The organism is Pseudomonadota bacterium (assembly GCA_034189865.1).
In the GTDB taxonomy this organism is placed as follows: Bacteria; Pseudomonadota; Gammaproteobacteria; order UBA5335; family UBA5335; genus JAXHTV01.
The window spans coordinates 57,672-108,010 of the sequence record JAXHTV010000009.1 but is presented as its reverse complement, the minus strand read 5'-3'; the positions used below and the strand labels follow the sequence as shown (position 1 = coordinate 108,010).

Annotated in this window: 50 protein-coding genes and 1 pseudogene; 15 read left to right on the top strand and 36 right to left on the bottom strand. The window is 58.7% G+C overall.

Annotation, left to right across the window (positions count from 1 at the left end; all coding sequences use genetic code 11):
• The 7 genes from SVU69_06485 to SVU69_06455 all read right to left on the bottom strand — a co-directional run.
• Positions 1–1,670, bottom strand: a 1,670-nt coding sequence (locus tag SVU69_06485; protein MDY6942649.1) for a methyl-accepting chemotaxis protein, incomplete at its 3' end; no start/stop codon positions are given.
• 244 nt (positions 1,671–1,914) lie between these two features.
• The gene (gene dut, locus SVU69_06480; protein MDY6942648.1) at positions 1,915–2,370 is read right to left on the bottom strand and encodes a dUTP diphosphatase; all 456 of its coding nucleotides are present in this window, start codon (positions 2,368–2,370) and stop codon (positions 1,915–1,917) included.
• Positions 2,371–2,379: 9 nt separating this feature from the next.
• Positions 2,380–3,597 (bottom strand): bifunctional phosphopantothenoylcysteine decarboxylase/phosphopantothenate--cysteine ligase CoaBC, encoded by a 1,218-nt coding sequence (gene coaBC, locus SVU69_06475; GenBank protein MDY6942647.1) that lies wholly within the window; start codon positions 3,595–3,597, stop codon positions 2,380–2,382.
• Between the two features lie 248 nt (positions 3,598–3,845).
• Positions 3,846–4,433 carry a porin family protein gene (locus SVU69_06470; GenBank protein MDY6942646.1) on the bottom strand — a complete coding sequence of 196 codons (588 nt, stop codon included), beginning with the start codon at positions 4,431–4,433 and terminating at the stop codon, positions 3,846–3,848.
• 108 nt (positions 4,434–4,541) lie between these two features.
• The gene (locus SVU69_06465) at positions 4,542–4,838 is read right to left on the bottom strand and encodes a hypothetical protein (GenBank protein ID MDY6942645.1); all 297 of its coding nucleotides are present in this window, start codon (positions 4,836–4,838) and stop codon (positions 4,542–4,544) included.
• A 47-nt stretch (positions 4,839–4,885) separates the two neighbouring features.
• Complete coding sequence (locus SVU69_06460; GenBank protein MDY6942644.1) at positions 4,886–5,173, bottom strand: hypothetical protein; 288 nt, start codon at positions 5,171–5,173, stop codon at positions 4,886–4,888.
• A 184-nt stretch (positions 5,174–5,357) separates the two neighbouring features.
• A complete protein-coding gene (locus tag SVU69_06455) occupies positions 5,358–6,743 on the bottom strand; it encodes a sigma-54 dependent transcriptional regulator (protein MDY6942643.1) in 1,386 nt (461 codons plus the stop codon).
• Between the two features lie 259 nt (positions 6,744–7,002).
• On the opposite strand from SVU69_06455, the gene radC reads away from it, so the two are divergent.
• From radC to rpmG, 3 genes are all read left to right on the top strand, one after another.
• A complete protein-coding gene (gene radC, locus SVU69_06450; protein MDY6942642.1) occupies positions 7,003–7,677 on the top strand; it encodes a DNA repair protein RadC in 675 nt (224 codons plus the stop codon).
• Positions 7,678–7,799: 122 nt separating this feature from the next.
• The gene (gene rpmB, locus SVU69_06445; GenBank protein ID MDY6942641.1) at positions 7,800–8,036 is read left to right on the top strand and encodes a 50S ribosomal protein L28; all 237 of its coding nucleotides are present in this window, start codon (positions 7,800–7,802) and stop codon (positions 8,034–8,036) included.
• A gap of 12 nt (positions 8,037–8,048) precedes the next feature.
• Positions 8,049–8,204 (top strand): 50S ribosomal protein L33, encoded by a 156-nt coding sequence (gene rpmG / locus SVU69_06440; GenBank protein ID MDY6942640.1) that lies wholly within the window; start codon positions 8,049–8,051, stop codon positions 8,202–8,204.
• Between the two features lie 68 nt (positions 8,205–8,272).
• On the opposite strand, the gene SVU69_06435 is transcribed toward rpmG, so the two are convergent.
• A complete protein-coding gene (locus tag SVU69_06435) occupies positions 8,273–9,454 on the bottom strand; it encodes a fatty acid desaturase (GenBank protein MDY6942639.1) in 1,182 nt (393 codons plus the stop codon).
• Positions 9,455–9,632: 178 nt separating this feature from the next.
• Positions 9,633–11,636, bottom strand: coding sequence for a hydantoinase/oxoprolinase family protein (locus SVU69_06430; protein ID MDY6942638.1), 2,004 nt, complete (start codon positions 11,634–11,636; stop codon positions 9,633–9,635).
• A 70-nt stretch (positions 11,637–11,706) separates the two neighbouring features.
• Between SVU69_06430 and SVU69_06425 the strand changes: the two genes are divergently transcribed.
• The 4 genes from SVU69_06425 (at position 11,707) to SVU69_06410 (ending at position 18,248) form a co-directional block, all read left to right on the top strand.
• Entirely contained in the window at positions 11,707–12,684 is a 978-nt protein-coding gene (locus SVU69_06425; GenBank protein ID MDY6942637.1) for an ABC transporter ATP-binding protein, read from the top strand.
• Positions 12,681–14,711: a Gldg family protein gene (locus SVU69_06420; protein ID MDY6942636.1), complete on the top strand. Its 2,031-nt coding sequence runs from the start codon at positions 12,681–12,683 to the stop codon at positions 14,709–14,711. The genes SVU69_06425 and SVU69_06420 overlap by 4 nt, the downstream gene beginning before the upstream one ends.
• Before the next feature lie 105 nt (positions 14,712–14,816).
• The gene (gene mutM, locus SVU69_06415; GenBank protein ID MDY6942635.1) at positions 14,817–15,632 is read left to right on the top strand and encodes a bifunctional DNA-formamidopyrimidine glycosylase/DNA-(apurinic or apyrimidinic site) lyase; all 816 of its coding nucleotides are present in this window, start codon (positions 14,817–14,819) and stop codon (positions 15,630–15,632) included.
• Between the two features lie 162 nt (positions 15,633–15,794).
• The gene (locus SVU69_06410; protein ID MDY6942634.1) at positions 15,795–18,248 is read left to right on the top strand and encodes an EAL domain-containing protein; all 2,454 of its coding nucleotides are present in this window, start codon (positions 15,795–15,797) and stop codon (positions 18,246–18,248) included.
• Between the two features lie 10 nt (positions 18,249–18,258).
• Here the strand turns inward: SVU69_06410 and ggt are convergent, their stop codons facing one another.
• From ggt to SVU69_06385, 5 genes are all read right to left on the bottom strand, one after another.
• The gene (gene ggt / locus SVU69_06405) at positions 18,259–19,983 is read right to left on the bottom strand and encodes a gamma-glutamyltransferase (GenBank protein ID MDY6942633.1); all 1,725 of its coding nucleotides are present in this window, start codon (positions 19,981–19,983) and stop codon (positions 18,259–18,261) included.
• A 4-nt stretch (positions 19,984–19,987) separates the two neighbouring features.
• The gene (gene coaD / locus SVU69_06400; protein MDY6942632.1) at positions 19,988–20,470 is read right to left on the bottom strand and encodes a pantetheine-phosphate adenylyltransferase; all 483 of its coding nucleotides are present in this window, start codon (positions 20,468–20,470) and stop codon (positions 19,988–19,990) included.
• A gap of 89 nt (positions 20,471–20,559) precedes the next feature.
• A complete protein-coding gene (gene rsmD, locus SVU69_06395) occupies positions 20,560–21,168 on the bottom strand; it encodes a 16S rRNA (guanine(966)-N(2))-methyltransferase RsmD (protein ID MDY6942631.1) in 609 nt (202 codons plus the stop codon).
• Entirely contained in the window at positions 21,158–21,496 is a 339-nt protein-coding gene (locus SVU69_06390) for a multidrug efflux SMR transporter (protein ID MDY6942630.1), read from the bottom strand. The genes rsmD and SVU69_06390 overlap by 11 nt, the downstream gene beginning before the upstream one ends.
• Before the next feature lie 13 nt (positions 21,497–21,509).
• Positions 21,510–22,787, bottom strand: a complete 1,278-nt coding sequence (locus tag SVU69_06385; GenBank protein MDY6942629.1) for a bifunctional O-acetylhomoserine aminocarboxypropyltransferase/cysteine synthase — start codon at positions 22,785–22,787, stop codon at positions 21,510–21,512.
• Between the two features lie 152 nt (positions 22,788–22,939).
• Here SVU69_06385 and ftsY point away from each other — a divergent pair, with 152 nt between their 5' ends.
• The 4 genes from ftsY to rpoH all read left to right on the top strand — a co-directional run bounded on the left by ftsY (position 22,940) and on the right by rpoH (position 26,937).
• The gene (gene ftsY / locus SVU69_06380) at positions 22,940–24,220 is read left to right on the top strand and encodes a signal recognition particle-docking protein FtsY (GenBank protein MDY6942628.1); all 1,281 of its coding nucleotides are present in this window, start codon (positions 22,940–22,942) and stop codon (positions 24,218–24,220) included.
• 33 nt (positions 24,221–24,253) lie between these two features.
• Positions 24,254–24,931 (top strand): cell division ATP-binding protein FtsE, encoded by a 678-nt coding sequence (ftsE, locus tag SVU69_06375; GenBank protein ID MDY6942627.1) that lies wholly within the window; start codon positions 24,254–24,256, stop codon positions 24,929–24,931.
• On the top strand, positions 24,906–25,940 hold the full coding sequence (gene ftsX / locus SVU69_06370; GenBank protein ID MDY6942626.1) for a permease-like cell division protein FtsX: 1,035 nt from the start codon (positions 24,906–24,908) through the stop codon (positions 25,938–25,940). Before ftsE ends, ftsX begins: the two co-directional genes overlap by 26 nt.
• A gap of 118 nt (positions 25,941–26,058) precedes the next feature.
• On the top strand, positions 26,059–26,937 hold the full coding sequence (rpoH, locus tag SVU69_06365) for an RNA polymerase sigma factor RpoH (GenBank protein ID MDY6942625.1): 879 nt from the start codon (positions 26,059–26,061) through the stop codon (positions 26,935–26,937).
• A gap of 36 nt (positions 26,938–26,973) precedes the next feature.
• Here rpoH and cyoE read toward each other — a convergent pair whose 3' ends face one another.
• From cyoE to SVU69_06345, 4 genes are read right to left on the bottom strand one after another with little or no spacing between them, the layout of a single operon-like run.
• Positions 26,974–27,876, bottom strand: coding sequence for a heme o synthase (gene cyoE, locus SVU69_06360; GenBank protein MDY6942624.1), 903 nt, complete (start codon positions 27,874–27,876; stop codon positions 26,974–26,976).
• Entirely contained in the window at positions 27,867–28,886 is a 1,020-nt protein-coding gene (locus tag SVU69_06355) for a COX15/CtaA family protein (protein MDY6942623.1), read from the bottom strand. The genes cyoE and SVU69_06355 overlap by 10 nt, the downstream gene beginning before the upstream one ends.
• A gap of 5 nt (positions 28,887–28,891) precedes the next feature.
• Positions 28,892–29,512, bottom strand: coding sequence for a hypothetical protein (locus SVU69_06350; protein ID MDY6942622.1), 621 nt, complete (start codon positions 29,510–29,512; stop codon positions 28,892–28,894).
• A gap of 7 nt (positions 29,513–29,519) precedes the next feature.
• Complete coding sequence (locus SVU69_06345) at positions 29,520–30,245, bottom strand: SURF1 family protein (GenBank protein ID MDY6942621.1); 726 nt, start codon at positions 30,243–30,245, stop codon at positions 29,520–29,522.
• A gap of 167 nt (positions 30,246–30,412) precedes the next feature.
• Here SVU69_06345 and SVU69_06340 point away from each other — a divergent pair, with 167 nt between their 5' ends.
• Entirely contained in the window at positions 30,413–30,658 is a 246-nt protein-coding gene (locus tag SVU69_06340; GenBank protein MDY6942620.1) for a twin transmembrane helix small protein, read from the top strand.
• Between the two features lie 82 nt (positions 30,659–30,740).
• Here the strand turns inward: SVU69_06340 and SVU69_06335 are convergent, their stop codons facing one another.
• The 10 genes and pseudogenes from SVU69_06335 to bioB all read right to left on the bottom strand — a co-directional run bounded on the left by SVU69_06335 (position 30,741) and on the right by bioB (position 39,500).
• A complete protein-coding gene (locus SVU69_06335) occupies positions 30,741–31,616 on the bottom strand; it encodes a cytochrome c oxidase subunit 3 (GenBank protein ID MDY6942619.1) in 876 nt (291 codons plus the stop codon).
• Between the two features lie 80 nt (positions 31,617–31,696).
• On the bottom strand, positions 31,697–32,248 hold the full coding sequence (locus SVU69_06330) for a cytochrome c oxidase assembly protein (protein ID MDY6942618.1): 552 nt from the start codon (positions 32,246–32,248) through the stop codon (positions 31,697–31,699).
• A 23-nt stretch (positions 32,249–32,271) separates the two neighbouring features.
• Positions 32,272–32,394 carry a hypothetical protein gene (locus tag SVU69_06325; protein MDY6942617.1) on the bottom strand — a complete coding sequence of 41 codons (123 nt, stop codon included), beginning with the start codon at positions 32,392–32,394 and terminating at the stop codon, positions 32,272–32,274.
• A 30-nt stretch (positions 32,395–32,424) separates the two neighbouring features.
• Positions 32,425–34,011 (bottom strand): cytochrome c oxidase subunit I, encoded by a 1,587-nt coding sequence (gene ctaD, locus SVU69_06320; GenBank protein MDY6942616.1) that lies wholly within the window; start codon positions 34,009–34,011, stop codon positions 32,425–32,427.
• A gap of 79 nt (positions 34,012–34,090) precedes the next feature.
• A pseudogene (gene coxB, locus SVU69_06315) lies at positions 34,091–34,789 on the bottom strand (cytochrome c oxidase subunit II).
• Positions 34,790–34,970: 181 nt separating this feature from the next.
• Positions 34,971–35,456 carry a DUF2244 domain-containing protein gene (locus SVU69_06310; GenBank protein MDY6942615.1) on the bottom strand — a complete coding sequence of 162 codons (486 nt, stop codon included), beginning with the start codon at positions 35,454–35,456 and terminating at the stop codon, positions 34,971–34,973.
• Between the two features lie 197 nt (positions 35,457–35,653).
• On the bottom strand, positions 35,654–36,400 hold the full coding sequence (bioD, locus tag SVU69_06305; protein MDY6942614.1) for a dethiobiotin synthase: 747 nt from the start codon (positions 36,398–36,400) through the stop codon (positions 35,654–35,656).
• Positions 36,393–37,286: a methyltransferase domain-containing protein gene (locus SVU69_06300; protein ID MDY6942613.1), complete on the bottom strand. Its 894-nt coding sequence runs from the start codon at positions 37,284–37,286 to the stop codon at positions 36,393–36,395. Before SVU69_06300 ends, bioD begins: the two co-directional genes overlap by 8 nt.
• Complete coding sequence (gene bioF, locus SVU69_06295) at positions 37,283–38,482, bottom strand: 8-amino-7-oxononanoate synthase (GenBank protein MDY6942612.1); 1,200 nt, start codon at positions 38,480–38,482, stop codon at positions 37,283–37,285. Before bioF ends, SVU69_06300 begins: the two co-directional genes overlap by 4 nt.
• Positions 38,469–39,500, bottom strand: a complete 1,032-nt coding sequence (gene bioB / locus SVU69_06290; protein ID MDY6942611.1) for a biotin synthase BioB — start codon at positions 39,498–39,500, stop codon at positions 38,469–38,471. Before bioB ends, bioF begins: the two co-directional genes overlap by 14 nt.
• 80 nt (positions 39,501–39,580) lie before the next feature.
• Between bioB and SVU69_06285 the strand changes: the two genes are divergently transcribed.
• Positions 39,581–40,303, top strand: a complete 723-nt coding sequence (locus SVU69_06285) for a ComF family protein (protein ID MDY6942610.1) — start codon at positions 39,581–39,583, stop codon at positions 40,301–40,303.
• 83 nt (positions 40,304–40,386) lie between these two features.
• Here the strand turns inward: SVU69_06285 and ubiA are convergent, their stop codons facing one another.
• From ubiA to SVU69_06245, 8 genes are all read right to left on the bottom strand, one after another.
• Complete coding sequence (gene ubiA / locus SVU69_06280) at positions 40,387–41,250, bottom strand: 4-hydroxybenzoate octaprenyltransferase (protein ID MDY6942609.1); 864 nt, start codon at positions 41,248–41,250, stop codon at positions 40,387–40,389.
• A gap of 92 nt (positions 41,251–41,342) precedes the next feature.
• Positions 41,343–41,957, bottom strand: coding sequence for a chorismate lyase (locus SVU69_06275; protein MDY6942608.1), 615 nt, complete (start codon positions 41,955–41,957; stop codon positions 41,343–41,345).
• Positions 41,944–44,064 carry an ATP-dependent DNA helicase RecG gene (gene recG, locus SVU69_06270; protein MDY6942607.1) on the bottom strand — a complete coding sequence of 707 codons (2,121 nt, stop codon included), beginning with the start codon at positions 44,062–44,064 and terminating at the stop codon, positions 41,944–41,946. Before recG ends, SVU69_06275 begins: the two co-directional genes overlap by 14 nt.
• Before the next feature lie 5 nt (positions 44,065–44,069).
• Entirely contained in the window at positions 44,070–44,450 is a 381-nt protein-coding gene (locus SVU69_06265; GenBank protein ID MDY6942606.1) for a RidA family protein, read from the bottom strand.
• 122 nt (positions 44,451–44,572) lie between these two features.
• Positions 44,573–46,756 carry a bifunctional GTP diphosphokinase/guanosine-3',5'-bis pyrophosphate 3'-pyrophosphohydrolase gene (spoT, locus tag SVU69_06260; protein MDY6942605.1) on the bottom strand — a complete coding sequence of 728 codons (2,184 nt, stop codon included), beginning with the start codon at positions 46,754–46,756 and terminating at the stop codon, positions 44,573–44,575.
• A gap of 18 nt (positions 46,757–46,774) precedes the next feature.
• The gene (gene rpoZ, locus SVU69_06255; protein MDY6942604.1) at positions 46,775–47,077 is read right to left on the bottom strand and encodes a DNA-directed RNA polymerase subunit omega; all 303 of its coding nucleotides are present in this window, start codon (positions 47,075–47,077) and stop codon (positions 46,775–46,777) included.
• 152 nt (positions 47,078–47,229) lie between these two features.
• Positions 47,230–47,880: a guanylate kinase gene (gene gmk / locus SVU69_06250; protein ID MDY6942603.1), complete on the bottom strand. Its 651-nt coding sequence runs from the start codon at positions 47,878–47,880 to the stop codon at positions 47,230–47,232.
• Positions 47,881–47,886: 6 nt separating this feature from the next.
• Positions 47,887–48,747 (bottom strand): YicC/YloC family endoribonuclease, encoded by an 861-nt coding sequence (locus tag SVU69_06245; GenBank protein MDY6942602.1) that lies wholly within the window; start codon positions 48,745–48,747, stop codon positions 47,887–47,889.
• 193 nt (positions 48,748–48,940) lie between these two features.
• On the opposite strand from SVU69_06245, the gene rph reads away from it, so the two are divergent.
• Together rph and rdgB are read left to right on the top strand one after the other, a co-directional pair.
• The gene (gene rph, locus SVU69_06240) at positions 48,941–49,660 is read left to right on the top strand and encodes a ribonuclease PH (protein ID MDY6942601.1); all 720 of its coding nucleotides are present in this window, start codon (positions 48,941–48,943) and stop codon (positions 49,658–49,660) included.
• Positions 49,661–49,663: 3 nt separating this feature from the next.
• Positions 49,664–50,287, top strand: a complete 624-nt coding sequence (rdgB, locus tag SVU69_06235; protein MDY6942600.1) for an RdgB/HAM1 family non-canonical purine NTP pyrophosphatase — start codon at positions 49,664–49,666, stop codon at positions 50,285–50,287.
• Positions 50,288–50,339 lie beyond the last annotated feature (52 nt).

The window sequence follows — 50,339 nt, the reverse complement described above, 5'->3', positions numbered from 1 at the left end:
GCGGCGAGTTGCTCGGCGTCCTGCCGCAGTTGATGGGCCGCGTCGGCCACACGATCATTGGATTTCTCGAGATCTTCCGCCACCCGATAGATTTCCTTGGTGTTCTCGTGGATCTGTTGGGTAGCACCGGCGTGTTGTTCCGTGGTGGCGGCAATTTGCTTGATTCGGTCCAGGCTGTCATCGGAGGAGTGAACAATGCGGTTGAGTATGTCGCCGGCGCCATGAACAAGCGCCAGCCCTTGGTCGACCTCTTTGCCGCAGGTATCCATGTTGTCCCGTACCAGGGCGATTTCGTGCTCGATGGATTTGAGCATCTCCGCGATTTGCTGGGTGGCTTTGCTGCTGTGCGCCGCCAGGTCGCGAATTTCGCTGGCGACCACGCCAAAACCCCGGCCGAACTCACCGGCGCGGCTGGCTTCGATGGCAGCGTTGAGCGCCAACAGATTAGTCTGATCGGCAATGGACTCGATGGTGTTGATGATCTGTCCGATCCGGGTGCTGGAATCGTCCAGCTTAACGATGGCCTGATTGGCCTCGTCCACCGTTGACACGATGCTGTTCATGCGCGCCACGGTACGCCGCATGGACTCCGCTCCCTCGTCCGCCAAGGCGTGGGTTTCGCCGAACAACTGGAAGGCATTTTGAGCATGGCTGGCGACATGCTGCTCTGCTTCGCCGAGCTGAGAAACGGACTCGGTCAACTCCGCCAATACCCGGGTTTGGGACGAAGCGCCGGTTTTGATGTCCGTGGCGGTGTCAGACAAGCATGCTGATTCGTTACCCAAGGTCTCAGCGATGGACTTGATTCGACTGACCGTCCGGGTGAGGTTGCCGGACAATCCCGTCAAGGCATCGAAGATCAAACCGAATTCGTCGTTGGACGCCCCGTAATCGACGGGCTTAAGACTGCCCGTTGAGAGCTGCTGCACACCTTGAACGGTTTGACCGACAGCAACGGATATAGGAACGACAATACTGCGGGCCACCGAAACGAGGAACAGCACCGCGATGGCGATCAAGGCAGACAACAGCAGGACCACTAAACTGATCGCGAACTGCGCGAGATCCGCCACGCCGGCGCTGAATTTTTCACCCAAGTCGTAGAGCTCCCGACCGACCTCTTCGAGTTGTGCGAGTTTCGCATCCCGAACATCTCCGGGAGTGAGGGAAACGATCTCCTCGGCCAGCACCACCCATTGCCGGGCAATACCCTCCCCTTGGGCCGCGATACCGAATAGCTTTTGGACCAGCGGATGCCAATACAGGATTTTTAAGTTCAGTGCGATGTGAAACCCCTGATTCGCATCACGAATTTCCTCGTACACGGCCATCAGCTCGCGCCTTAGATCGAAAATGGAGGTACTGGAGACGGAAGAGCCCAAGCGGCCGAAGTAACCGCTGTAGGCAATGGATTTGTTAAGACTTTGCTTGAATGCTTGGAAGTCTTGCGGGTCGTTGGTGAGGAGATATCGATAATAGGCCGTCGTTCCCGCGTTGACCTCGACCGTGTGGACACGTTCCAGACGCGTCATCAGCGTGGTGACATCCAGCGTATGAAAAATCAGCCAGGAGACGGCCCCGACCAGACAGATCAAACCCAAAGCCAAGGCCACCAGGCTGGATATTTTCCGGCGAATACTGCCGTTTAGATATTGCGCAAAACCTTTCATCCCATCAAATTCACCCAGAACCGGCCCAATCGGGGGAACGTCCCGCTTTTACCTCGTAGAGGAAACTCATCCACCGTCGTGCGATCAGGCTCAATCACACAAGCTTCACCCACGCGATTTATCGGCGCTTGCCAGGTGAACTTAAAGCGCGATGGCTGCTCCGGGCCGGCTGCGGTCGGCGAAAAAAGCGGGGGAGCCTGAAAGGCGAGCTAAAGGAAATAGAAAAAAGAGGGCAGGGTTAAGTTCAGCGACGGCCGGTATGACCAAACCCCCCTTCACCGCGCACGCTGGGCCGAAATTCGTCAACGATTTCAAATTCTGGCCGCACGACAGGCACCACGACCAGTTGTGCAATCCGCTCCCCAGGCTGGACGGTAAAAGCGGTCTGACCGCGATTCCAGCAAGAGACAAACAACTGTCCTTGATAGTCGGAATCGATGAGCCCGACCAAATTACCCAACACGATGCCATGCTTATGCCCCAAACCGGACCGCGGCAAAATCATAGCGGCCAATCCGGTATCTTCCAGATGAATCGCCATGCCGGTAGGGATGAGCTCGGCCATACCAGGTTCTAGTTCGAGCGGACGACCCAAACATGCCCGAAGATCCAGCCCGGCCGACCCGGCCGTGGCGAAGTCCGGTAAGGGAAACTCTTTTCCCAAGCGATCATCAAGAATTTTTAATTCAACCTTGGCCAAGTCGAACCCTCACTGGCTTGACTGCTGTTTCAAGACGTAGCGCTGGGCGATGAGCTCGATCAGGGCGACCGCCAACGTTTGTTTGGATTGCCGGGGCAGAGCGCTACTCCCCCCTTCCCAGAACACATGCAACGCATTCTCGTCAGATTCGAATCCCAGCCCACCGCCATCAACCTGGTTGGCGGCGATCATATCTACGCCCTTGCGGCGCCGCTTCTCTTCGGCGTAGGCCTCAACATTGTCCGTTTCTGCAGCGAAACCGACGGTAAATGGCGGGAATTTCTCCGAAGCGACATCTGCGAGAATGTCGTGCGTTCGCGACATTTCCAATTGCAAAGCGGGCTGATCTTTCTTGATCTTCTTTCCAACCGGTTCGCTCGGTCGGTAGTCGGCGACAGCGGCAGTCGCGATAAAAATATCGCAGTTTTCTAATCGCTCCAGCACCGCGCCATGCATTTGTGCCGCCGTTTCCACAAATATACAATCGACCCCGGCGGGCACGGGAATATGCACCGGCCCACTGACCAGCGACACTTCGGCGCCACCGGCGGCGGCAGCAGCAGCGATCGCGAAGCCCATTTTGCCGGAACTGCGATTGGTCACGTAACGGACAGGATCGATGGGCTCCCGCGTCGGCCCGGCCGTAATCAAGACACGCCGTTTTTCCAGCGGACCGTTTCTTTTGGCTTTATCCAAAGCCGCGACGATCTCGGCAGGCTCCAACATCCGACCCGGCCCGACTTCACCGCAAGCCTGCTCGCCCGAAGCCGGCCCCAGTAGCACGACGCCACGGCCTTGTAATACTGCAACGTTGCTCTGGGTAGCCGAGTTTTGCCACATCAAATGATTCATCGCCGGTGCCAGCACGATCGGCGCCGCGGTAGCAAGACAGACTGTGGAGAGCAAATCGTCGGCAAAACCATGCGCGACTCTGGCTAGAAAATCAGCACTGGCCGGCGCGATGAGCACCGTATCGGCCCAGCGCGCCAGCTCGATATGGCCCATAGCCGCTTCGGCGGAAGGATCCATCAGCTCGGTCCGCACGGGGTGACCACTGACCGCCTGGAGCGTTAGCGGGGTGATGAAAGCGGTGGCGGCGGGGGTCATCACGACCCGAACCTCCGCCCCGGCCTCGCGGAGCCGACGGACCAAATCGGCCGTTTTGTACGCGGCGATACCGCCGGTGACGCCCAGCAGAATGCGGCGGTTGAAAAGGGATTGGCTCATTGCCCGATACCACTTAAAACCCGACAGTCAGGGCGTGGCCATGCTAGCGCAAAGCACCTGCCCTTGCCAGACGCGGCGCAGCGAAAGCAATCGTTGGCCGAGCCAGGTCGGACCATATAACGACAAAACCCGTTGGCGATTCGCCTGCAGTTGAGATCACCGAAAGACGGAATAAGACGAGCCGGCTGGCCGCCAAGCGGCTTTGAGACTCATGCTCGGCGGCAAACCAGGCCTAGTCGGACACCCGGCTAGAACCGGAACTGAAGCCCTAGCGACAGGAGATCGATGTTGGCTTCGAACTCATCCTTGTCGATCGGGATACGCTCGTACTCGGTGCGGATTACGAAGTGCTCGTGCAGGATGAAGTCGGCTCCGACCCCATAGAAGATATTGGAACCGTCGCGGCTGGCATCCAGCGGACCAGGCCCTTCGACATCAACATCCCACCACAGCTGACCGCCCTTGACGAAAAGACCCACATAGTCACCCAACGGCAGTGTGAGCGTGGCCGCCGCCCCGTAGGCATCGCCGTCGATCGTAAAACCGGACTGCTCATATTCGCCAAGGTAAATGTATTGGGCTTCGACGCCTAACCAGGGCGTGATTTGCACCCCGGCCACGGCTTTACCGGTGCTCCGGCTGTCGTCGAATTCATCGGGATCGAAATCTTCCAATTCGCCCAAGTCAATGTCGGCCCCGGCGATTTTCACGTCGTCGACGCTACTGTAAACGTAGCTGGCGCCAATGTAGGGCTGCACCCGATCCAGCGCCCATCCAGCCTGCGAAGTTGCACCCAGCGCCAAGGTTGCACCTAAAATCGTCATTTGTTTTTTCATAACATTCATCCTTTTTTAATCGGTTCTCATCCCCGCCGCCTTCCGGGCCCAGGTTTGCCCAACCCGAAAGGCGACGCTTTGTTGAAGGCAATCAGCACGCTCGGCCAACTATTTCTTGTCTTTGAATTCTTCGACTTCGTCTTTCACCTCATCGGTGACATCGTCGACGGTTTCGCCGACTTCCTCGGCGGCGTCACCTACATCCTCTGCCGCCTCTTCAGCAGGGCTCTGAAACGGCTCTTTGAGCTTGTCGCCGACGTCATCGGCCGTGTCTTCCACTTTTTCCCAAGCGTCTTTGACATCCTCTTTAAGGTCTTCTTCGGCTTCACCGTTCTGGCAGCCAGCCAACCCCAGCGTGCTGGCGACGAACAACGAGGCGATCAGGGTCTTGTATGAAATAGTCATGGGGTTAATTCTCCAGATTGATTAAGTGTCATCCGAACGCCAGCGGCCTATTCGAACCGATGGCGCAATTGTTTAAGGTGAGAGGAGAGATCCTTCCAGGCCTCGTCCACGCCTTCGGCGACCTCCTTCCACATGCCGTCCGCCGATTGCTTTATTTCGTCCAGTTTTTCGTTCAGGAGCGAACGCTGTCGCTTGAGCTCCTCAAGCTCCTGGCGAGATGTTTCGCTGACTTGTTCTCGGGATGATTTGTACTTCTCGGCGAGCAGATCGATGTTCGCTTGGAGATCATTCATTCGCTGTTCATAGCGCTGAGTGAATTCGCTTTTCTCACTCATCATTTCCTCCTTGGTTGGTGAACCGGCCATCGGCATGACGACCATTTACCTTCTCGGATGCAGAACGCGTGCCATACTCTCAAGCTATTGTTTTATCGCAGCTTTTAACTTTATTCAGGCAAGAAAACGGTGAAATCCCCCGATGGCATGGGGGATTTCACCCGAGTGGGTCAGGAGGGAACCCTTACTCGCAGGTCTGCAGGGTTTTGGTGAGGCGGTAACGGATGGTATCGCGCGTGGTTTGCAGCATCCGCGCCGTAGCGGCGATGTTGCCGTTGTTTTTCTCCAGGGCGTGGTTAAGGATACGCTGCTCGATTTCTTCCAACGAGCAACTGCCATCCATGGGTATAAAGAAACCGCTGTCGGAGACGCCCGGGCTCAGCAAATGGTCGTGGCCCAACTGCAGCCACTGCTGAGCGAGCGTGTCACCCTCGCTCAGCAACACGCACCGCTCCAATGCGTTGCGCAACTCACGCACGTTGCCGGGCCAACTGTAGTTCATAATCTTCTCCCACCCCTTTTCTTCCAGCCGATTGACCCGCTTGTTGGCCTGGGTGTTGTAGTGAGCGATGATCGGCGGAACGAGGTCCTGCAGATCTTCGATCCGGTTCCGTAATGGCGGCAAAGGCAATGAGAACACGTTAAGACGGTGATAGAGGTCAGCGCGAAACTCACCTTCCTGCACCTGGCTGGCCAGGTCTCGATTGGTGGCGGCAATAATCTGAACGTCAACCTGGATCTCCCGTTCACCGCCCAAGCGACGAAAACACTTCTCTTCGATCGCTTTGAGCAGCTTCGTTTGGTGGGTGAGATCCATCTCGGCGATCTCGTCCAGAAACAGGGTCCCGCGGTGCGCTTGCTCCAGCAAACCGCGGCGACGTCCGGTGGCACCGGTAAACGCCCCCGCCTCGTAGCCGAATAACTCCGATTCAAGTAAATCCGCCGGGATGGCGGCGCAGTTCATTTCCACCAACGGCTGGTTACGCCGCGGTCCGCTGTGATGAATGATACGGGCCGCAAGACTCTTACCGGTGCCAGTCTCACCCGTTATGAGTAAGGCACTCAACGGAATCGAGGCGAGCTTCTCCAACAACGCCCGCGTCTCCACCGCTGCGGTGCTTCGTCCGAGGAACGCGTCTGGCCGATGTCTTTTGGCAATATCGGAATCGCAGGATCGACTGCGCTGTTTGCGATCCGACTCCGCCAACGCCCGACGAATCGCTCCCCCGAGGCGGCTCAGGGGAACGTCGGGGTTCAGTATGGCAAACGGATCCAAAGCATCGATTCGCTCTTCCGTCTCGGCACTCGAGCTACCGTCATCGATTACGACCCATACCGGTGGATCGGTCATACGCAGCGAGGATTCGATCAGCGCAGCCGCATCTCCGACATCCACGGCATTCAGATCGATCACGACCACTTTGACATCCAAGTCCTGATCGATCAGTAAGTGCCGGGCGCTGGCGGCATCGTTGGCGCGAACCAAATGCCAGTTGTCCTGACGAATTCCATGGACACGTTGCTCCGTCGCACCTTGGATACGGTCGATCACCATCACGGCATCACTCATGGCTACCACTCCTTTCGGTACGCCCGGTCTGCAATATGCAGGGCTTATAGAACGTCATTCTATTGCGTCGCAAATGACACTAAGCAACTCCACCATCCTTGCTGCATCCGGCAACTCTTTCGGGATCATCGAAGCCGTAGATAACAGCCAATCCAGAAATTTCCCGGACGCATAACATATGGCCATTGCCGGTTAAGCCATGTTAAAAACCGGTTGCTCATTCGAAGAGAAATACAACAACAACTGAGAGACTCCTAATATGCCTATCACCGACTGGCCAGACGCGGAGCGGCCGCGAGAGAAACTGATCGAGCGTGGGCCGGCCGCGCTGTCCGACGCTGAACTGCTCGCCATCTTTTTGCGCACCGGCCGCGCCGGGCTCACGGCCGTGGATCTCGCCCGAGATCTGCTGAATGAATTCGGGGGACTCCGAGCTCTCCTAAAAGCAGAACGCGAGGCTTTTTGCGCCGTGCCCGGATTAGGCCCCGCCAAGTATGCCCAATTGCAAGCCTGTATGGAGATGGCCCGGCGGCATCTGTCCGAATCGCTGCAGCGCGGTGATGCACTGACCGGATCGGCCGACACCAAGCGCTTTTTATACACCCAAATGCGCGACTACCCACAAGAAGTTTTCGCCTGCTTATTTTTAGACAACCGCCATCGCGTGATTTCTTTTGCAGAATTGTTTCGGGGCACGATCAACGGAGCCACCGTGCATGCGCGCGAGGTCGTGCGTTCGGCTCTGGCCAACAATGCAGCCGCGGTGATTCTTTGCCATAATCACCCGTCTGGCGTCGCCGAACCCAGCGCCGAGGACCGGCGGGTGACCGCGCAGCTCAAGAGCGCGTTAGATCTGGTCGATGTGCGGGTTTTGGACCACATCATCGTCGGCGACCCGGAGAGTTTCTCCTTCGCCGACCATGGTCTGATTTGACAACACAGGGACCATGGCAACACCGAAGCCGTGGCCGCGCCATCTGTTTTGCTTGCTCAGCTTGCGCATTGTCTGTTATAAATGCCCGCTTTCTGTGCGATTTTTATTCGACGAGGTTCGTGATGTCCAGAGTCTGCCAAGTGACCGGGAAACGTCCGCGCACGGGCAATAATGTCTCCCACGCCCACAACAAAACCAAGCGCCGTTTCCTGCCCAATCTGCACTATCAGCGCTTTTGGGTAGAAAGCGAAAGCCGCTACGTGCGCTTGCGTGTGTCCAGCAAGGCAATCCGCATTATCGACAAGTTGGGTATCGAAACGGTGCTCGAGCAAGTGCGCGCCCGCGGCGAAAAGGTTTAAGGGGAACCCACCATGCGTGACAAGATTAAACTGGTCTCCACCGCTGGAACCGGGCACTTCTATACGACCACCAAAAACAAACGCACCATGCCGGAGAAAATGGAAATCAAGAAATTTGATCCGGTGGTTCGCAAGCACGTCGTATACAAGGAAGCCAAGATCAAATAATTCTTGGCTTCACTACCTCGTCGAGCATAAAAAAACCCGCTATAAAGCGGGTTTTTTTATGGGCATGCTCAGGCTGGAACCCGCGGGGGGGCGCTCAGCGCGTAGGAGCGAACCCGTTGCGAAAAATCGTGGAGCGCCTCCAGGCCTGTCGCCTCAGCATGGGCACACCACTCCCTGAGCGCAACCAGCGCATGCTCCTGACTCGCGCCGGTGGATTCCCAAATCGACTGTAAACGCTCGCGGAACTGATACACCGTCCGCAAGGCCGTATTATCCTTCAGCAGCGCCGTCAGTTTCGCGGAGGAGTGCTCATCCAGCAGCCCGCGCTCCCGAACCAAAAGCCGCCGGGCTTCACCGAACACGATCTCACGCCCCTCCCCGGACTGATCCCGCAACACCGGTATGGTGACTTTGCGCGCATAATCGGCCAACAGATGCATACGATTTATGAATACGGCCTGCACCGTATCACCGTCCACCTTGGTGCGCGCTGGATCCAAATGCGGCCTGGGCGAGACTTTCTTCACCCTCGCTAAACCGACCGCCTGCAAAAGACGAATGTAAAACCACCCGAGGTCGAACTCCCAGCGCCGCTGGGAAAACTTGGCCGAGCTGGGGAAGGCATGGTGGTTGTTGTGCAGCTCTTCGCCCGCCATCAGCAATCCGATGGGGACGATGTTGGTCGAGGCGTCTTTGCACTCGAAATTGCGATAGCCCAGATAGTGGCCCACACCATTGATGACGCCCGCCGCCCAAAACGGCGTCCAGATCATTTGAACACCCCAAACCACAAGCCCCAACAGCCCGAATAGAAACAGGTCAATCGCCAGCATCAGAACCACGCCCAGCCAGTTGAAGCGGTTGTAGAGATTCTTTTCCAACCAGTCGTTGGGAGCAGCGTGGCCGTACTTTTGAATCGTTTGCGTGTTTTCACATTCCGTCCGATAGAGGAACGCCCCCATGAAAAGCACCTTTGGCAAACCATAGATTTGCGGGCTGTGCGGATCCTCTTCCGTCTCACACTTGGCATGGTGTTTACGATGAACGGCAACCCATTCTCTCGTGACCATCCCCGTGGTCAACCACAGCCAAAGCCGGAAAAAATGCGCCAACGCCGGATTCAAATCCAAGGCCCGATGAGCCTGATGGCGATGGAGATAAATAGTGATTGCGCTGGAGGTGACGTGGGTCATAAGCAACATCACCAGAACGACACTCCACACCGGGAGGTCTAAAAAACCGTTCAACATATGTAATTACCGCTGCTGATTAATCGAATTACGAGCCACGCAGTATTTGATATCGGCCATCTCGGCCTGTGCTTGCGTCCCCTCAATGCTCGCATGCCACCGCACCGCAGAAATCAGGTTTCCGCGGCCGATCGGCCAACCAAATCATGGGGGGCGATTTGGCAAAAAACAAGCCCGGCTAGAGCGGCACGGTACTTGATCGCTGCAAAAGGAGATTACCGATCGAATCGGCACGGACCTGCCAATTGGGGGCGACAAACACAGTCGATACCGTTTCGGTGATTAACGCCGGTCCGGTAATGCACTGGCCTGCCGAGAGCGTGGAACGGTCCCAAACCGGAACCGGATCGGCGATACCGCAAAGCGCGACATGGCAAGAAGGATGAGCAGGACCTGCGGATCCGGAAGTCGCCGCCAAGGGTAACTCGGGCGCTACCCCCCGCAAGCTCAGGCGCAAATTGACCAACTCCACCGGTAGTTGCAACCGGTGGCCATAGCGCTGCTGGTGAAGGGCATGAAAAGAAGCCAGGGTTTGACGAACTCCGCGCCATCGCACCGTCAGTGGGTGGCTTTGTCCCTGATACCTCAAATCGGCAGAACGCTGGCAGCGCAATGACCGTTTGGGCACACCCTCCTCACGCAAACCCGCGACGCCTTGAGCCATCATGTGCGCGAAGCCTGACTCGATACGCTCCAAAGGCAGACTCGCCAGTTCTCCCGGCAAGGCGTGAGACAACTGTCGACCCCGGGGCGCCGCCAACATACCCAGGGCCGAAAGCACCCCGGCATGAATGGGAACCAACGCCCGGGTCATGTCCATCGCATCGGCCAAGGCGCAGACATGAAGCCCGCCCGCCCCACCGAAACAGGTGAGGACATCGTCCCGCGGGTCCTCGCCGCGCTGTACGGAGATCAGATTCAAGGCCCGCGCCATGCGCTCATCCACGATACGCACGATACCCATCGCCGCTTGCTCGCCTGAACAACCCAGCCGTTGGGCCAAGGTGTTCATCGCCTCGCGGGCCCGCCTCACATCCAAATGCATCTGGCCGCCGAGAAAGGCATCCGGCAACAACCGACCGAGGACGAGATTGGCATCGGTCACGGTGGGACGTTCACCCCCGCGGCCATAACACGCGGGCCCGGGGTCGGCACCGGCCGATTCCGGACCGACCTGCAGCAATCCGCCCGAATCGACATAGGCGATCGATCCGCCACCGGCACCGATGGTATGCATATCCACCATCGGAACCCCAACTGGATAGGGTCCGATACGACCACTGTGGGTGAGACGGGGCTCGCCGTCGATCAAACCCACATCGGTGGACGTACCGCCCATGTCGAAGGTCAGCATGCGAGGCTGATCGGTCAGCCGCCCGAGATAACCCGCTCCGGCCAGACCACCTGCCGGGCCGGACAGCAGCAGATGCACACCCCGCCGGGCAGCCAACTGACCGGAAATGGTCTCGCCCGAACTTTGCATCACCGCCAGCGGCGATGGCGCGATCGCGCCGGCCAGCCGACCGAGGTAGCCTGCCAAAGCGGGCCCGACATAGGCATTCAACCAAGTGGTGATGCCGCGCTCGAATTCTCTGGCTTCGGGCAAGACGTCCGACGAACGTGAAACAATGACCTCAGGCGGCAAAGCGGCCTCGATGGCTCGTTCAAACTGCGCGTCGAGAAAGGAAAACAGAAGATTGATGGCCACGGCCTGCGGCTTCAGCGCGGCGATTTTCTGAGCCAACTCACGCAAATCGTCCTCGGTGAGTTGTTCGATAACTTCGCCACGGCTGCCCAATCGCCCGCCGGTTTCCAGACACAGCTCTGCCGGCACCGGCGGCGATATGGGTGCGGGGGTGAGATCGTACAAATCCGGGCGGGCCTGACGTCCGATGGTGAGCACATCGCCCAAGCCCCGATTGGTTATGTACGCGGTGCGGGCACCTTTGCCTTCCAGGACGGCATTGGTCGCCACGGTGGAACCATGAAACAAACGGAAGCGCCCCGGAGTCAAACCCAGCTCGCGGATACCTTGTAGAATGGCGCGCTCAGGCGCATCCGGCGTGGACAGGACTTTATGGATTCGCAAACGGCCTTGCTCATAGACCACAAAATCGGTGAACGTACCACCGGTATCCACTCCCAACAGACATTCGTAAGCTCGAGGCTTTCGCTGACTCAACGTTGCTCCGTATGATCGCGTCTATTCATTCCACGCCGGCGCGCGCGACGCGCCGATCCGGTGCCCCATCATGCCCGAGCTGATGCGCGAACCCAACGCCGAACAAACTCGCGACGCGACGCCACTGCTCGCGGCACGGCAATTGGTTCGCCGATATGGCGACAAAACGGCCGTGGACCGTGTCGATCTCACGGTGTCCCGGGGAAACGTGCTGGGCTTGCTGGGGCCCAACGGCGCCGGGAAATCCACCACACTGGAGATGCTGGCCGGTCAATTGGCGCCCGAGGCCGGCTCGATTCAAATCAACGGCGAGGATATGCTCGCGAACCCGCACCGCGCCCTGATGCAGGTGGGCTATCTGCCGGACCAGCCGCCACTCTACCCAGAGTTACGTGTGGACGAATTTCTCGCCTACTGCGCCGCGCTGCACCGCCTGGCACCTGCCTTGCGTCACACCCGCTGCCAGGCCGTGAAGCAGGCTTGCGGTCTGGCCGATCACGGCGGCCGGATTATCCGACACCTGTCACGCGGTTACCAACAGCGCCTGGGCATCGCGCAAGCCATCATCCACGATCCGTCGCTGCTGATCCTGGATGAGCCCACCGTTGCGCTGGATCCTTTGGAGCTGGCCAGTCTGCGTTCTTTGATCGCGGAATTGGCACAGAACCGGGGCATTCTCTTATCCACCCACATTTTGTCGGAGGTGGAGGCCATTTGCTCTCACGTGGCCGTGATTCGCCACGGCCGCATCGTTTTCTTCGGCTCGCTGCAAGACCTCAAATCATCCGGTGAAGGCCGCTGGCATTTGCGATTCGGCCAGAGACCGGACTTGAACCGAATGAGTCCGGCGGACATGCCCGAGCGCATCTGGCTGCGGGAGGACGGGCGCATTGAGCTGCACGGATCGCCCGAAACCCTGGATGCCTTCATCGCCGCCAGCATCCGGCAGGGGTGGAAACTCCGAGAACTGACCCCTGCCGGCGTGTCTTTGGAACAGCGCTTCCGTGATCTCACCCAAGCCCCCGGAACGGGGGTGAACAGAACATGATCGTCAAGCTGGCATTATGGGAGTTCCGCCGGCATTGGGTGAGCCCTTTGCCATGGATTGTTTGGATCGCCACATGGACCCTTCTCGGGCTCACGTTCACTTTGAGCTTGACCGAGATTCAGCAGGACCCCGCGGTGGTCGAGTCCTACGGAGTGACCGCCTATATGGTTCGGACACTGATGGGATTTGCCGCCGTGTGGGGCCTGTTCGTGAGCCCAGTGCTGGCCATGCGCGCCATCAGCGAAGAGCGTCGCAGCGGCACGCTGCGCTTGCTGCGCGGCGCGCCGCTCTCCAACACCACCATCGTGTTGAGCAAATTCGGTGCACAACTGTTGCTTTTGCTGCCCATTTGGCTGGCGGCGGTGCTGCCCGCGGCCAGTCTCGCGCTCGGCACCGAACTGGACTGGGGTCTGGTCGCCGGAGCGGGACTGGCACTGGGAATTTTGCTGGCCAGCTATGCCGCAGTGAGCCTGGCATGCTCCAGCTTCACCGACCAAAGCGCGGCGGCGGCCATCAGCGCATTTGGCATTCTCCTGATCCTGTGGGTGATCTACTGGCCGGGCACCTTCGACACGCCACTGGCGTGGTTATTCAAACACCTATCCCCGGCCGGTCACATGGAGTTGGCGCTGCAGGGAACCTTGACCCTGGCCGCGGCCGGCGTCTGGCTGAGCACGGTGTTGGCCGCATTAGGCGCGGCCATCTGGCGCCTGAACATGCGGCCAGCATCGATTCGCCGCCGGTTGCTCGCGCTGCTCTGGGTGGCTGCGACGCTTGGGTTGTTCGTGGCGGGTTTGCTCTATCCGGCGGAATGGGATTTCACCCGTGGCCAGCAACGTGCCCTGAGCCCTCAAAGCCAAACGATACTGGACCGCTTGGACGAACCGGTTGCCATCACGGCTTTCGCACCACCGGACACCGAGTTGCGGCAGTCCATCGAAAACTTCCTCGAGCGCTATGTTCAGCTGCAGCCTGATTGGAGATGGACGTTTGTCGCGCCCCAATCGGCACCGGAACGCATGCGCCAACTCGGAATCCGCGACCGTTGGGCGTTGTTGGTCGAAAGCGGGGGACGCCGTGAAACCTGCACCGAACTAACGGAGGCCTGCTTCAGCGGGGCACTGCAACGACTGGCCTATGAGCCTGGCTGGATCGGCTTCGTTTCCGGACACGGTGAACGGAATGTTCAGGATACAGGCCCGGACGGACTGTCAAACCTCGCCGTGGAACTGCGCCGGGTGGGTTTCCGTCTGGCCGGATTGAATCTGGTGGCGCAGCCTGTCATCCCGGACAACACACACATCCTGTTGTTGGCCGGGCCACAGCAAGCCCTCCTCCCAGGCGAGCGTGAGCTGATTCGCAGCTTCCTGCAACGGGGCGGTCATTTGATCTGGCTGGTCGATGCGGCCAACAACGACGAGGATCTGACGGATCTTCTGAACGTAGAGGTGTTGCCCGGCACCGTCCTGTCGGCGGACTACCGCTTGCTCGGCATGCCACACCCGGCTGTCATCGCCATCACCCGCTATGGCACCGTGGGCGCTTTCGACGGCATGGACGGCAACAGCGTTTTGGCCTTCGCCCACGCCCTGAGGCCGGATCCCGAGTCCACCTGGACAACGCAGCCGATTCTCTTCACCGGCCCCCGCAGCTGGACCGAGACTGGCGCCCTGGAAGGGGAGTTGCGCTTCGATCCCGATTCTGGGGAAGCGGAAGGTCCGCTCCCGCTGGGCGTGGTGCTTTCTCGTCAACAGAACGACTCGCCCCAATACGCCGTGGTTGTCGGCGACAGCGATTTTATGAGCAACCGTTACTGGCAAAGCGGAGACAACCGCCGCCTCGCATTAAGGCTATTCAGCCTGTTGGCTGCGAAAACCGGCGATTTGGAACTTCCCGTGATGGATCTCAAAGATACTCGGCTGCGTCTCCCGCCCCGAGGCTACGCCACCCTGGTGAGCCTGTTTACACTGGTCTTGCCGGGCGCCATCGCCTTATTGGGCTTGGGCGTTTGGTTTCGTCGACGATAATTCGGCGCGACAAGCCGACGGGCCCTTCGCTCAGATCGCGACGGCAAGTAAACCCAGGCACCCAAAAACGCATCACCGCCTGGAACGAAAAGCGCTGAGGTCAAAATGCCAGAGCTCCCCGAAGTCGAAACCACCCGCCGAGGCATCGCGCCGCATATCGTTGGCCAAACTATCACCGGAATCGTAATCCGCGAGCCCCGATTGCGCTGGCCGGTTCCCGCTCGATTGGCCGAGTACGTCAGCAATCAGCGTATCGAGCGGGTGGATCGCCGCGGAAAATATCTGCTGCTTGAGGTCGAAACCGGCAACGTAATCGTCCATTTGGGCATGTCCGGCTCGCTGCGCTTGGTGACCGAGGAGCAATCGGTTCGAACCCATGATCACTTAGACATATGCCTGGGGTCGGGTTGGCGCCTGCGTCTGAACGACCCCCGACGATTCGGCGCGGTCCTGTGGCAAACAGGTCACGCCCTGACCCATCCACTGCTCAAGCATCTCGGCCCTGAACCCTTGGGCGAGGATTTCACCGGCGAGTATCTTTACCACCGCGCACAAGAGCGCCGCAGCAGTGTCAAAGCGTTCATCATGGACCACCGGATCGTTGTCGGTGTGGGCAATATCTACGCATCGGAGTCCTTGTTCCTCTCGGCCATCGCCCCGGCCCGCGCCGCCAATCGCATTGCCCGTCACCGCTACGACCAACTTGCCGAGGCGATCCGGTCAGTGCTCGAAGATGCCATCGAAGCCGGTGGAACGACACTGCGCGACTTTGTCGGCAGCGACGGAAAACCCGGCTATTTCCGGCAGCATCTGCGCGTGTACGGCCGGGCGAACCTACCCTGCCCGCAGTGTGGCGACCCGATTCGGGTCCGCCGCCTGGCCCAGCGGGCCACTTACGACTGCCCGCGCTGCCAACACTGATATTGAAGGCCGTTTCATTACCTGTTCAAGGCTCCGTTTCAGCCGCCGATATTCTAAGTTAGCCATTGTTCGGATGGCCGCGCTGAGGAGCCACAATTGGCGATGGCATCCCCACAATTATAAAAGAATAAGGCGTAACCAACGGGGGGATAGAACGCATCCATGTTTGCCGGTGCGCTATCAATTTCGGCCTATCAGTTCAATCCGCACGCGCTGCCGCTCTTTGTCGCTGCGGTGTTGGTCGGCATCATGGGTAGTTCGATCGCTTGGCGGGAACGACAGAATCGTGTGGGGGTTACCTGGGCGATTCTGACGGGTTGCTGCATGTTTTGGCTCATCGGCGCGGCCGGCAATTTGAGCGTAACCGCACCGAGACTGGCGCTGGAGTGGCAGAAGATCTCCCACGTCGGCTTGATGCTGCTACCACTCGCCTTGTTTCAGTTCATTGTCTCCGTCCTGGGCCTCCACCATCAGCACAGACTCTGGACTCGCGCGCTATGGACTGTGGCCGTGGCGTTCGTCTGGTTATTCGTGGTCAGCGGCGATTACCTGGGTACCCCATATCTCTATTATTGGGGTTATCAGGCCCGATACGGACAGGAGACCATTTTCTATTCCGCCTTCTCCGCGCTGATGGTCGCTTATGCCTTTGCCCTCCTGCTGAACGTTTATCGCCGCAGTCACCAGCGCAGCGTGATGCGCCAACGCGCCAAATGGCTTCTGCTAGGACTGATACCCGCCATCGGCGGTGCAGTCGATGCGCTGCCGGCACTGGGATACCCCGTCTATCCCTTTGGCTATTTGATGATCCTCCCCATGATCACGGCGACGGCTTATGTGGCATGGAAGTACCGCTTGGTTGACATCACGCCCGCCTATGCCGCCAGTCAGATCGTTCGCAATATGAGCGACGGCCTGTTGGTATTGGACCAAGACGACTTGGTGCGATTGGTGAATCGAACCTCATCGAACCTATTGGGGTACGCGCCGGAAGAGTTGCTCGGCAAACCGCTACCCAGTCGGCTACGGCGAGCACTCACACCGGATCAATTCAGGTCATCGGCGGCATCATCGCTGGGCGTCGAACGGGAAATCAGCTACCTGCCCCCCGGCGGCGGCCGACGGACCCTCAGCTGCTCTTTGAGCACCATGGGCCGTGCCGCCAACCATACTCAGGCACTGATCTACCTGATCCGGGATATCTCCGAGCAGCGCAGTGCCCAAGACAAGATTCGGCTACTCGCTTACTACGATCCCTTAACCCTGTTGCCCAACCGAACCCTTTTCAAGGAGCGGCTGGAGCAAGCGCTGGAGAAGTTGTCATCGAAAAAAGAACGGTTGGCGCTGTTGTTCCTCGATCTCGACGAATTCAAGCAAGTCAACGATACCCTCGGGCATACCGTGGGGGATGCGCTGCTTTGCGATGTCGCTCAACGATTGCGTCAATGCCTATGGATCCACGAAGGATCGGATGATCATTTCGATCACGAAGTCGAAGGTATGGTCGCCCGGTTAGGTGGTGACGAGTTCATCATCGCGCTATACGACGTCGACAGCGGCGCAGAAGCTCAGGCGATGGCGGAGCGAATCCTCAAGAGCCTGGCCCGGCCAGTCAAGCTGCAGGGCCGGGAAATCTTCGTCAATACCAGCATCGGAATCTGCTATTTCCCTGATCATGGCAACTCGGTGGAATCCCTGATGCAGGCCGTGGATACCGCCATGTATCGGGCCAAATCCAAAGGCCGTAACAACGCCTGCGTCTTCTCCGAAGCAATGAACCACGCGGCACAGCAACGACTCACGCTGGAAACCGATTTACGCAAGGCCATAGAGCATGGAGAGTTCCTTACCTACTACCAACCGCTGGTCCACATCCAAACCCAACAAGTCCACGCCCTTGAGGTTCTCGCCCGCTGGCAGCATCCAACCCGCGGTCTTCTGCTGCCCGGCGAATTTATCCCCAGTGCGGAAGAGAACGGACTGATCGTACCCATCGGAGAATCGATCCTGACCCAAGCCTGTCGACAAGCGAAAGCATGGCAACAAGGGGGCCTACCCGGACTTAGAATCGCCGTTAACTTGTCGACACGACAATTTCAGAGCTACGACTTGGTCGGCAACATTCGGCGAATACTCGATGAAACGCAGCTGACTCCGTCGCTGTTGGAGCTGGAAATCACCGAAAGCGCTTTGATGCGGGATATGGATGAAACGTCTAAAAAACTCTACGAACTCCGGGATATGGGCATCCATCTAACCATCGACGATTTCGGCACCGGCTATTCGTCGCTCAACTACTTAAAACGCTTACCCATCGAAACCATCAAAGTCGACCGAACCTTCATTCGGGACATACCCCACGACCCGGACGACGTCGCCATCACGCGGGCCATTCTTGCCATGGCTCACAGTCTGAAACTGGACGTGGTCGCCGAGGGAATCGAAAGTGAAGAACAACTGCAGCTGTTGAAGAAAATACACTACGGACTGGGCCAGGGACACTTACTCGCCTACCCCATGTCGGAGATCGAAACGACCGCCTATCTCCGACGACTGAAAACCTACGAAACGCCACGCCCTTACCGTGCCGAGGATGAAGAAACGGCACAAGGTTAAACAAATCGCTTCAATGCAGTGGCAAAACGGCCGGTTTGGGCAAGGCCGGAATCACAACCGCCTCGCCCCGCCGCCGGGGATCGGATGCCGCCGCCAGACGTCTCGAGCGACGGTCTATAACCACCACCTGCATGTCCCCATACGCCCGCTTGGCTTGTCCCGTTTGATGTCCTTTCTTTTCCAGTGCATCAATCAGTGCGGGTGACAAGCCATCGGGCTCGTAAGAAATCTTGTCCGGCAAATACTGATGATGGTAACGACCAGTGCTCACCATATCCGCGGCCGATCCGCCCTCAGCAAAAACCAGACTGCCCAGCAATACCATGCTGATGATCCGGCTCCCCCCCGGCGTTCCCAGCACCGCCACCCGTTCGGGTGTTTCCAGGAAAGTCGGACTCATGCTGGACAACATTCGTTTACCCGGCGCGATGGCGTTGGCATCGCCGCCCACCAAGCCGTACGCATTGCCGACCCCGGGCTTGATCGAGAAATCATCCATCTCGTTATTCAGCAAAACTCCGGTTCCGGGCGGGACGAAGCCGGAACCGAAGGGATAATTGATCGACAGCGTGGCCGCCACCCGGTTGCCATGCCGGTCAACGATCGAAAAATGCGTGGTGTCTTCGCCCAAAGACCGTGGCTCAGCCAGCGCTTCGCTGGGCGTCGCCTGTTCGATTTTGATGTCCGAGCGCAACCGGTCAGCGTAGGATGCGGACAACAACCGAGACAATGGCATATCGACGAAATCCGGATCCCCGAGATAGACGGCACGATCCCGATAGGCCCGCCGCATCGCCTCGACGATGACGTGAACGCGGTCGACCTCAGACAACGCATCCAGGTCGAAACCGCTCAACACATTCAGCGCCTCGGCCAACACCACACCACCCGAAGAGGGCGGTGGCGCTGAGACAACTCGAATACCCTTGTATTTGAAAACAATGGGCTCTCGCTCGACCACGCGGTAGGAACTAAGATCCTCCATGGTCCAAATGCCACCGGCTTCGCGCACGCCATCCACCAACAGGCGGGCCACGTCACCTTCATAGAACCCTTCACGACCTTCGGCGGCCAACGCCTCGATGGTTCGGGCCAAATCCGGTTGTTTCAGGCTGAACACCGGCAACGGCGGCAACAAGGTCCCCATGAGAAATATGCGCTTGGCATCCTGAGACGCCCGAAGCGCCGGCAGCCGGAAGGCCGCCAACAGGGACAAATGCTCATCGACCTTAAACCCCTCCCGGGCCAATCGAACGGCGGGGGCGAGGTTTTTATCCAACGAGAGCTGGCCGTAGTGCTCGGCGATGTGAACCAATGCGGCGGGCATCCCGGGAATACCGGCTGCCAACGGGCCATCCAGGGACAGTCCGTCGATGGGCTCGCCGTTTTCGTCGAGATACATATCGGCCGTGGCCGCCAGCGGTGCGCGCTCGCGGCCGTCAATCATCACTTGCCGTCCGTCCGATTCGCGGTGGAGCAGCCAAAACCCCCCGCCGCCGAAGCCCGAACCGTAAGGCTGTACGACCGCCAAGGCCGCACTCACTGCCACAGCGGCATCAAAAGCGTTACCGCCGGCGGCGAGGATCTCCATACCCGCGGCAGTGGCGTCCGGATGCGCCGATGCCACTGCCGCGGATTCCTCCGCCGGCTTGGCGAAAACAGGCGAGAGAACCGCGAGAAGAACGACCCAAACGGTGACGCGGTAGATGGGCTTCATGGCGCAACGCAGTACCATCGGATCACCCGTGACCAAAGCGTTTTTTCAATTCCGCCGCCACGTTATCGGGCACGAAACTGCTCACATCGCCATTAAACGCGGCGATCTCACGAACCAAGGTGGAAGAGAGGTAGGTATATTTCTCGGACGGTGTCAAAAACAGGGTCTCGACTTTCGGGGCGAGATAACGATTCATTCCAGCCAGCTGGAACTCGTGCTCGAAATCGGACACCGCACGCAAGCCGCGTAAAATGACATCCACCCCATTTTCCTTGGCATAATCCACCGTCAGGCCGTTGAACGAGACCACATCGACGTTCTGGATGTAGCCCAACGCCCCGCTCATCAAAGTGACCCGCTCTTGCACATTGAACAACGGACGTTTTCCCGGGTTGGTCGCGACCGCCACGATGACACGATCAAATAACCGAGCCGCACGCTCCACCAAATCCACGTGACCCCGGGTAATGGGATCGAATGTTCCCGGATACAATGCAACGGCCATCGTTCTTTCCCCTTATTTCGATCGAGTTGAAACCTTCCCCGGCAACCACCCACATACTAACGGTTGAGCGGTTCAAAATCCGCACCCGACTAAAGTCCATCCACGCTCAACAGCTGAAAACAAACTTGCCCCGCGATGCTACGTTTCCGGACAGCCCACCCCGCCGGTAGGGTGGGCAGCCCCTCATCTTTGGAATACTCCACATAAACCAAACCGCCCGAGCGAACCCACTCCGCCTCATCCAAACGGGCCAAAACGGGCGGTAACAATCCCGCGTGATAGGGTGGATCGAGAAAGACCAGATCGAACGCCTCTGAAGGCCCCGTCAGAAACCGCAACGCGTCGGCGCATTGGAAATGCATGCGCTGGCTTTGTCCTAGGATTTTCGCTTGGCTGCGCAGGTGAGAAACCACCCGCTTTTCCCGATCGACAGACAGCACCGATTGCGCACCGCGCGATATGGCCTCGAAAGCCAGCGCGCCGCTGCCGGCAAACAAGTCCAGACAGCGTGCGCCTTCAATCGTCGGCGCCAACCAATTGAACAGCGTCTCCCGCACCCGGTCGGGCGTCGGTCGAATTCCGGGCAGTGGCGGAAAAGCAATACGCCGCCCCCGCCACAGGCCGGCAATCACCCGGAATTGATTCGATTGGTTTTTACCCAATGATGTGATCCAGCGTTGCGGCGCGTCAGTGGCCATTAAAGCTCAGGTTCAAACCCACGACACCAAAAATAATCAAAGCGATACTGAGCACTTTCAGTGCCGTCAGCGGCTCCCGAAAAAAGGCGACACCAATCAGCGCGATCAGTGCAGTGCCAACGCCCGACCAAATCGCGTAGGCCACCCCCAAGTCGATTTTCTTCAAAGCCATCGTCAAAGCCGCGAACGACAGGCCATAAAACCCGAACATGGCAATCGCCGGAGCCGGGCGTGTCAGGCCGTCCGACAGCTTCATGCAGGTGGTGCCGCCCAACTCCATCACGATGGCCGCTGCAAGATACAACCAGCTTTGCATAACCGAACTCACACCGTGTGTCTGCTTAAGATCGCGCCGCCTCCAACGCCTGCTCAATATCTGCCAGGATATCTGTGATGTGTTCAATGCCGATGGACAGGCGAACCATATCTTCGCTCACCCCGGCGGCGGCCAGTTCGGCCGCGTTGAGCTGGCGATGTGTCGTCGATGCAGGATGGCAGGCCAGCGATTTCGCATCGCCAATGTTCACGAGCCGAACGACCAGTTTCAGCGCGTCGATAAATCGCGCGCCCGCCTCGAAACCGCCCTCGATTCCAAAGCTCAAAATCCCGGCCGCCGAGCCCCCCATGTACTTCTGCGCCAAGGCGTGCTGATCGCTGCTTTCAAGCCCGGCGTACTTGACCCACTTCACTTGTCCGTGCCCGGCGAGGTACTTGGCCACGGCTCGCGCGTTGTCGCAGTGGCGCTCCATTCGCAACGGCAGCGTTTCGATACCTTGTAACACCAAAAACGCGTTGAAAGGGGAAATGGCTGCACCCATGTTACGCAAGGGTACAACCCGGGCCCGGCCAATATAGGCCGCCTCACCCAGCGCCTCCGTATAGACGACGCCGTGATAGGACGGATCGGGATTGACCATCATAGGAAAACGCTCGCCGTGCTCGGCCCAGGGAAACCGGCCCGAATCAACCAGAATGCCACCGATGGTGGTGCCATGGCCGCCCATGTACTTGGTTAGGGAATGAACAACAATGTCGGCGCCATGCTCAAACGGTCGGCAAAGCGCGGGCGTTGAGACCGTATTGTCGACCACCAGGGGAATGCCATGTTGATGGGCAATCTCGGCCAATCGCTCAAGGTCCGCCACTTCCCCCGAGGGGTTACCAACCGATTCGCAGAACAGTAATTTGGTTCGATCGTCGATCAACGCCGCCAAGGCGTCGAAATCATTTTGATCGGCGAAGCGAACCTCTAAACCCATCGTGGGTAGGGTGTGAGCAAACAAATTGTAGGTACCACCATACAGCTTGCTGGTGCTCACGATATTGTCACCGGCGCCGGCAATAGTTTGGATGGCGTAGGTAACGGCCGCCATTCCGGACGCCAAAGCCAAGGCGCCCACTCCGCCTTCCAACTCAGCGACCCGCTGCTCCAGCACCGCGGTGGTGGGATTCATGATTCGCGTGTAAATGTTCCCTGGCACTTTGAGATCGAACAGATCGGCGCCGTGCTGCGTGTCATCAAACGCATAAGAGGTGGTTTGATAAATGGGAACCGCGACGGCTTTGGTGGTGGGATCAGGCTGGTAGCCGCCATGAATCGCGATGGTCTCCAGTTTCACGGAATGTCTCCTTATAAATTCAGTTTATTTCGCCACGCAGTCTAAACGAATCGATCCCGCCACGCGCTACCGTGGCCGGAGCACTGAATGGTAGGATAGGCGAACATTTTTTCAGGCCCCGCGCCAATGGCCGCCACACCTGACTTTGCTTCGTGAGACAATCATACGTGGACGTTATTTTCGAATACCTCGTCGAATACTTACCGTTCGTTTCCGGCCGGGATGAGGCCATTATATTTGTGGCCCTCGTGGCGGCTGCTACGGCCGTTATTTTGGTCACCGGTGCGGTATTCATCGGACGGCGGCGTACGGCGCTCCGGATCAAAAAGGCAGAAGCCCCGGAAAAGCCTTTGGCGGTGGAAGCCATTCCTCCAGCGGCGGTTGAACCCCCGGCTGAGGCGCCACCCGCCCCAACGCCGGAAGTCCGCCCCCCCGTGCCAGAGCCTGTTCCTGCTCAACCACCCGAAGTTCCGACTGCGCCGCCCGCACCCACCGAGGGTTTGCTGTCCCGTATGCGGGCCGGCCTGTCCAAAACACGGAGCAATCTAACCGAAGGCCTGACCAGCCTTTTCACGGGCGGAAAGCGGCTAGACGACGCCTTGCTGGAGGAGATTGAAACGCGGCTGCTGATGGCCGATGTCGGTGTCGAAGCCACCCAGGCCATTATCGACGGCTTGACGTCCGAGCTCGGCCGGCAGGAGCTGGTGGATAGCGACCGAGTGATGGACACATTGAGCCATCAGATGACCGCCCTACTCCAAGCCTGCGAACAGCCGCTGGAAATTCCAACCGACACCCGACCCTTTGTCATTCTCGTGGTCGGCGTCAACGGCGTCGGCAAAACCACGACCATCGGCAAGCTGGCCAACCGATTCAAGCAATCGGGCCACAAAGTGATGCTGGCTGCCGGAGACACCTTCCGCGCCGCTGCGGTGGAACAACTGCAACGTTGGGGCGAGCGAAACGAGGTTCCGGTGGTGGCGCAACACACCGGTGCCGACAGCGCATCGGTGATTCATGACGCGGTGGAGGCCGCCCGTGCACGCGGAGTTGATGTACTCATCGCCGATACGGCGGGGCGACTTCATACCCAATCGAACCTCATGTCCGAACTGTCCAAGATTAAGCGAGTAATCGCCAAGCTGGATCCGGAGGCGCCTCACGAGGTGATGTTGGTGGTCGACGGCGGAACGGGCCAGAATGCTCTAAACCAGGCCAATCAGTTTAATGAAGCGGTCAAACTGACCGGACTGACCGTCACCAAGCTCGACGGCACGGCCAAAGGCGGCATTGTCTTCGCTATGGCAAAGCAACTCGGTATCCCGATCCGCTACATCGGCATCGGAGAAGGTGCCGAAGACCTGAGAACCTTCCGGGCCGAACCATTCGTCAGCGGACTTTTGGGCCGAGAAACAACCCTCGCCGAAGCTTAAATCGTTATGACGCAGTCGACGGACCACGAGCCCATGGTTCGCTTCACCGACGTGAGCAAGCGTTACGAGGGAACCGATGCTCTTAAGGGGGTCACCTTAACCCTGAAAAAAGGCGAAATGGCCTTCGTCACCGGCCACTCCGGGGCCGGCAAGAGCACGCTGTTACGCCTGATTGCCTTGCTTGACCGTGCGAACGGCGGCCAAGTGGTGGTCGATGGACAGAATCTGGCCCGCATTCCCCATCGGCAGATCCCCCACTACCGCCGCCGCATCGGGCTGATTTTTCAAGACCACCGGCTGCTGCCCGATCGCACGGTCTTCGACAATGTCGCATTGCCTTTGGTCATCGCCGGCCAACGGGGCGAGGAGACGCGTCGACGGGTCCGCGCGGCCTTGGACCAAGTGGGCTTGTTGTCAAAGGAGAAATCAGCCCCGGCGGGACTTTCCACCGGTGAACAACAGCGGGTGGGCATCGCGCGGGCCGTCGTGCACACGCCGCCCCTGCTGCTGGCCGACGAACCCACAGGCAATCTCGATCCGGACTTGTCACGGGAAATCATGGATCTTTTCCAGCGCCTCAACCAGATTGGAACAACGGTACTGATCGCCAGTCACGACATTAATCTCATTCGGGAACTTGGACACCGGGCCCTGCGGCTGGAGCACGGGCAGCTGGTGGAACACGATGCGACAGAACCGACGCACACCTAAGAGAACGGCCAACCATCGCCCACCGCCCCGACAAGGTGCCAGGCGGCGGTCGACGCCGGCACGGGGTTGGAACACGCCCAAGTGGAATTGGCGCCCGCCGGACAGCGGCTATATTTATGTTCATGCGCAGACCGCCCTCTCGACCCTCGGCCGCCTTTACCGCGCCGGCCTACCCAGCCTGCTCACCATCATGGTCATCGGGATTTCCCTGGCACTCCCCGCGACATTGCATATCATCATCAAGAACGTTCGGGGTATCGATCAGCAGCTCGATGAGGTCACCCAGATTTCGCTGTTTCTCGACACCCGGACAACAAGCACGGCCGCAAGCGGGCTGGCGAGCCGATTGGAGCGGAGACCCGATGTGAGCCGGACCCGACTGATCACCCCCGAGCAGGCACTAGAGGAATTCCGTCGTCTATCCGGCTTCGAAGATGCGCTGCTGGCCCTGGGGGAAAATCCGCTGCCCGCGGTCATCGTCATCCACCCGAAGCCAGCCGATGCGCCAACCGCGGAAAAGTTGCTCGCCGAATTGCGGGATTTGCCGGAAGTTGAGCGCGCGCAGATTGATCTTGAATGGCTGCAGCGGCTACAAGCCCTGATTTCCATCGCCCGACGCGCCACGCTCATCATTGCGCTGCTGTTGGGCCTGGCGGTGGCCTTTGTGGTGGGCAATACCATTCGGCTCGATATCGAAAATCGCCGGCACGAGATTGAACTGCTCAAACTCATTGGCGCCACCGATGCCTTTGTCCGCCGACCGTTCTTATACACGGGAACCTGGTACGGTCTGTTGGGCGCTACTCTCGCCTGCTTGCTGATGGGCCTGGGCTCTCTGGCGATGATTCGGCCGGTAAACGAATTTGCTACCTTGTACGGCCAAATGCGGCCCTCGGTTGGTTTGTCCGGATCCGATATTCTGCTCATATTCACCACTGGAATCGCTCTGGGCCTGGTAGGCGCATGGCTCGCCGTGGGCCGCCACATTCGCCAAGTCGAACCCGTTTAACTCCTCCGCGCGGCGACCGATAAAGGAACTCGAAGAGACTTTGGCACTCTAAAACTGCGACTGCTAAAATTGAGCGATGTGACCCGTACGTTCCGGCACATGGGAGGATTTTTCATCTATGAGCGATGTAAACGCGCTAACCGTCACTTCAAATCAACTGCCCAGTCCGATTGGAAGCCTGGAAGCGTATATCGCCAGAATCAGCCAAATCCCGGTGCTGACCGGCGAGCAAGAACAGGAACTCGCCACCCGCTGGCGCGACCACCACGACTTGAATGCCGCGGAAAAACTGGTTATTTCGAATTTGCGCTTTGTGGTACATATCGCGCGGGGCTATTCAGGTTACGGGCTGCCCCAGGCCGACCTCATTCAGGAAGGCAACGTGGGATTGATGAAGGCGGTCAAACGGTTCGATCCGACCGTTGGCGTTCGTTTGGTCTCGTTCGCGGTGCACTGGATCAAAGCGGAGATGCATGAATTCATCCTCCGCAACTGGCGCATCGTAAAAGTCGCCACCACCAAAGCCCAACGCAAATTGTTCTTCCACTTGCGCAGTTCCAAACAACGACTGGGATGGTTCAACGCGGAGGAAGTCGAAGCCGTGGCCCAGGACCTCGGCGTTCCGGCGAAAACCGTCCTGGAAATGGAATCGCGTCTGAGCGGACAGGATGTAGGCTTCGATCCGCTATCGACTGCCGAAGGCGACGATCAAGCGGCCAGCTTCTCGCCGGCGCAGTATTTGACCGATGAGCGTGACGATCCGGCCATGCGTTATGAGCAGGAGGATTGGGACGCCTATAGCCAGCGTCAACTCACCAATGCCATGGAAACGCTGGATGCTCGCAGCCGGGATATTTTGATCCAGCGCTGGATCAACCAACCCAAAGCCACGTTGCAGGAGCTGGCCGACAAGTACGAGGTCTCGGCAGAACGCATCCGGCAATTGGAAAACAATGCCATCCGGAAACTGCGCAAGTCTTTCGGGCGGGAGAACTAATCCGCCCTGCCAAGTGCAGCAGAGCGCGCCGTGATCTCAGGCAAAACCCAATAACGGCAAATAGTGGTCGACCAACAACAGCGCGAACAGGCCCATCAGATAGGTGATGGAATAACCGAAGGTTTTCATCGGCAACTCCGGGCGCGGGAAAAATTTCAGCGCCAGGGCGTAGTACAAAAATACCGAGCCCAAAATCAGCGCGCCGATGAGATACAGTAGACCGCTCATCGCCGTGACATAGGGCATCACGCTCACCGCCAGCAACAATATCGTGTAGAGCAGGATCTGCAGCCGGGTAAATTCAACCCCGTGGGTAACCGGCAACATGGGAATGTCGGCTTTTTCGTAGTCGCCCACTCGATGGATCGCCAAAGCCCAAAAATGGGGCGGCGTCCAGACGAAAATAATGAGAAACAACAACAGCGAGTTCGGGTCTAGCGAACCGGTCACAGCGGTCCACCCCAGAACTGGAGGTGCCGCACCGGCGGCCCCACCGATGACGATATTTTGCGGTGTCGCACGCTTCAAGTAGAGCGTATAAACCACCGCGTAGCCTATCAAAGAAGCAAACGTTAAAACGGCCGTCAGGGCATTGACCTGGGTGGTCAAAATCACCATGGACGCCAACCCCAGCAAAATCGCAAACATCATGCTGGATCCCACGCTGAGCGTCCCGGTGGGAATGGGTCGGCGCTGGGTGCGCGCCATTCGGGCATCGGCTTGGCGGTCGAGTATCTGATTGACCGCGGCGGCGGAAGCGGCGGCCAGCGCGATCCCCAATGTGCCGTAGAAAAAAACGGCAAAAGGCACGGCCCCCGGTGTCGCCAGTAACATGCCCACCACCGCCGTAAAAACGATCAGTGCGACCACTTTAGGTTTTGTCAGATCGTAAAACGCCCGCACTTGGCGAGCGAAACTCATGTCCGCACTTACGTCCATGGCGCCGGTTCCCCGCCAGATCTGAGCACGTGATTGACGGCAACGGTAGTCAAAAGCAACAAAGCCGCCCCCGCATTGTGGGCTACTGCCACGGGCAACGGAAGATGGCCAATCACGGTCGTAATACCCAGCGCGACCTGTAACGTCAGCACAAGGCAAAGCGCCAAACCCACATTACGCACCGCAGATTGATCGCCCTTACGCCAGAGCCATAGGCCAAACAGCCCCAAATAGAGAAACGTCACCACCGCACCGATGCGATGTGTCAGGTGTACCGCCACCCGTGCGGCGTTGTCCAGCACACCGCCCTCATAGTCAACGCCAATGCCGCGCCAGAGGGTAAAAGCCTCCCCGTAGTCGGTCTCCGGCCACCAACGACCCTGGCAGGTGGGAAAATCCGGGCAGGCGAGCGCCGCGTAGTTGGCGCTGGTCCAGCCGCCCAAAGCGATCTGACAAACGACAACCACCAATCCCACCACGGCCAAGAAGCGCCAGCGGTCGGACTCGGGATAGTTAGCGGGCGAAAATAACCGCCCGGTGCGCAGCGCCAACCACCACAATAGGGACAAAGTCGCCAATCCGCCCAGCAGATGGCCCATCACGATGAGGGGTTTGAGCAACCACGTGACCGTCAGCATGCCCAACATCGACTGAAAGACAATCAGAGCGACCAGAAACCAAGGCAAAACCGTCGGTTGCCGCGGATCGCTTCGATTTCTCCATGCGATCACGGCCAAGGCTAACACCAGCATGCCGAGCAGACCTGCGAAGTAACGATGAATCATCTCCTTCCAGGCCTTGTCCGCTTCCATGGCACGGTTGGGATAGCTCGCATTGGCTTCGGTCACGGTGTCGGGGTCCGACGGGACAATCATATTTCCATAACACCCCGGCCAATCAGGACAACCCAAACCGGCATCGGACAAACGGACATAGGCGCCCAGCACGACAACACCGGTGGTGAGCAACAAGGCGAAGATCAGTAACCGAAAAAACAAAGTCTGACGCATGGTGACTATCCGATCCGGGAAATGCGCAAGAGGCGCTTGAGGTCCAAATAAAGGTCTTCCGGCGGCGCTTCGGCTGCAAAATACATCATGACATTCCCCAATGGATCGACGATATAGACACGTAACGAGCCTACCGGATCATCGGATGGTGCCACCCGGAACGCCTCCAGCCACTTCGCTCCCGTGTCCGAGACGACACCCACGGTCAAATCGCCCTGCCCCTCGAACCCGCCAGCGACAGACCTATCGGCCGGCAAAATCAGCAGGCGCTGAACCCGATGAGACTCGCGTCCGAGCCGCGTTCTCACCTGGCGTGTGAGATACAGCTGCTGCTGGCAAGCCGGGTTACAATTCTCATTACCGAAAACCACCAGCGTCCAATAATGGCGGAAGAATTCCAGGTCCAGTCCTTCACCGTCCGGCGTTATCAAGCGCACATCGTTCAAGGGCCGTGCCGGCGAAATCAAGGTACCGTGATTCCCTCGCTGCTCGGGCATCCATTGGTCAACATGGGCATACCAAACCCAGGCGATGGCCAAAGGTCCAAAAAACAGCGACGCCAAAAATACCAACTTTAACTGACCTGAGCGGCGCGGGCCTGACTCACGACTTTCCAATTCACTCATGAACGATTCACTTTCTCAAACGACGCAATCCCAGTACCAAGATCACCACCGCGACCGTTAGCGCCAAGGCAAACCATTGGACCGAATAACCGTAGTGCCGTTCGGGCGGCATCACCTCGGGTTGCCAGCGACGGACAAATCCCGGCCCCGAATCGGGGTCGAGCAACAGTACCAGAGGCGCCACCGGGGCACTGAGCAACTCGGAGACGTCCGAATGGTCAGGATATTGAACAATTCGCGGCCAGTTACCCGCGCTGGCATCTGTCTCGAAATTCCACCCGGCCCGCGGGAAACGACGAAGTGTGCCGGTTATTGCCTGAGGACCGGCGCGAACGTCAATCTCCGGCAGCTGCGCTCGAGTTCCGTTTAAAGGCACCCAACCTCGATTGACGATCAGATACTCGCCCGTTTCCAGCCGCAGTGGCGTCAACACCTCGAAACCGACGCGACCGTTGACGATACGATTGTCTAACAGCATCTGCCGATCAGGGTCGAACTCGCCTCGTACTTCGACGCGACGAAACACGAACGCCCCCTGATCCAACGCCTCAATGCTCTCGATAGACGACACCGCCAAAGAATCATCATCCAGCGAACGGGCATACTCCGCGAGCAAATCGGCTTTCTCATGACCGCGCCCCATTTGCCAAAAACCCAAGACCACAAAAAGCCCGCAGAACGCCAAGGCGACCAGGTATGGAAGTACGCGGACCAAGAAGGGGATTGGGGTCATGCGATTGGCGCGGTTAGGGCCTTTGATCACGTTGCGATATACTGGCCAATTGGAAATATCCACATCGTTTTCGGGCTTGGCTTAACCGCCATTGAAAGAGATCACCACCACGGCCGGCAAAGGCCACTCCCCACGATGGGTCAGCGGAAAACGAGACAGAATCTTCAATGCTTTTGCGAATCATCATACTGGCTGTATTCGCGGCTATCGTATTCAGCCTGGGCTCCGGTCTGTACTATCTCCTGAAAGATGATGGGCAGTCCGGCCGCACATTGAACGCACTCAAATGGCGCATCGGCCTGTCCATCGCGCTGTTCGTCATGATCATGCTGGGCATCGCAACCGGTGTCATCGAGCCACACGGCATCCATTTGGCACCGCCCGATTCATCGACAGCGAAAAATCCCCGATAAATGTTTAACGGCTAAGTAACACGGAGCCCTGTGGGGCGCAACGGTCCGCACCCGACAGGGCCCTGATCCGGCGAGATATGGCTCAGACGATATAAACGAAAATAAACAACCCAAGCCAAACCACGTCAACAAAGTGCCAATACCACGCAACCGCTTCGAACGCGAAGTGGCGATCCGGTCGAAAATGCCCACGCATCGTGCGTAACATGATCACGAACAGCATGAGCGTGCCTAGCGTCACGTGGGCACCATGAAAACCCGTCAGCATAAAAAACGTCGACCCATAAATACCTGACCCCAGGGTCAGATTCAGGTGCTGATAGGCATGGATATATTCTTCGACCTGAAAAAATAGGAACGCGACCCCAAGGGCAACCGTCGCGGCCAACCACAGGGTAGCCTTACGATTGGCAGCATCCTTGACAGCATGGTGGGCGACAGTCAGCGTCCAACTGCTGGTCAGTAATAGCGCAGTGTTCAAGGCTGGCAGTTCCCAGGCGCTGATGGTTTCGAACTCACCACCCACATTAGCGGGACCGTTGGTCGGCCAAGCCGCCTCGTAGCCGGGCCAGATCAGCAAATTGGTCAGCGACTCGGCACCGGAACCGCTTAACCAGGCCACGGAGAAGTTTCGCGCATAGAACAGGGCGCCGAAGAAAGCGGCGAAGAACATCACCTCCGAAAAGATGAACCAACCCATGGCCCACCGGAAGGTTCGATCCACCTGTGCGTTGTAAAGATCCGCCAGATTTTCTCGGATAACGGCCCCAAACCAGCCGAACAGCATCACGACAAAAATGGCCGCGCCCACGAGGCTGAACCAGAACCCGGAGTCGATGCCGCTCAAGGAGGAGGACACTCCGAAAAACAACAGAAACAATCCCACGGAACCGATAATCGGCCAGTAACTGGGATCCGGCACAAAATAGACGTCCTTGTTGTGAGACGCTTCCGCCATCATCATCCCCTTCTGCTAAAAATCGTTAAATATCCGTTTCAGGAACCCGCTTCGACACAGCACCACCGAACCGGCCTCCGTCAATCGCGCAATGACACTTTTGCTTCTTCCGTCGCGTCGAAAAACGTGTAGGCCAAGGTGACGGTATCGACGCTTTTCGGCAAATCCGGATCAATGTAGAACTGAACCGGCATATACTTGGACTCACTGGCATCGAATGCCTGCTCGGTAAAACAGAAACACTCAACTTTGTGCAAATACTTCGATGCCGTGCCCGGTGCAACGCTGGGAACTGCGCGGCCGACCATCGGGCGATCCTGCAAGTTCTTGGCGTAGTATTGCACCGTATGCATCTGCCCGGGATGTACCTCGAGCTTGCTGACGGTCGAATTGAATTCCCAAGGCAAGTAACTATTCCGGTTCGCGACAAACTCGACCGTCACCAAGCGAGAATAATCAACGTCGGCGGCCTCAACGGTCTCGGCGACCTCCAGATCGATCCGACCATTCAAACCGGTGATGTCACACAGAACATCGTAAAGCGGAACCAAGGCGAAACCGAAAGCAAACATCGCCACAACAGCCGCCAGGGTTCTGGCAATGACCGCGCGATGGCTGACCTTGGACTTCACACTCTAGACCCTCTTGCCACGAACTATCTCAGCGCCATGGCGATAAAAAACGCCACATAGACCCCGATAGCAAGCACCACCAGGATTGCCAGCGTGCGGCGAACTGCCGCACGTCGGTCGGGCCGATCTACAGAACTGTCAGTCATGCACACAAAACCCCACCTAGAACTCACCGTTTACTTGACCACAGGCGGCGTTTCAAAGGTGTGATAAGGAGCAGGCGAAGGCAGCGTCCATTCCAGCCCTTCGGCACCGTCCCAGACGCGATCGGTTGCTTTCTCACCCCCACGGATGCACTTGATAATCACGTAAATAAAGAACAGTTGGGAAAAGCCGAACAGGAAAGCACCCACCGAAGAGATCTGATTGAACGTGGTGAACTGCAGCGCGTAGTCGGGAATTCGACGTGGCATCCCCGCCAAGCCGGAGAAGTGCATGGGGAAGAATGTGAGATTGACCCCAATCGTGGACAGCCAGAAATGAATCTTGCCGAGCCTTTCGTCATACATATTTCCGGTCCATTTTGGAATCCAGAAATACACGCCCGCCATGATGGCGAAGATGGCGCCCGGCACCAAAACGTAGTGGAAATGGGCGACGACAAAATAGGAGTCGTGATATTGGAAATCCGCTGGGGCCATGGCCAACATCAAGCCGGAAAAACCACCGATGGTGAACAGGAAAAGAAACGCCAGTGAAAACAACATCGGCGTCTCGAAGGTCAATGACCCACGCCACATCGTGGCCACCCAGTTGAATACTTTCACCCCGGTGGGCACCGCGATCAACATCGTAGCGAACATGAAAAACAGCTCGGCTGCAAGCGGCAAGCCAACCGTAAACATGTGGTGAGCCCATACGATGAAGGACAAAAATGCAATGGCGGCCATTGCATAGACCATCGATGCGTAGCCGAACAACGGCTTACGCGAGAACGTGGGGATAATCTGAGAGACAACCCCGAAGGATGGCAGAATCAGGATGTAAACTTCCGGGTGCCCAAAGAACCAGAAAATATGCTGGAAAAGCACCGGATCACCGCCCCCTGCGGCATTGAAGAAACTGGTACCGAAATATTTATCGGTCAGCAACATGGTCACGCCGCCAGCGAGTACCGGCATAACGGCGATCAACAGATAGGCAGTGATCAACCAAGCCCAGGCGAACATGGGCATTTTCATCAGGGTCATGCCCGGCGCGCGGAGATTGAGAATGGTCGCGACCACATTGATGGCGCCCATGATTGACGAAACACCCAGCAGATGAATTGCAAAAATCATGAACGGGAATGCCATACCGGTTTGCAGTGACAGCGGTGGGTACAGCGTCCAGCCGGAAGCCGGTCCGCCACCCGGCATAAACAGGGTGATAATTAATAGGGAAAAGGCGAACGGCAGAATCCAAAAGCCCCAGTTGTTGATCCGCGGCAACGCCATATCAGGCGCACCGAGCATCACCGGAAGCATCCAGTTCGCCAGCCCGACAAAGGCCGGCATCACCGCGCCGAAAACCATGATCAACGCGTGGAGTGTGGTCATCTGGTTAAAGAATTCCGGGGCGACAAACTGCATGCCAGGTTGGAATAATTCAGCCCGGATGACCAGCGCCATGGCACCGCCAATGAGGAACATGACGAGACTTAGCCACATATACAAGGCACCGAGGTCCTTGTGATTCGTGGTGGTCAGCCAACGGCGGAAGAACTTTGGATCGGGCCCATGGTCGTGATGAGCGTGTGCTTCGGAATGTCCACTCACTGTCATTTACCTCCGTTGACTCTTACCGCGCTGCGGAAATTGCCGCCAACTGGCGGTCATTCCGTTGGGCAACTGACGCGCCCGTTTGTCGCTCGGCCAGCCAAGCGTCATATTCTTCAGGTGTTTTAGCGACGACAACTACCGGCATGAAACCGTGGTCGCGGCCGCACAATTCGGCGCACTGCCCCCGGTAAACACCCGGCTCATCGACTTTCGCCCAAAACTGATTGATGTACCCGGGAATTGCGTCTTTCTTGACAGCCAGCTGCGGAACCCACCAAGCGTGGAGTACGTCGTTGGACGTAATCAAAAAGCGAACTTTTTTGCCCGTCGGAACGACGACCGGGTTGTCTACGTTTAGAAGATAGTGATCGACGCTTTCCAACGCCACATCGGCCCCCAGCTGCCGGGCGGCGTTGCTGTCCGCCGCCAGTGAGCTGAAGAAAGAAACCCCGCTATCCAGGTACTCGTAGTGCCACTTCCACTGGTAACCGGTGATCTTAATGGTCAGGTCCGAATTACTGGTGTCCTCCATCTTGATCAAGGTACCAGCAGCGGGAATCGCCATGGCGATCAGGATGATGAAAGGAACGATCGTCCAAACGATCTCAACGGCGGTATTCTCATGAAACTGCGCCGGAACCGCACCGGCGGATTTCCGAAATCTGATGATGGAGTAGATGATGGCGCCAAACACCAATACGCCGATCGCCGTACAAATCCAGAGAATGGTCATGTGCAGACCATAGACCTCTCGGCTGATTTCCGTTACACCGACAGGCATATTGATGCTGCTTTCAGCCCATACGCAACTCACCGCTGAGAGTAATGCTGCGGCGGTGAGCCAGAGCCCACAGCCTCGCAGTCTATTCCGTGCCATCCCGCATCCACTCCGTAACATATCAATGTTCTTGATCTCTGCGACAGCCCAACCGAGACCCGCCGCAAGCTCACGTTTCGACCGTCTACTGGCCCATCGGGCCAATCGCGCGTTGAATTCGCACCGCCAGGGCTTTTCGTTCATCATCCGTCAGGAAACGTCCAACTTCGATACTTCGTCCGCGATTCCGAAGTAACAACCGAAGACCGCAAGACGACGCACTTCGTGGCTCTAAACTGACGGACGTCCAGAACCGGTCGAAGTCCAATGTGTTCTCGGGCCGCAAAATGCCGGATTCGACCCGTACCCATTGATCGGTGACCGAAACCACCTCCCGATAGCGACTCTGCCGAATGCCATAGCCCAGAGCCCACGCGACTGCCACGAACTCGATCCCGGAAAACGGCAGAATCAACCACGCGCCTGCCTGCCACGCCACAACTGAGATGCAGATGAGTGGTATGGCAAGTGCGGCGAGGAAAAGGCCCGCACCGACTGGCGTTAATGAGCCGTTCGGCATCGTGACGCAACGGTAAAGGATACCGTCATCGGTGGATTCTTGCGGTCGCACCGGACCTCCTCGAACGACAGCGCGCCAAGTGAGGGGAATAAGCGCCAACAGCTTGGTCTCAAGCCTGCTATGCGCCGACCGATCACACACTTCACACCATCGTTGCGCGGCGAGAAACACCATGTTTTCGCCCCTTCGGCCACGTCGCCTCGCATCCCGGATGTCCCTGATTTCCCGTAACGCGAAGCGCGGAAATGCTACTCGATCGACTCGTCCGGCGCAACCGAAGAAAATGAACGCCGCAACGAAGGCGCGTTGGTCAACAACGCCTCCAAATCGACAGCCGTTCGCGCCAATAGATGATCGCGCGAGCCGGGGCAGTACGGTATCCGGGCAATACAAGGCACCGGCATTCGCACCTCCAGCGCCCGGGTGTTCTCATCGGAGCGCTCGAATTCGCGCTCAAAGAAGTTGGCGATCCAGCCGACCAGCGGTACGCCGGCCGCCAAAATACTCTCCGCCGTCAGCAACGCGTGGTTCAAACAACCCAAACGCATGCCCACGACCACCACCACCGGCAGCCCGAGGGCTCGCGCCAGATCGCCCATCTCCAGCGATTCGGACAACGGAACCCGCCAGCCGCCGGCACCCTCGACGACCATCCAGTCGACTCGACCCCGAAAACGCCCGTAAGTATCGACAATGCGATCCAACGTAATCGGCGTATCTGCCTCGGCAGCCGCCAGATGCGGTGCAATGGCGGGCGCAAAGGCATAAGGGTTTACTTGGTCATAGGGCACATCTAGGCCCGCAGCCTGGATCACGGCCAGGGCATCGTCGTTCCGCAGCCCCTCGGTTGAGGACTCACAGCCACTCGCAACCGGTTTCATCGCACCGCACCGGAAGCCGCGCGCCCGAAGAGCTTGGATCAGCAAGACCGACGCAACGGTCTTTCCCACGCCGGTATCGGTACCGGTCACAAACACACCGGGTATTTCAGCCACCGGATCGCCTCAGCCGTGAAATGGGGAATGAGATGTCGCCCGCCGTGCGCCGGCGGGCGGTGATCTGCTCCGGCATCCAAGCGTGCCCATAGACCACCTCGAACGTCGCCGGCAACACTTCGTCCTGACGGAACTGCTCGTACTCATCCGCCATGCGCCGAAGTTGGCGAGGCGTCGTCAGATGTGGCGTGCGGCCGCGATGGGCATTTCGGGCGCCGCTGCCGGTGAGATCGGACAACAGGTCATCCACGGACCGATACGTCAGGGTGATGATTTCCATATCCATGACCGGGTCGGCGAATCCCGCCTGGACCAGAGCATCGCCCAAGTGATGCATGTCGATGAACGGGTGAACATGCTCGAAACGATCGACTTGACTAAAGGCGTGTCGAAGCTCGATCAGAGAATCCGGGCCGAGCGTGCTGAAAAGCAAGAGCCCTCCCGGACGAAGCACACGCCAAGCCTCCCGAAACACCCGCACCGGATCGTCCACCCACGGCAGCAACAAATTGCAGAACACCAAGTCGATCGTGGCGTCCCGCAACGGAATTGCGAGCGCGTCACCCGCCATGCGGGCAGGTCCCCGCCATCGCCATCGCCCGGAAGGGCGTTGACGGAGCATGGGCACACTGCTGTCCATCATGAGCACAGACCCGCCCGAGTAGCGGTGGGAGAGATCGCCGGTGGCCCCGCCGTCGCCGCAGCCCAGATCCAGTATCCGCTTAGGACTCAGGCGAATCACATCCAGACGCTCGAGCAGACGCACGCGAATTTCGGCCGTCAACACATCCGCCGCCGAGTACCCCGCAGCCACGCGGTCGAATCGACGACGAGCCAGCCGGCGATCGAGCCAATGGAAGGCCTGCGAAGGTGCCGACTCACTCATTGAGCCGCCTCTTGAGCGACCAACAGGTGGGCATGGCGCGCCAACGCATCCAGCAAGCGATCCACGTCGGATTCTTCATGAGCGGCGGACAGGGTGATTCTCAAACGCGCGGTACCGGCAGGCACCGTCGGTGGGCGAATCGGCGTCACCAGGAACCCGTCATCCAGCAGCGCCTGCCCCATCTGCAGAGCAGCCCTGGCATCGCCGAGCAGTAGCGGCTGAATGGGCGTCATTGAAGGCATACAGGGCAAACCCAATTGTTCCGCGCCGGCCCGAAAGCGGGCAATCAACACCGAAAGCTTGTCACGACGCCAGTCCTCCCGACGCGCCAACTGCAGCGCCGCCATCGTGCCTGCGGCCAACGCCGGCGGCAGAGCAGTCGTGTAAATGTAGGTTCGTGCACGCTGAATGAGATAGTCGATCAGCGTCTCGCTGCCAGCCACGAAAGCGCCAAAGGTACCGATGGCTTTTCCCAAGGTGCCGACATAAACCGGAACGTCGGCGTGGGACAAACCCAGCGCCGGGGGCGTACCCCCGCCGCCCGGACCCAACACACCCAAACCATGGGCATCGTCCACCACGAGATGACTTTCGGTGCGATTGGCCAGAGCAACCAACTCGGACAGCGGCGCCAAATCCCCATCCATACTAAAGACCGCGTCGGTGACAATAAATGCCCGACCTTCCTGCCGCTCACTCAAAGCGGTCTCCAGTGCCGCCACATCGCGATGGGGATAGCGCCGCATTTGCCCCCGTGAGAGCCAACCGCCATCCAGCAGCGAGGCGTGATTTAATTGGTCCTCAAAAGCCACATCGCCTGGGCCCACCAAGGCGTTCAACAGCCCCATGTTGGCCATGTACCCGGTCGAGAAGAGCAGTGCACGAGGCCGGCCGACGAACTCCGCCAACGCCTCTTCCAACTGCGCATGGATGACACTGTGGCCGCTTACCAGGTGGGATGCGCCGCTGCCCACACCCTCGTGTTCGGCAGTTTCGCACCACGCCCGAACCACTTCGGGATGCCCCGAAAGCCCGAGATAGTCATTACTGCAAAACACCGTGCATTCGCGCCCTCCCAGGCGGACGCGCGTATCACCCAGGCGCGCCAGGGGACGGGGCTGACGATACAGCCCTTCGGTTCGGCGAGCCTGGATGACCGGTGCGATCAGCGCGTCGAGCCGATCAGCCGCGTTCACAGGCCAGGCCTTCGGGCTCATGGACCGGGAGCGGGTCCGACTCCGGTCTGCTTTCGGCCCGAATTCCGAGCCGTTCGAACAGTCTCAGATCGTGGTTTTCACCCGGGTTTTCTGTGGTCAACAAGCGGTCGCCGTAGAAAATCGAATTGGCACCGGCCAAAAAACACAGGGCCTGCGTTTCGTCGGTCATGTCGGAACGGCCGGCCGACAAGCGAACATGCGAGCGGGGGAAGAGTAACCGCGCTACCGCGATCACACGCACAAACTCAATCGGGTCAACGACCGCCTGGCCATGGAGCGGTGTGCCCTCGACCTGCACCAACTGATTGATGGGCACGCTCTCGGGATGCGTCGGCAAATTGGCCAGGGTGCGCAGCAATTCCGCGCGATCCTCGAGCCCCTCACCCATGCCGATGATGCCGCCACAGCACACTTTGACACCGGCATCTCGAACGTGGGCCAACGTGTCGAGCCGTTCTTGATAAGTCCGGGTGGAAATGACCTGCGAATAATACGCTTCGGACGTGTCCAGGTTGTGGTTGTAATAATCCAGGCCTGCGTCTGCCAAGCGCTGAGTTTGCTCCGCGGTCAACATCCCCAGGGTCATGCAGGTCTCCAACCCCAACGCACGAACGCCCTGAATCATCTCGACAATGGGAACCAGGTCCCGATCACGCGGACTGCGCCACGCGGCGCCCATGCAAAAGCGTGTCGCCCCCGCATCTTTCGCACGTTGCGCGGCGGCCAATACGGTCTGAACATCCAACAGCTTTTCCCGCTCCAGGCCGGTTTTATAGTGCACACTTTGCGGGCAGTAGGCACAATCTTCCGGGCAAGCGCCGGTTTTGATGCTGAGCAAGGTGCTGATCTGAACGGCATTGGGATCAAAATGACGACGATGAACCGATTGGGCGGCGAACATCAAATCGCTGAAAGACAAATCGAACAACGCCTGGACTTCCTCGGCACGCCAATCATGACGCGGCGGCTGATCGATCAATTGTTGAAGCGTGAACATTTCGCACCCCTGACTGAATTCGGCACCAAACGGATGAATGCGCCGGCGGCGCATACGGCACACCGGTCAACCAAACTCCGATGAAATGGGTTTACAACAAAGCGCGGATTATCCAACGCCAACTGCTGCCGGCGCAATGCCTGCTCTGCGGCGATGCCGGCAAGAACGAACGCGATCTTTGCCAAGGGTGTCATGACGACCTGCCCTGGAATCGGCCGACCTGCCCACGCTGCGCTGCACCGTTGGCGGCCGATCAAGTGGCCACTTGGGCTTGCGGGACCTGCATCAAAGCCCCCCCACCGTTCGACCTCGCAGTCTCCGCATTCCGCTATACCCTGCCCGTGGATCGTTTGATTCGCGACCTCAAATTCCGCGGCAAGCTCACTCACGCCCGCCTGCTGGGCCACCTCATCCTGGAGGCCGTGCGAGACCAGCGCCACATACCCTGGCCAAGCGCCATCGTGCCGGTCCCGCTGCATCCGTCCCGCTATCGTCAAAGGGGATTCAACCAGGCATTGGAAATCGCCAGACCCGTTGCAAGCGCCTTGGATTTGCCGCTGCTGACCAATGCTGTCATCCGCGCCCGCGCGACTGACGAGCAAAGCCGACTGGATTTACCATCCCGTCGCCGCAATCTGACAGACGCGTTTCAGGTCATCGGGAAGATACCGGCACATGTCGTGATGGTGGATGATGTGCACACCAGCGGCAGTACCCTGACCGCGATGGCGAAGGCCTTGCGATCGGCCGGCGCGAAACAGGTTGAAGCCTGGACAGCGGCGCGCGCCCTACCGCCCCAATAATATTCTCTGGCAAAGGCGCGAGCGGTGAACAAAGGAGCCGAGCGCTCCTCGTGAGACGACCAACAGGGGCCGATTAATACGTCCTAGGCCCCACTGAGCCAGTAATCCAGCGCAATCGCGGCAAAAATCACCGCGCCAAACCAGTTGTTATTCAAAAACGCCCGAAAACAGGCCGCCTTTTCGCGGTGACGAATCAGCCACTGCTGATACACAAACAATCCGGCTGCGGCGACCAACCCCATGCCGTACCACACACCCAAATCCGCACGACGGCCAATCAGGACCAGAGCGAACATCATCGTGAGCTGCAGCATGCCAATGATGTGACGATCCAGTTCGCCGAACAGGATCGCCATGGACTTGACACCCACCTGGATGTCGTCGTCCCGGTCCACCATGCCGTACATGGTGTCGTAGATCGTCGACCACAAGACCGTGGCGATAAACACCAACCAGGCCAAAGGCGGTACCTGGTTGGTCTGCGCCGCAAAAGCCATGGGCACCGCCCAGCCGAAAGCCAAGCCGAGATAGGCCTGCGGCAAATGGGTAAAGCGCTTCATAAAAGGATAGGATGCGGCCAGGAACAAGGCGCCGAATGACAACAAGATGGTGAAACGATTCAACATCAGCACCAAGCCAAACGCGATCACGCCCAACAGACCGAACAGGGCCAGCGCCTCTTGGGCGGTGACTCGCCCGGCGGCCAATGGCCGGTCCCGCGTTCGCTCCACGTAGGGGTCGATATGACGGTCGGCGAAATCGTTAATGACGCAACCGGCCGAACGCATCACCCAGACACCACCGACGAATACCAATACGTTCCGCCAGCCCGGGTGACCCTCACCCGCGATCCACAGCGCCCAGAGCGCCGGCCACAGCAGCAAGAACGCCCCGATGGGGCGGTTCCAGCGCATCAACAGAGCATACTGTCGCAGGCGCTCCACCACCGTCGGGCCATAGACCCACCATGTTTCCATCGCTCCGCGGCCTGCGCGGGCCGGAATCGACAAGGCGCGACCAATCCAGTGATTCGAATCATTCATAACCCGGATCCAAGCAAACTCGCGTAATCGGACAAAAAGAACTCGCTGACCATCACCGGCCCGTTGGGCAGGTGGAATATCGACCGCCGCCCCCAGACCTCGGCCGGCGGTTCGGCGACCCCATCGGCCAGAACGGCGTACAAAGACATCGGCGACACCAAACGGGCAACTTGCAGCGGACCCCGCCGCACACTCCGATCGGAGAACAGCGCTTCGCCCAAGGGCCGCACGCCCAAGCGCCCCAACCCGGCCCAATGACCGCGTAAACTGGCCACCGGCAGGATGGAATGGGCGAAAACCACGGGCCGATCACGGCAAACCAAATAGACTTGGCGTTGTAATACCGGCGCCCCTTTTGGCAGTCCGAGAAAACGCCGCTCACCGACACGGACGTGCGTTCTTGACTGGCGAATCAAAGCCACCCGAAAACCGTCGGGGCACAAGGCCCGCAACTGGGCCGTCAGGGAGTTTACCCGCAACAATCCGCAGCGGATACCGCGAGGAATGCGTTGAATGGGGTACTGCGATGGCGCCCCCCAACGGGGCTCGCGCACGGAAACAGTGGCGGGGCGCGCGGTTCGATCGGCACCGCGGACACTAAGCTTGGGCATAGCGTTCATTATCACCTAACCAATACGCCACCAGCCGGGATGCCTCGCCCGGCTCCGTGGCAATCATCCGGTCCGCCAATTGTTTCGCGACGGGAAGCAGATCTTCATCGCGCAACAGATCGGCCACACGAAAGCGTAGGCTGCCCGTCTGACGGGTTCCCAGCAACTCTCCGGGGCCTCTTAGCTTGAGATCTTTCTCCGCGATCTCGAAGCCGTCGGTGGTCTCCCGCATCACCCCAAGACGCGCTTTGCCTTGTTCGGAGAGCGGCGACTGGTACATCAATACGCAGGAGCTGGCAGCCGCGCCACGACCGACCCGTCCCCGCAACTGATGCAGTTGCGACAAACCCAATCGATCGGCATTTTCCACCACCATCAAAGTGGCATTGGGTACGTCCACGCCCACCTCAATCACCGTGGTGGCCACCAGGACCTGGATCTGATCGACCTGAAACGCATCCATCACGGTTTGCCGTTCAGCCGCCTTCATACGGCCATGCACCAGGCCTACAGTCACCTCCGGCAACGCGTCCTGCAAGCGAACATGCGCCTGTTCCGCTGCCTCGCACTGCAAATGCTCGGACTCCTCGATCAAAGTACAGACCCAATAGACCTGTGCGCCGGCCGCGCAGGCATAGCGAATGCGTTCGATGACATCGTCCCGCCGCTCATTGGGGACCACCACCGTCTTGACCGGTTGACGGCCCGGCGGCAACTCGTCGATTACCGAGCAATCGAGATCGGCGTAAGCGCTCATAGCCAGTGTCCGGGGAATGGGCGTTGCGGTCATGATCAATTGGTGAGGATAGCGCCCATCGCCCAAACCTTTCTCCCGCAAAGCCAGGCGCTGATGAACGCCGAAGCGGTGTTGTTCATCGATGATGACCAATCCCAAAGAGGAAAACGAGACGCTATCCTGATACAGCGCGTGGGTTCCCACCACCACATCGCATCGCCCCCCCGCCAGATCGGCCAGCGTTTGCCGGCGTTCGGCGGCCGACTGGCGGCCGCTGATATATGCCACCGTTACACCCAACGGCGTGAACCAACCATCCAGGTTGCGAAAATGCTGCTCCGCCAACAACTCGGTGGGTGCCATCATTGCCACCTGAAAACCCGAGGACACGGCCTGCGCCGCAGCCAAAGCCGCGACCGCCGTTTTACCGCTACCCACATCGCCTTGAACCAAGCGCATCATGGGCTGCGGGCGAGTCAAATCAGCAAGTAGTTCGGTCAAGACCCGTCTTTGTGCCGACGTGAGCGTGAAACCGAAGCGGGATTCCAAGGAATCACGCAGGCCGGACCCGGCCGTCAGGGCTGGCGCTTCCAGCGTCTGCATGGAAGCCCGCAGACGGCGCAAACTGATCTGATGGGCCAGCATCTCCTCCAGCGCCAGGCGACGTTGAGCAGGATGCAAGCCTTGGCCCAGCGCCTGCCGGTCGGCATCCAGGGGAGGCTGGTGAACGTAGCGGATCGCCTCATCCAACGTTGGCAGTGCCAAGTTCGCAAGCGTCGACGTCGGCAGGTGCTCCCGAACGCCCAAACGTGAGGCCTGCGGAAGGATCGCATCCAATAAAGACGCCAGTCGCCGCTGAGCCAGATTGGCCACGGTGGAATAGATGGGCGTTAAAGTGGTCGACAAAGGCGGTGGATCGCCGTATTCGAAAAACTGGTAACTGGGATGAACCATTTCGAGCCCTTTAGCGCCCGCGCGAACTTCACCGAAGCAGCGAACGAAAGCACCGCGAGCCAAGGCCTTGGCTTGGGCTGATGAAAAATGAAAAAACCGCAATACGACAGCGCCGCTCCCATCGGAGACATGGCACAGCAGTGCGCGCCGACCCCGCTGCTGAATCTGGCTGAGCTCGATTTGGCCTTGAATCTGGACGAAATCTCCCACCCGCACGGTCCCGATGGGCCAAACTCGGGTTCGATCCTCGTAACGAATGGGCAAGTGAAACAAAAGCTGCTCCGGCCGATGAATGCCCAGTTGCCCCAACCGCTCGCGGATGCGGGGCCCCACCCCCCGAATATCTGCCCAGGGGTCGGGGACGGCGCGCCGGGCTCCATTGCCCGCTGGCGCCGGTGGCATGGCGGTATCTGTCATCCTGATCAGACAACCATCACTGCGTCCATTTCGACCGCCACCCCTTTTGGCAAAGCGGCCACACCGACCGCAGCCCGCGCCGGATACGGTTCGCAAAAATGCTCAGACATCACCGAATTCACTAACGCAAAGTGGGACAAGTCGGTCAGATAGATGGTTAGCTTAACCACATCCTTAAGGTTTCCGCCGGCGGCTTGCGCCACTGCCGATAGATTGACGAAGACTTGCCGAATCTGTTGTTCCACGGAGCCTCCCACTACCTCCATAGTCTGAGGATCCAGTGGGATCTGGCCCGACAAATAAACGGTCTCGCCAACACGTACCGCCTGAGAGTAGGTTCCAATGGCCTTCGGTGCCCGATCGGTATGGATCACTTCGCGTTTCATGAGCCCTCCAAAATTAGCAACACGCCGTGAGTGCGGATCGGCGTGGCGCCTATTATGAACGAACAGGGAAAAAGCGAATCAAGGCCAGGGGGAAAATCAGGATGCGGCGGAATCGCCGCAGTTCAGGATTTGGCCCGCGTAATACGAATGACGCTGGGCATGGAACGCAGCCGACGCATGATTCGCGCCAGATGCCTGCGGTCACGAACTGTCACCGTAAAATTCAGCGCCGAGCTGTTGCCGAATTTTTCTTCGACCGAGACATGTTCAATGTTAGAGCCCATCTGGGAGATCGCGGCCGCCACCACCGCCAATACGCCCCGCTGGTTCTCGGCCTCCAAGCGGATCTCCACCGGAAACTCGCGATTGAGTTGCTCCTCCCATTCAACGTCGATCCATTTATCTGGATGTTTTCGAAACTCGCCGACGTTGTGACAGTTCTGCTTGTGGATCACGATGCCGCGGCCGGCACTGAGAAAACCCAATATGGGATCGCCGGGAATGGGGTGGCAACACCGACCGTAAGTCACCACCATGCCCTCAGTACCCTTGATGGCCAACGGAGTTCGGTCCATGGACAAGCCAGAAACCTCCCCACCGACGGCCACACCCGATTTATCGAGTATGCGACGTGCCACCAACGGCGCCATGTGTTGACCCAAACCGATGCCCACCAGGAGCTCATCGAGCACCGAGGCATCCAACTCCGCCACCACTTGGTCCAACACCGCCGGCGCGACCTGCTCCAGCGACAACTGGAAAGGTGCCAGCGAACGCTCCAGCAGCCGACGTCCCAACGCCGCCGCCTCCTCCTCGCGGAGGTTCTTCAAATAGTGCCGAATATTGGCGCGAGCCCTGGCGGTCACAATGAAATTGAGCCAAACGGGATTGGGATGGGCATGATCGGAGGTAATAACTTCGACCGTTTGACCGCTCCGCAGTGAAGTACTTAGCGGAACCAAACGACGGTCCACTTTGGCAGCCGCACAGCGGTTGCCCACATCGGTGTGGACGGCATAGGCAAAGTCCACTGGCGTTGCCCCGACGGGTAAGCGAAGAATATTGCCTTTGGGCGTGAAGACGTAAATCTCGTCCGGAAACAAATCGACTTTGACGTTTTCCAGAAACTCCATGGAGTTTCCCGCACGCCGCTGCATTTCCAGAATCGTATGCAACCACTCACGGGCCCGCTGCTGCGGACTGCTGACGCTTCCATCACCGAGCTTGTATTGCCAATGAGCCGCCACGCCGGCTTCTGCCACGTATTCCATCTCGCGGGTTCGGATCTGCACTTCGATGGGCACACCGTGGGGACCGAAGAGCACGGTATGAATCGACTGATAACCATTGGCTTTGGGGATCGCAATATAGTCTTTAAAACGCCCCGGGACCGGCTTGTAAAGGTTGTGCGCAACGCCCAGCGCCCGGTAACAGGTGTCCACCTTGTCCACGATAATGCGACAGGCGTACATGTCGAGCACCTCGGCAAAGGACAGCTCCTTGTTCCGCATCTTTTGGTAGAGGCTATATAGGTGCTTCTCACGACCGGCCACTTGGGCTTCAATACCCTCTTCCGCCAGAGCACCGGATAGGGTTTCCTCGATTTGCTGAATAATCCGTTTGCGATTGCCCCGGGCCCGCTTCATGGCCTCGCTTAGCACCCGATAGCGAAGGGGATACAAGGCGGCAAAGCCCAAATCCTCTAGCTCCAACCGCATGCTGTTCATACCCAGCCGATTGGCAATAGGCCCATATATGCCCAGCGTCTCGCGAGCGATGCGCCGACGCTTTTCGGGCCGCATCACACCCAAGGTCCGCATATTGTGAACACGGTCGGCCAGTTTTATGAGGATCACGCGGATGTCCTCAACCATCGCCAACATCATCTTGCGGAAACTCTCCGCTTGAGCTTCTGCCTTAGATTTGTTGTTGATTTGGGTCAGCTTGCTGACACCGTCCACGAGATCCGCAACTTCCTGGTCGAATTCTTCCGCTATGTGCTCTTTGGCAGTGGGAGTGTCTTCGATGACATCATGAAGAATCGCCGCCATGATGCTGCGATGATCCAGCCGCATTTCGGCAAGGATACGTGCCACAGCCAGGGGGTGATAAATATAGGGCTCACCAGTCAGTCGCCGCTGACCTTCGTGAGCTCGGGCGCCGAACGCGTAGGCCCTATCGACGTCGGCGATTTCTTCCGGCCCCAGGTAGGTCGCCAGCAGCTGCCTCAGATCCTCCGGGCCAAAACGACTCTCCTCCGAACCAACGCCGGGGACCTCATCATCGGAGGGAACCGTAACTGCCATACAACGGCTCGTCGCCGCTTATTCCTTGTTTGCGGGTGCCGATTCGGCGGCACCAGTGTCGCTTGCTGCCCCGACTTCCGCAAGCTCATCGGCCATCAGCGCCTCGAGTTCGGGGGTTGCGTCTTGTTCATCCAAAATAGCCGGCGTAACCAGCCCTTCAGCGATTTCGCGGAGCGCCAACACGGTGGGTTTGTCATTCTCCCAAGGCAACTCCGATTCTTGGCCACGGGCCAATTGCCGCGCCCGTTTAGTCGCCACCAAAACCAAATGAAAACGGTTGTCTACGCTACCCAAGCAATCTTCAACTGTTACACGTGCCATCGCTGTTCTATTCAACCTCTCTCAAACGATCGCGAGCCACCAAAAATTACGAGGCTCATCCGCACGATAACGCGCGGTAGCCCGAATGATCTGGAAGTCGCGGACATAATTCCCCAAAACTATAGAGTTTCAGTCTATGCCAATATGCCGTCTCAGGCCAGGAGGGATTGCAACAGCGCGGACTGACGTTGCGCTTGATGCAAGGTTCGCGTTCGCGCGGCGACGATGATGGAACAGACTGTGTCGACGGCTTTTTGAAAGTCGTCGTTGATCACGAGGAAATCGAATTCGGCATAGTGCGACATGTCACTTCGGGCATCGGCCAGCCGACGGGCGATAACCCGTTCTTCATCCTGCCCCCGCCCACGCAACCGCCGCTCCAGCTCTTCCCGTGAGGGCGGCAAAATGAACACGGAAACACAATCGAGTACCTTCTGCCGAATCTGGCGAGCCCCTTGCCAATCGATCTCCAAGATCACGTCGTTGTTGGCGGCAACCTGCCTGAGCACCTCCTGACGACTGGTGCCGTAGGAGTGATCAAAGACCCGCGCGTATTCCAGAAAATCACCGTTGCGCAAACACGCGTCAAATTCGGACGGACTGACGAAATGATAATCGACGCCGTCTTGCTCACCGGGGCGCTCGGGTCGCGTGGTATGAGAAACCGAACACACCACGCCGTTCATCGCCGAGACCACCGCCTTCACCAAACTGGTCTTTCCGGCGCCGGACGGCGCAGAGATCACAATCAAGCTGCCGGCTCCCCAACGGGAACTGGGCTCCGGGTTAGTATCTGCCAGCACTGCTAACTATTCCAAGTTCTGCACTTGTTCACGCATCTGCTCAATCAAAACCTTGATTTCAACCGCGATCCGGGTCGTCTCCGCATCTTGTGACTTGGAAGCCAAAGTGTTGGCTTCGCGGTTGAACTCTTGCAACAGAAAATCCATGCGACGCCCCACCGGTTCGTCACGAACCAGCGTACGACCCATTTCCACCAAATGACTGTCGAGGCGGTCCAACTCCTCAGCGACATCCATTTTTTGCGCGATCAGGGCAAGCTCTTGTTCCAGACGTTCCGGATCGGCAGTCACCTTGAACTCGGCCAGCCGCGCCTCCAGTCGCTCACGGATGGCGGCTCGCGCCTCGGGCAATCGCTGGCGCACGTCGCCCACTAACGCGGTAATCCCCTCGCAGCGCGTCCGCAGCAGGGTCACTAGCCGCTGACCTTCTTCAGCACGGACGCGAACCATGGCTGTCAGCGCTTCATCCAACATATGGAAAGCGGCATGTTGCAATGTATCAGCGTCGACTTGTGGTTCTTTAACCACACCCGGCCAGCGCAACAAATCCAGCGGATCGATCGCCGCTAGAGCTGGCAATTTCAGGTCAGCGACCGCTTGTTCAATACGCCCGACCAAGTCGCGATCCACAGCGAACTCAGCGGCAGCCGTCTCAACCGGCTGGAACCGAAACTGAGCGTCCACCTTGCCACGCCGAAGCCGTTGGCCGATCTTTTCGCGCACTTGGGGCTCAAATGCGCGCAAGTCCTCGGGCAGCCTGAGGCTAATCTCCAAATACCGGTGATTGACCGATCGCAGCTCCCAACTGAGATGGCCGATGCTCTCCTGTCGTTCCACACGGGCAAACCCCGTCATGCTATAGATCATGGTTTCGTCTTCCGCGAATACGAGTATGTGGCAACGCCGGCGGTCGGGCTGAACGCCGTGAATCGGCCAGTACAGCCCACTAGGGCGCCGCGATAGATTACAATACGGCGCTTGCCAGGCCGAACGCCGTCGACCCAAGCGGTCGGATCGCCTTACGCCGCAACCCCTATCCAGTTGACTTAAGGATAACCCAATGCGCCCCAGCGGTAGAGCCGACGACCAACTCCGACCCACCGAGATTCGGCGGGAATTCACGCGACACGCCGAGGGCTCGGTACTGTGCATTTTCGGTCACACGAAAGTCATATGCACCGCCAGCGTTCAAGAATCCGTGCCGGGGTTCCTTCGCGGCAAAGGCCGGGGTTGGGTGACAGCGGAGTATGGTATGTTGCCCCGTTCGACCCACACCCGCACGGATCGTGAAGCGGCGCGTGGCAAGCAAAACGGACGAACACAGGAAATCCAGCGCCTCATCGGACGATCACTTCGAGCGGTAACGGACATGAGCGCATTGGGAGAGCGCACCATCGTCGTCGACTGCGATGTCATGCAAGCCGATGGCGGCACTCGCACGGCCGCCATCACCGGGGCATTCGTGGCGCTGAGCGATGCATCACGATGGCTTGAGGAACGCGGTTTGGTCAAGCGGCCGGTGCTCCATGGCCAGGTATCGGCGGTCTCGGTCGGTATTTACCGCGGAAAACCGGTACTGGACCTGGACTATGCCGAAGACGCGGAAGCGGAAACGGACATGAACGTGGTCATGAACGATGCCGCAGGGTTTATCGAGGTTCAAGGTACGGCCGAGGGTCACGCTTTTCGTAAGGACGAACTCGACCGCATGCTCGAACTGGCGACACTCGGCAACCAACAACTCCAACAAATCCAGCGTGACGCGTTAGGAGAAAACTAGATCGTGCCTAGCCAAAGAGCGATCGTTCTGGCCAGCGGAAACCGCGGCAAGCTCAGTGAGTTTCAGGGCCGCCTGGCTCCGCTCGGCTGGACGCTCGTTCCACAATCCGATTTCGATATCCCCCCAGCGGAAGAAACGGGGGAAACCTTTGTTGAGAACGCCATATTGAAGGCCCGACATGCAGCGAGACTTTCCGGCCTCCCCGCGTTGGCAGACGACTCCGGCCTGGAAGTACCCGCGCTAGGCGGCGCCCCGGGAATTCACTCCGCCCGTTACGCCGGCGCCAGCGCGGACGACCAAGCCAACATCGCCAGGCTCCTCGATGCACTGGCCGACAAACCCGACCAGGACCTCTCTGCCCGGTTTTACTGCGTGGTGGTCTATATGCGACATGCGGCCGACCCAACACCGGTCATCGGCCAAGGAAGCTGGTGGGGACACATTCGACGCCAACCCCACGGATCGGGTGGGTTCGGGTACGATCCGGTTTTCGAGATCTCAGGTTTGGACAAAACGGCCGCCGAATTGTCTCGAGAACATAAGAACCGCCTCAGTCATCGCGCAATGGCACTGACTCAGCTGTTGCAGCAGCTCCGTACACATGCCGCGGATCACACTGAACACTAGAACCCGACGTGGTTACCGACTGCGCTCGCGGGCGAACAAACCCCCACCGACG

Coding starts and splice junctions, on each gene's coding strand:
- bioB (MDY6942611.1), bottom strand. CDS start 39,500: ATGTTCACGCTTCAACAATTGATCGATCAGCCGCCGCGTCATGATTGG.
- cyoE (MDY6942624.1), bottom strand. CDS start 27,876: ATGGACGTAAGTGCGGACATGAGTTTCGCTCGCCAAGTGCGGGCGTTT.
- radC (MDY6942642.1), top strand. CDS start 7,003: ATGCCTATCACCGACTGGCCAGACGCGGAGCGGCCGCGAGAGAAACTG.
- rph (MDY6942601.1), top strand. CDS start 48,941: ATGCGCCCCAGCGGTAGAGCCGACGACCAACTCCGACCCACCGAGATT.
- SVU69_06275 (MDY6942608.1), bottom strand. CDS start 41,957: ATGCCCAAGCTTAGTGTCCGCGGTGCCGATCGAACCGCGCGCCCCGCC.
- rsmD (MDY6942631.1), bottom strand. CDS start 21,168: ATGGCCACTGACGCGCCGCAACGCTGGATCACATCATTGGGTAAAAAC.
- ggt (MDY6942633.1), bottom strand. CDS start 19,983: ATGGTACTGCGTTGCGCCATGAAGCCCATCTACCGCGTCACCGTTTGG.
- SVU69_06245 (MDY6942602.1), bottom strand. CDS start 48,747: ATGATCTATAGCATGACGGGGTTTGCCCGTGTGGAACGACAGGAGAGC.
- SVU69_06345 (MDY6942621.1), bottom strand. CDS start 30,245: ATGACCCCAATCCCCTTCTTGGTCCGCGTACTTCCATACCTGGTCGCC.
- SVU69_06265 (MDY6942606.1), bottom strand. CDS start 44,450: ATGAAACGCGAAGTGATCCATACCGATCGGGCACCGAAGGCCATTGGA.
- SVU69_06325 (MDY6942617.1), bottom strand. CDS start 32,394: ATGACTGACAGTTCTGTAGATCGGCCCGACCGACGTGCGGCAGTTCGC.
- SVU69_06355 (MDY6942623.1), bottom strand. CDS start 28,886: ATGCGTCAGACTTTGTTTTTTCGGTTACTGATCTTCGCCTTGTTGCTC.
- SVU69_06470 (MDY6942646.1), bottom strand. CDS start 4,433: ATGAAAAAACAAATGACGATTTTAGGTGCAACCTTGGCGCTGGGTGCA.
- SVU69_06425 (MDY6942637.1), top strand. CDS start 11,707: ATGCCCGAGCTGATGCGCGAACCCAACGCCGAACAAACTCGCGACGCG.
- SVU69_06340 (MDY6942620.1), top strand. CDS start 30,413: ATGCTTTTGCGAATCATCATACTGGCTGTATTCGCGGCTATCGTATTC.
- SVU69_06300 (MDY6942613.1), bottom strand. CDS start 37,286: ATGAGTGAGTCGGCACCTTCGCAGGCCTTCCATTGGCTCGATCGCCGG.
- SVU69_06420 (MDY6942636.1), top strand. CDS start 12,681: ATGATCGTCAAGCTGGCATTATGGGAGTTCCGCCGGCATTGGGTGAGC.
- SVU69_06350 (MDY6942622.1), bottom strand. CDS start 29,512: ATGAGTGAATTGGAAAGTCGTGAGTCAGGCCCGCGCCGCTCAGGTCAG.
- coaD (MDY6942632.1), bottom strand. CDS start 20,470: ATGGCCGTTGCATTGTATCCGGGAACATTCGATCCCATTACCCGGGGT.
- rpmG (MDY6942640.1), top strand. CDS start 8,049: ATGCGTGACAAGATTAAACTGGTCTCCACCGCTGGAACCGGGCACTTC.
- SVU69_06435 (MDY6942639.1), bottom strand. CDS start 9,454: ATGTTGAACGGTTTTTTAGACCTCCCGGTGTGGAGTGTCGTTCTGGTG.
- rpmB (MDY6942641.1), top strand. CDS start 7,800: ATGTCCAGAGTCTGCCAAGTGACCGGGAAACGTCCGCGCACGGGCAAT.
- spoT (MDY6942605.1), bottom strand. CDS start 46,756: ATGGCAGTTACGGTTCCCTCCGATGATGAGGTCCCCGGCGTTGGTTCG.
- mutM (MDY6942635.1), top strand. CDS start 14,817: ATGCCAGAGCTCCCCGAAGTCGAAACCACCCGCCGAGGCATCGCGCCG.
- ftsX (MDY6942626.1), top strand. CDS start 24,906: ATGCGACAGAACCGACGCACACCTAAGAGAACGGCCAACCATCGCCCA.
- SVU69_06335 (MDY6942619.1), bottom strand. CDS start 31,616: ATGGCGGAAGCGTCTCACAACAAGGACGTCTATTTTGTGCCGGATCCC.
- SVU69_06455 (MDY6942643.1), bottom strand. CDS start 6,743: ATGAGTGATGCCGTGATGGTGATCGACCGTATCCAAGGTGCGACGGAG.
- ctaD (MDY6942616.1), bottom strand. CDS start 34,011: ATGACAGTGAGTGGACATTCCGAAGCACACGCTCATCACGACCATGGG.
- rpoH (MDY6942625.1), top strand. CDS start 26,059: ATGAGCGATGTAAACGCGCTAACCGTCACTTCAAATCAACTGCCCAGT.
- SVU69_06410 (MDY6942634.1), top strand. CDS start 15,795: ATGTTTGCCGGTGCGCTATCAATTTCGGCCTATCAGTTCAATCCGCAC.
- SVU69_06465 (MDY6942645.1), bottom strand. CDS start 4,838: ATGACTATTTCATACAAGACCCTGATCGCCTCGTTGTTCGTCGCCAGC.
- coaBC (MDY6942647.1), bottom strand. CDS start 3,597: ATGAGCCAATCCCTTTTCAACCGCCGCATTCTGCTGGGCGTCACCGGC.
- rpoZ (MDY6942604.1), bottom strand. CDS start 47,077: ATGGCACGTGTAACAGTTGAAGATTGCTTGGGTAGCGTAGACAACCGT.
- recG (MDY6942607.1), bottom strand. CDS start 44,064: ATGACAGATACCGCCATGCCACCGGCGCCAGCGGGCAATGGAGCCCGG.
- ftsE (MDY6942627.1), top strand. CDS start 24,254: ATGGTTCGCTTCACCGACGTGAGCAAGCGTTACGAGGGAACCGATGCT.
- SVU69_06285 (MDY6942610.1), top strand. CDS start 39,581: ATGAAATGGGTTTACAACAAAGCGCGGATTATCCAACGCCAACTGCTG.
- SVU69_06460 (MDY6942644.1), bottom strand. CDS start 5,173: ATGAGTGAGAAAAGCGAATTCACTCAGCGCTATGAACAGCGAATGAAT.